General features: G+C 61.3%; 48 protein-coding genes (2 of these 48 only partly in view). 29 read left to right on the forward strand and 19 right to left on the reverse strand.

Annotation, left to right across the window (positions count from 1 at the left end):
* From bamB to HX866_RS19000, 4 genes are all read left to right on the forward strand, one after another.
* A protein-coding gene (gene bamB, locus HX866_RS18985) for an outer membrane protein assembly factor BamB (RefSeq protein ID WP_177096490.1) crosses the window boundary here: on the forward strand, positions 1-378 show its 3' end. 774 nt of this gene lie to the left of the window's left edge; 378 of the gene's 1,152 nt are visible here — the last part of the coding sequence; its start codon lies off the left edge, out of view; it ends in the stop codon at positions 376-378.
* Positions 379-517: 139 nt separating this feature from the next.
* Positions 518-1,993 carry a ribosome biogenesis GTPase Der gene (gene der / locus HX866_RS18990; protein ID WP_177140234.1) on the forward strand — a complete coding sequence of 492 codons (1,476 nt, stop codon included), beginning with the start codon at positions 518-520 and terminating at the stop codon, positions 1,991-1,993.
* A gap of 112 nt (positions 1,994-2,105) precedes the next feature.
* On the forward strand, positions 2,106-3,254 hold the full coding sequence (locus HX866_RS18995; protein ID WP_177140235.1) for a pyridoxal phosphate-dependent aminotransferase: 1,149 nt from the start codon (positions 2,106-2,108) through the stop codon (positions 3,252-3,254).
* Positions 3,242-4,036, forward strand: a complete 795-nt coding sequence (locus HX866_RS19000) for an amidohydrolase (RefSeq protein ID WP_177096496.1) — start codon at positions 3,242-3,244, stop codon at positions 4,034-4,036. The genes HX866_RS18995 and HX866_RS19000 overlap by 13 nt, the downstream gene beginning before the upstream one ends.
* A 186-nt stretch (positions 4,037-4,222) precedes the next feature.
* On the opposite strand, the gene leuA is transcribed toward HX866_RS19000, so the two are convergent.
* The 4 genes from leuA to HX866_RS19020 form a co-directional block, all read right to left on the reverse strand.
* Complete coding sequence (gene leuA / locus HX866_RS19005) at positions 4,223-5,905, reverse strand: 2-isopropylmalate synthase (RefSeq protein WP_177103682.1); 1,683 nt, start codon at positions 5,903-5,905, stop codon at positions 4,223-4,225.
* A gap of 562 nt (positions 5,906-6,467) precedes the next feature.
* A complete protein-coding gene (locus HX866_RS19010) occupies positions 6,468-7,289 on the reverse strand; it encodes a peptidoglycan DD-metalloendopeptidase family protein (protein WP_177140236.1) in 822 nt (273 codons plus the stop codon).
* Positions 7,290-7,307: 18 nt separating this feature from the next.
* The gene (xseA, locus tag HX866_RS19015) at positions 7,308-8,687 is read right to left on the reverse strand and encodes an exodeoxyribonuclease VII large subunit (protein WP_177140307.1); all 1,380 of its coding nucleotides are present in this window, start codon (positions 8,685-8,687) and stop codon (positions 7,308-7,310) included.
* Between the two features lie 113 nt (positions 8,688-8,800).
* Complete coding sequence (locus HX866_RS19020) at positions 8,801-9,754, reverse strand: LysR family transcriptional regulator (protein WP_371319265.1); 954 nt, start codon at positions 9,752-9,754, stop codon at positions 8,801-8,803.
* 100 nt (positions 9,755-9,854) lie between these two features.
* Between HX866_RS19020 and HX866_RS19025 the strand changes: the two genes are divergently transcribed.
* The 7 genes from HX866_RS19025 (at position 9,855) to HX866_RS19050 (ending at position 16,523) form a co-directional block, all read left to right on the forward strand.
* Positions 9,855-10,622, forward strand: a complete 768-nt coding sequence (locus HX866_RS19025; protein ID WP_177140237.1) for a sulfite exporter TauE/SafE family protein — start codon at positions 9,855-9,857, stop codon at positions 10,620-10,622.
* A gap of 173 nt (positions 10,623-10,795) precedes the next feature.
* Positions 10,796-11,344, forward strand: a complete 549-nt coding sequence (locus tag HX866_RS19030; protein WP_177140238.1) for a sugar ABC transporter ATPase — start codon at positions 10,796-10,798, stop codon at positions 11,342-11,344.
* An 82-nt stretch (positions 11,345-11,426) separates the two neighbouring features.
* Positions 11,427-12,896 (forward strand): IMP dehydrogenase, encoded by a 1,470-nt coding sequence (gene guaB / locus HX866_RS19035; protein WP_177096506.1) that lies wholly within the window; start codon positions 11,427-11,429, stop codon positions 12,894-12,896.
* 105 nt (positions 12,897-13,001) lie between these two features.
* Positions 13,002-14,579, forward strand: coding sequence for a glutamine-hydrolyzing GMP synthase (gene guaA / locus HX866_RS19040; protein ID WP_177140239.1), 1,578 nt, complete (start codon positions 13,002-13,004; stop codon positions 14,577-14,579).
* 303 nt (positions 14,580-14,882) lie between these two features.
* The gene (locus HX866_RS19045) at positions 14,883-15,308 is read left to right on the forward strand and encodes a hypothetical protein (RefSeq protein WP_177096510.1); all 426 of its coding nucleotides are present in this window, start codon (positions 14,883-14,885) and stop codon (positions 15,306-15,308) included.
* Positions 15,309-15,721: 413 nt separating this feature from the next.
* Positions 15,722-16,000, forward strand: coding sequence for a hypothetical protein (locus HX866_RS34395; protein ID WP_256261417.1), 279 nt, complete (start codon positions 15,722-15,724; stop codon positions 15,998-16,000).
* A gap of 4 nt (positions 16,001-16,004) precedes the next feature.
* Positions 16,005-16,523, forward strand: a complete 519-nt coding sequence (locus tag HX866_RS19050) for a helix-turn-helix transcriptional regulator (protein WP_177096512.1) — start codon at positions 16,005-16,007, stop codon at positions 16,521-16,523.
* Between the two features lie 19 nt (positions 16,524-16,542).
* Here HX866_RS19050 and treR read toward each other — a convergent pair whose 3' ends face one another.
* Positions 16,543-17,247 carry a trehalose operon repressor gene (gene treR, locus HX866_RS19055; protein WP_177096513.1) on the reverse strand — a complete coding sequence of 235 codons (705 nt, stop codon included), beginning with the start codon at positions 17,245-17,247 and terminating at the stop codon, positions 16,543-16,545.
* Between the two features lie 226 nt (positions 17,248-17,473).
* Here treR and treP point away from each other — a divergent pair, with 226 nt between their 5' ends.
* From treP to tadA, 7 genes are all read left to right on the forward strand, one after another.
* Positions 17,474-18,916, forward strand: coding sequence for a PTS system trehalose-specific EIIBC component (gene treP, locus HX866_RS19060; RefSeq protein WP_177096515.1), 1,443 nt, complete (start codon positions 17,474-17,476; stop codon positions 18,914-18,916).
* 78 nt (positions 18,917-18,994) lie between these two features.
* Positions 18,995-20,644, forward strand: coding sequence for an alpha,alpha-phosphotrehalase (treC, locus tag HX866_RS19065; protein WP_177140240.1), 1,650 nt, complete (start codon positions 18,995-18,997; stop codon positions 20,642-20,644).
* 100 nt (positions 20,645-20,744) lie between these two features.
* Positions 20,745-21,968: a maltoporin gene (locus tag HX866_RS19070; RefSeq protein WP_177096520.1), complete on the forward strand. Its 1,224-nt coding sequence runs from the start codon at positions 20,745-20,747 to the stop codon at positions 21,966-21,968.
* Positions 21,969-22,031: 63 nt separating this feature from the next.
* Positions 22,032-24,569 carry a phosphoenolpyruvate--protein phosphotransferase gene (gene ptsP, locus HX866_RS19075; RefSeq protein WP_177140241.1) on the forward strand — a complete coding sequence of 846 codons (2,538 nt, stop codon included), beginning with the start codon at positions 22,032-22,034 and terminating at the stop codon, positions 24,567-24,569.
* Between the two features lie 2 nt (positions 24,570-24,571).
* Positions 24,572-24,862, forward strand: coding sequence for a PTS transporter subunit EIIB (locus HX866_RS19080; RefSeq protein WP_177103705.1), 291 nt, complete (start codon positions 24,572-24,574; stop codon positions 24,860-24,862).
* 88 nt (positions 24,863-24,950) lie between these two features.
* Positions 24,951-26,327: a multicopper oxidase family protein gene (locus HX866_RS19085; RefSeq protein WP_177140242.1), complete on the forward strand. Its 1,377-nt coding sequence runs from the start codon at positions 24,951-24,953 to the stop codon at positions 26,325-26,327.
* Positions 26,327-26,815, forward strand: coding sequence for a tRNA adenosine(34) deaminase TadA (tadA, locus tag HX866_RS19090; RefSeq protein WP_177140243.1), 489 nt, complete (start codon positions 26,327-26,329; stop codon positions 26,813-26,815). The genes HX866_RS19085 and tadA overlap by 1 nt, the downstream gene beginning before the upstream one ends.
* A 161-nt stretch (positions 26,816-26,976) precedes the next feature.
* Here tadA and cmoB read toward each other — a convergent pair whose 3' ends face one another.
* From cmoB to lon, 5 genes are all read right to left on the reverse strand, one after another.
* Entirely contained in the window at positions 26,977-27,933 is a 957-nt protein-coding gene (gene cmoB, locus HX866_RS19095; RefSeq protein WP_177140244.1) for a tRNA 5-methoxyuridine(34)/uridine 5-oxyacetic acid(34) synthase CmoB, read from the reverse strand.
* A complete protein-coding gene (cmoA, locus tag HX866_RS19100; protein WP_177140308.1) occupies positions 27,930-28,706 on the reverse strand; it encodes a carboxy-S-adenosyl-L-methionine synthase CmoA in 777 nt (258 codons plus the stop codon). Before cmoA ends, cmoB begins: the two co-directional genes overlap by 4 nt.
* A gap of 192 nt (positions 28,707-28,898) precedes the next feature.
* Positions 28,899-29,534, reverse strand: a complete 636-nt coding sequence (locus HX866_RS19105; RefSeq protein WP_177140245.1) for a lysoplasmalogenase — start codon at positions 29,532-29,534, stop codon at positions 28,899-28,901.
* A 1-nt stretch (position 29,535) separates the two neighbouring features.
* Positions 29,536-29,928, reverse strand: coding sequence for a protease inhibitor I42 family protein (locus HX866_RS19110; protein ID WP_177103714.1), 393 nt, complete (start codon positions 29,926-29,928; stop codon positions 29,536-29,538).
* A gap of 260 nt (positions 29,929-30,188) precedes the next feature.
* Positions 30,189-32,621, reverse strand: a complete 2,433-nt coding sequence (gene lon, locus HX866_RS19115) for an endopeptidase La (RefSeq protein WP_256261418.1) — start codon at positions 32,619-32,621, stop codon at positions 30,189-30,191.
* A gap of 299 nt (positions 32,622-32,920) precedes the next feature.
* On the opposite strand from lon, the gene HX866_RS19120 reads away from it, so the two are divergent.
* The 7 genes from HX866_RS19120 (at position 32,921) to HX866_RS19150 (ending at position 40,051) form a co-directional block, all read left to right on the forward strand.
* On the forward strand, positions 32,921-33,610 hold the full coding sequence (locus HX866_RS19120; protein WP_371316741.1) for a methylamine utilization protein: 690 nt from the start codon (positions 32,921-32,923) through the stop codon (positions 33,608-33,610).
* Positions 33,594-35,951: a putative bifunctional diguanylate cyclase/phosphodiesterase gene (locus HX866_RS19125; RefSeq protein ID WP_177096544.1), complete on the forward strand. Its 2,358-nt coding sequence runs from the start codon at positions 33,594-33,596 to the stop codon at positions 35,949-35,951. The genes HX866_RS19120 and HX866_RS19125 overlap by 17 nt, the downstream gene beginning before the upstream one ends.
* Before the next feature lie 5 nt (positions 35,952-35,956).
* A complete protein-coding gene (locus HX866_RS19130; protein ID WP_177103716.1) occupies positions 35,957-36,817 on the forward strand; it encodes a DUF3034 family protein in 861 nt (286 codons plus the stop codon).
* Entirely contained in the window at positions 36,817-37,239 is a 423-nt protein-coding gene (locus HX866_RS19135) for a group I truncated hemoglobin (RefSeq protein WP_177103718.1), read from the forward strand. The genes HX866_RS19130 and HX866_RS19135 overlap by 1 nt, the downstream gene beginning before the upstream one ends.
* A 347-nt stretch (positions 37,240-37,586) precedes the next feature.
* Entirely contained in the window at positions 37,587-38,507 is a 921-nt protein-coding gene (locus HX866_RS19140; RefSeq protein ID WP_177140246.1) for a hypothetical protein, read from the forward strand.
* Between the two features lie 96 nt (positions 38,508-38,603).
* Positions 38,604-39,245: a Pr6Pr family membrane protein gene (locus HX866_RS19145; protein ID WP_177140247.1), complete on the forward strand. Its 642-nt coding sequence runs from the start codon at positions 38,604-38,606 to the stop codon at positions 39,243-39,245.
* Positions 39,246-39,397: 152 nt separating this feature from the next.
* A complete protein-coding gene (locus HX866_RS19150; RefSeq protein WP_177140248.1) occupies positions 39,398-40,051 on the forward strand; it encodes a Pr6Pr family membrane protein in 654 nt (217 codons plus the stop codon).
* A gap of 93 nt (positions 40,052-40,144) precedes the next feature.
* Here the strand turns inward: HX866_RS19150 and HX866_RS19155 are convergent, their stop codons facing one another.
* Positions 40,145-42,169: a TonB-dependent receptor gene (locus HX866_RS19155; protein ID WP_177103721.1), complete on the reverse strand. Its 2,025-nt coding sequence runs from the start codon at positions 42,167-42,169 to the stop codon at positions 40,145-40,147.
* Between the two features lie 373 nt (positions 42,170-42,542).
* Here HX866_RS19155 and HX866_RS19160 point away from each other — a divergent pair, with 373 nt between their 5' ends.
* Positions 42,543-42,773 carry a VF530 family DNA-binding protein gene (locus tag HX866_RS19160; RefSeq protein ID WP_177096558.1) on the forward strand — a complete coding sequence of 77 codons (231 nt, stop codon included), beginning with the start codon at positions 42,543-42,545 and terminating at the stop codon, positions 42,771-42,773.
* A 17-nt stretch (positions 42,774-42,790) separates the two neighbouring features.
* On the forward strand, positions 42,791-43,444 hold the full coding sequence (locus HX866_RS19165) for a Pr6Pr family membrane protein (RefSeq protein ID WP_177140249.1): 654 nt from the start codon (positions 42,791-42,793) through the stop codon (positions 43,442-43,444).
* Positions 43,445-43,553: 109 nt separating this feature from the next.
* Here the strand turns inward: HX866_RS19165 and HX866_RS19170 are convergent, their stop codons facing one another.
* Both HX866_RS19170 and HX866_RS19175 read right to left on the reverse strand, forming a co-directional pair.
* Positions 43,554-44,333 carry a siderophore-interacting protein gene (locus HX866_RS19170; protein WP_177140250.1) on the reverse strand — a complete coding sequence of 260 codons (780 nt, stop codon included), beginning with the start codon at positions 44,331-44,333 and terminating at the stop codon, positions 43,554-43,556.
* Positions 44,330-44,920 (reverse strand): PadR family transcriptional regulator, encoded by a 591-nt coding sequence (locus tag HX866_RS19175; protein WP_177096564.1) that lies wholly within the window; start codon positions 44,918-44,920, stop codon positions 44,330-44,332. The genes HX866_RS19170 and HX866_RS19175 overlap by 4 nt, the downstream gene beginning before the upstream one ends.
* Positions 44,921-45,153: 233 nt before the next feature.
* Here HX866_RS19175 and HX866_RS19180 point away from each other — a divergent pair, with 233 nt between their 5' ends.
* A complete protein-coding gene (locus HX866_RS19180) occupies positions 45,154-45,675 on the forward strand; it encodes a C40 family peptidase (RefSeq protein ID WP_177103727.1) in 522 nt (173 codons plus the stop codon).
* 16 nt (positions 45,676-45,691) lie between these two features.
* On the opposite strand, the gene HX866_RS19185 is transcribed toward HX866_RS19180, so the two are convergent.
* From HX866_RS19185 to HX866_RS19195, 3 genes are all read right to left on the reverse strand, one after another.
* The gene (locus HX866_RS19185) at positions 45,692-48,793 is read right to left on the reverse strand and encodes a transglycosylase domain-containing protein (RefSeq protein ID WP_177103728.1); all 3,102 of its coding nucleotides are present in this window, start codon (positions 48,791-48,793) and stop codon (positions 45,692-45,694) included.
* Between the two features lie 205 nt (positions 48,794-48,998).
* A complete protein-coding gene (locus HX866_RS19190; RefSeq protein ID WP_177140309.1) occupies positions 48,999-50,123 on the reverse strand; it encodes an OpgC family protein in 1,125 nt (374 codons plus the stop codon).
* A 119-nt stretch (positions 50,124-50,242) separates the two neighbouring features.
* Positions 50,243-51,862, reverse strand: a complete 1,620-nt coding sequence (locus HX866_RS19195; RefSeq protein WP_177140251.1) for a glycosyltransferase family 39 protein — start codon at positions 51,860-51,862, stop codon at positions 50,243-50,245.
* A 264-nt stretch (positions 51,863-52,126) separates the two neighbouring features.
* Here HX866_RS19195 and HX866_RS19200 point away from each other — a divergent pair, with 264 nt between their 5' ends.
* Positions 52,127-52,528, forward strand: coding sequence for a GtrA family protein (locus tag HX866_RS19200; protein WP_218179720.1), 402 nt, complete (start codon positions 52,127-52,129; stop codon positions 52,526-52,528).
* Between the two features lie 44 nt (positions 52,529-52,572).
* On the opposite strand, the gene HX866_RS19205 is transcribed toward HX866_RS19200, so the two are convergent.
* From HX866_RS19205 to HX866_RS19215, 3 genes are all read right to left on the reverse strand, one after another.
* Positions 52,573-54,192, reverse strand: coding sequence for an FMN-binding glutamate synthase family protein (locus HX866_RS19205; RefSeq protein ID WP_177103730.1), 1,620 nt, complete (start codon positions 54,190-54,192; stop codon positions 52,573-52,575).
* A 104-nt stretch (positions 54,193-54,296) separates the two neighbouring features.
* Positions 54,297-56,591 (reverse strand): beta-glucosidase BglX, encoded by a 2,295-nt coding sequence (gene bglX, locus HX866_RS19210; RefSeq protein WP_218179057.1) that lies wholly within the window; start codon positions 56,589-56,591, stop codon positions 54,297-54,299.
* 3 nt (positions 56,592-56,594) lie between these two features.
* Positions 56,595-57,671, reverse strand: partial view of a glucan biosynthesis protein gene (locus tag HX866_RS19215; protein ID WP_256344957.1) — the 3' portion only. 483 nt of this gene lie beyond the right edge of the window; the window shows 1,077 of its 1,560 coding nt (coding positions 484-1,560); its start codon lies beyond the right edge, outside the window; it ends in the stop codon at positions 56,595-56,597.

Below are 57,671 nucleotides of genomic sequence, written 5' to 3' on the forward strand. Positions count from 1 at the left end.
GCACTGGACCTGGAAAGTGGTCGAGTCCTCTGGCAGCGTGATGCTTCCAGCTACTCGGGCGTTGCCCAGGGTTTCGGCAGTGTCTATGTCGCCTTGGCGTCCGGCACCGTTGAAGGCGTTGACGAACGTTCCACCACGGCCATCTGGAGCAACGACGCCCTGGCTCGCCGCCAGCTGTCGGCACCGGAAGTGTTCTCCAGCTACGTTGCCGTGGGTGACTTCGAAGGCTACCTGCACCTGCTGAGCCAGGTGGACGGTCGCTTCGTCGGTCGCGAGCGCATCGACAGCGACGGCCTGCGTGCACGTCCGCTGGTGATGGGTGACATGATTTACGTGTATGGCAACAGCGGCAAACTGGAAGCCCTGACCATCAAGTAAAGGTTTGACTATGCTTGGGGGTATCCCCAAGCGGCCTTGCCCTGGCAAGGTTTGCGGCACCTCCCGGTGCTGCCCCGAGCACCAGCCGCTGCCTTGCAGCGGCTTTTGTATTTTCTGAAATAACGAAGTGGAGAGCCGCATGGTTCCCGTAATCGCCCTGGTGGGCCGACCGAACGTCGGTAAATCCACCCTGTTCAACCGCCTGACCAGGACTCGCGACGCCATCGTCGGCGACTTGTCCGGTCTGACCCGTGACCGCCAATACGGTGAGGCCAAGTGGCAGGGGCGCACCTATATCCTGATCGACACCGGCGGTATTTCCGGCGACGAGCATGGCATGGACGAGAAGATGGCCGAGCAGTCGCTGCTGGCCATTGAAGAAGCCGATGTCGTGCTGTTCCTGGTGGATGCCAAAGCCGGTTTCACCGCCGCTGACCAGATGATCGGCGAGCACCTGCGCAAACGTAACAAGCGTTCCTACGTGGTGGCCAACAAGGTCGACAACATCGACCCGGACATGGCCCGCGCCGAATTCAGCCCGATGGGCCTGGGCGACGCGATCCCGATCGCCGGTGCCCATGGTCGCGGCATCACCCAGATGCTGGAAATCGCCCTGCGCGACTTCCCGAAAGACGACGAAGACGAGCCGGAAGACGGCGAGATCGAAGATGTTGCCGAAGGTGAAGAAGCCAAGCGCATTCCGGGTCCGAGCGAAAAAGATGGCATCAAGATCGCCATCATCGGTCGCCCGAACGTCGGCAAGTCGACCCTGGTCAACCGTATGCTCGGTGAAGACCGGGTCATCGTCTATGACGAGCCTGGCACCACCCGCGACAGCATCTACATCCCGTTCGAACGTAACGAGGAAAAGTACACGCTGATCGACACCGCCGGTGTGCGCAAGCGCGGCAAGATCCACGAGGAAGTCGAAAAATTCTCCGTGGTGAAAACCTTGCAGGCGATCAAGGACGCCAACGTCGTGATCTTCGTCATGGACGCCCGCGAAGGGGTGGTCGACCACGACCTCAACCTGCTCGGGTTTGCCCTGGAGTCCGGTCGCGCGCTGGTGATCGCCCTGAACAAATGGGACGGCATGACCCCAGGCGAGCGGGATTTTGTGAAGATCGAGCTGGAGCGCCGGTTGTTCTTCGTCGACTTCGCCGACATCCACTTCATCTCGGCCCTGCACGGCACGGGCGTGGGTAACCTGTACCAGTCGGTGCAGAACTCCTTCAAGTCGGCGGTCACCCGCTGGCCGACCAGCCGCCTGACCCAGATCCTCGAAGATGCGGTGAGCGAGCACGCACCGCCGATGGTCAACAGCCGTCGGATCAAGCTGCGTTATGCGCACTTGGGTGGGGCCAACCCGCCGCTGATCGTGATCCACGGCAACCAGATCGAGAAGGTGCCGAAGTCCTATGTTCGCTACCTGGAAAACACCTATCGTCGGGTGTTGAAGCTGGTGGGGACGCCAATCCGCATCGAGTTCAAGGGCGGCGAGAACCCGTTCGAAGGCAAGAAAACCGCGCTGACCGACCGCCAGGTCAACAAGAAGCGTCGGATGATGTCGCACCACAAGCAGGCCGACAAAAAGCGTCGCGACAAGAAACGCTGATTCGGATCATGAAAACGGGCGCCTCGGCGCCCTTTTTCATGCCTGGTGTTTACGTTATCCTCGAATGCCCCGTGCCCCGTAGAGCCGGGTGTTCAGCAGGGAAAACGACCCCATGATCACCAGCAAGTTGCCGAATGTCGGCACCACCATCTTTACCCGTATGTCCGCGCTCGCGACGGAAACCGGCGCGCTGAATTTGTCCCAGGGTTTCCCGGATTTCGAGGGGCCGCAGGCCCTGCGCGATGCCGTTGGCCGGCATATCAACAACGGTCATAACCAGTACGCCCCAATGACCGGGCTGCTGCCCCTGCGTCAGCAAGTGGCGGCGAAAATTGCCCGCAGCTATGGCGTGCACGTGAACGTCGATGCCGAGATCACCATCACCCCCGGCGCGACCCAGGCGATCTTCTGTGCTATCCAGGCGGTGATCCACCCCGGCGACGAGGTGATCGTCTTCGACCCTTGCTACGACAGCTACGAGCCCTCGGTGGAATTGGCCGGCGGGCGTTGCGTGCATGTGCAACTCGGGCTGGATGACTTCTCCATCGACTGGCAGAAACTCACCGATGCGCTGAGCCCGCGCACCCGCATGATCATCCTCAACAGCCCGCACAACCCCAGCGGTGCGCTGATCAGTCATGCCGAACTGGATCAGTTGGCGGCGTTGATCGCCGATCGCGATATCTACCTGGTCAGTGACGAAGTCTATGAACACCTGGTGTTCGACGGCGTGCCCCATGCCAGCGTATTGGCCCATGAGGCGTTGTATCAGCGGGCCTTTGTGGTCAGCTCGTTCGGCAAGACCTACCACGTCACCGGCTGGAAAACCGGCTATGTGGTGGCGCCGCCAGCCCTTACCGCCGAACTGCGCAAGGTGCACCAGTACGTCAGTTTCTGCGGCGTGACGCCGTTGCAGTACGCGTTGGCTGATTTCATGGCGTTACGCCCGGAGCATGTCGAGGAACTGCCGGCGTTCTACCAGGAAAAACGCGACCTGTTCTGCGACCTGCTGGGCGAGTCGCGTTTCAGCTTCAAGCGGGCGGCGGGGACCTACTTCCAGTTGGTCGACTACTCGCAGATCCGCCCGGACCTGAATGACGTCGACATGGCGGTGTGGATGACCCGCAAACACGGCGTGGCGAGCATTCCGGTGTCGGTGTTCTACCAGAATCCACCGCAAGGGCAGCGCCTGGTGCGCCTGTGTTTTGCCAAACGCGAGGAGACGTTGCGTGAAGCGGCGGAGAAACTATGCGTGATCTGAGTGCCTTGCCGGACCTGAAACTCGCGCTGGTGCAGACCTCTTTGGCCTGGCATGACCGTCAGGCCAACCTGGAGCATTTCGACGTCCTGCTGGAGCAGGCTGCGGGGGCTGACCTGGTGATCCTGCCGGAGATGTTCACCACCGGTTTCTCCATGGAGTCGCAGACCCTGGCCGAAGCTGAAAACGGTCCGACCAGCCACTGGCTGCGTGAGCAGGCGAAAAAGCTCGATGCGGTGATTACCGGCAGCGTGATTGTCCGGGCTGCCGATGGCAGCCACCGTAACCGCCTGTTGTGGGCACGACCGGACGGTGAAGTGCTGCACTATGACAAGCGCCATCTGTTCCGCATGGCCGGCGAGCATAACCATTACACCCCTGGGGAGCGCCAGATACAGTTCGAACTCAAGGGCTGGCGAGTGCGCCCGCTGATTTGCTACGACCTGCGTTTCCCGGTGTGGAGCCGCGATGCCCAGGACACCGATCTGCTGCTGTACACCGCCAACTGGCCGGGGGCGCGGCGTTTGCACTGGAACCGCTTGTTGCCGGCACGGGCGATTGAAAACCTGTGTTATGTGGCGGCGGTGAATCGGGTCGGCATCGATGGCAAGGGCTTCGCTTATACCGGTGACAGCCAGGTGCTGGATTTCCAGGGTGAGTCGCTGCTGGGAGCGGGGGAGGCCGATGGCGTGTTCCAGGTCACCTTGAGTGCTACGGAGTTGGCGGCCTATCGGACGCGGTTTCCGGCTTACCTGGATGCGGACAGCTTCGAACTACATCATTAGACCGCGTTATCGTTCATCACGAGCAATCGAGCGTCGACCGGCTACTCCTACAGGTTCGGCGTCGAGCCATGTTCTTGTGTACGCCGCGAACTTTGTAGGAGCAAGCTTGCTCGCGATAGCGGACTCAAGCACACAAAAAAGGCCCCGGGGTCCACACCACCGGGGCCTTTTCATTTCAGCCGGCGATTACGCCGCCTGGGTGGTGTCCACCTGGCTCAACGAACGATTCAGCGCACTGAACAGCGCCTTGAAGCTGGCGGTGGTGATGTTTTCATCGATGCCCACGCCGTGCACCGCACGTTCGCCGTTCACCCGCAGCTCGATATAGGCCGCGGCCTTGGCGTTGGTCCCGGCACCGATGGCGTGCTCGTTGTAGTCCATGATCTCCACCGGCAGTGGCAGGCCGGCCACCAGGGCTTCCAGGGCGCCGTTGCCCTTGCCGCGCCAGTGCAGGTTGGTCTCGCCCTGGCCTTTGCCGGAGACTTCCACTTCCACGGCACTGTTGCCGTTTTCTTCCTGCAGGCGATGGCTGACCAGCGCATACGGGGTGTTGGCTTGCAGGTACTCGCTGTGCAGCAGGGCATGGATCTGTTGTGCGGTCATTTCCAGGCCGAGACGGTCGGTTTCACGCTGTACCACCTGGCTGAACTCGATCTGCATGCGACGCGGCAGGCTGATGCCGTATTCCTGCTCCAGCAGGTAGGCGATACCACCCTTGCCCGACTGGCTGTTGACGCGGATCACCGCCTCGTAGCTGCGGCCGATGTCGGCCGGGTCGATCGGCAGGTACGGCACTTCCCACAGGGTGTCCGCTTGTTGCTGGGCGAAGCCCTTGCGAATCGCATCCTGGTGGGAGCCGGAGAACGCGGTGTGGACCAGGTCGCCGACATACGGGTGACGTGGGTGCACCGGAATCTGGTTGCACTCCTCGACCACCTTGCGCACGCCGTCGATGTCGGAGAAGTCCAGCTCAGGGTCGAGGCCCTGGGTGTACATGTTCAGGGCCACGGTCACCAGGTCGACGTTACCGGTACGCTCGCCGTTGCCGAACAGGCAACCTTCGACGCGGTCGGCGCCGGCCATCAGGCCCAGTTCGGTGGCGGCTACGCCGGTGCCACGGTCGTTGTGGGTGTGCAGACTGATGATCACGCTGTCACGACGGTTGATATGACGACCGAACCACTCGATCTGGTCGGCGTAGATATTCGGAGTGGCGCACTCGACCGTTGCCGGCAGGTTGAGGATCACCTTGTGCTCGGGCGTCGGGTTCCAGACTTCGATCACCGCGTCGCAGACTTCCTTGGCGAACTCCAGTTCGGTGGCGCTGAAGGTTTCCGGGGAGTATTCGAACTGCCACTGGGTGTCCGGCTGCTGGGCGGCGTATTTGACGAACAGCTTGGCGGCGTTGACCGCGATGGCCTTGATCCCGTCCTTGTCCTGGTTGAAGACAATGCGGCGGAAGGACGGCGAGGTGGCGTTGTACAAGTGAACGATGGCTTTCTTCGCCCCACGCAGGGATTCGAAGGTGCGCTCGATCAAATCTTCACGACCCTGGGTCAGCACCTGGATGGTGGTGTCCGCGGGGATATGGTTGTCTTCGATCAGGGTACGGACGAAGTCGAAGTCGGTTTGCGAAGCGGCCGGGAACGACGCTTCGATTTCCTTCACGCCGACGCTGACCAGGGTTTTCCAGAAGCGCAGTTTTTTCGCCGCGTCCATCGGCTCGATCAGCGACTGGTTGCCGTCGCGCAGGTCGGAGCTGCACCAGATCGGCGCGCTGGTGATGGTTTTCGAAGGCCAGGTGCGATCTGGGAGATCGATGGTCGGGAACGCACGGTACTTCGAGGACGGGTCTTTGAGCATGCTCATGGGAAATTCCTTGGGGTCAGGGCCGAAAAAAGGCGGCCAGCCAGTAATGTGTTATCGGGGAGAAAACCGGGGGCGAGGTCGTTCGATTCAGCCTGGCAGTCGTGCGCTGACGAGGCAGAGGCTGCGGTGTTGACGTCGCTGAATGAGGGTGTGAGATGTTTTCATGTCTTCAACCCTAACCACTGAGGTGAAAGATGGCAAGCCTGTGGGAAAAATTGAGAGGAATCCTCGTAAAGTCGATTTTTACGAGATTTTATTCTTATTTTGTGCCGTGAAGTCTAGAACAATTGCGCACTATTTTGGCGCTGCGCAATTTTTCCCGAAAGCGAGCTGACTGAAACCACCCCTTGTAGGAGCCAGCTTGCTGGCGATGACGTCCGGATGATCGCGGCAAGGCTCAAGGGCCCCATCGCGAGCAAGCTTGCTCCTACAGGTCTGGTGTTTCAGCACAGAAGGCTCGTCGTTCCGCAATCCCTTGTAGGAGCGAGCTTGCTCGCGATGACGGCCGAACAGGCGATACAAGGTTCACGGGCTCGATCGCGAGCAAGCGGCGTATTGGCCTTCAGGGTTGGAATGCGCCGATAAAGATCGCCGGATCGACCCGGGCGTCATTCAGGCTGACGTTCCAGTGCATATGCGGCCCGGTCGCTCGCCCCGTGGCGCCAACCTTGCCCACCACCGCACCGCGTGCCAGGGATTGACCCACCTGCACATCGATCTTCGACATATGACAGAACATGCTGATAAAGCCCTGGCCGTGGTCGACGAACACAGTGTTGCCGTTGAAGAAGTAATTGCCGATCAGGATCACCTTGCCCGCTGCCGGAGTCTTGATCGGTGTGCCCGCCGGCACCGCAAAGTCCAGCCCGGAGTGCGGGTTGCGCTCCTCGCCGTTGAAGAACCGGCGCACGCCGAAGCGGCTCGACAGCGGGCCATTGACCGGCTTGTCCAGCAGCAGGTTGCTTGGCGTGCCCGGGCTGAAGCTGCGATAGGCGCGAATCTGTACCGCCAGTTCTTCATCGATGCGCTTGAGGTCGGCGGGATTCGGGTTGACCTGCCGGGTGTTCTTCAAGGTGATGTGCTGTTCCGGGTACTTCTTGCTGCCGACATTGAAACCCAGGCTGCGCCCTGCGGAGCTGATCTGCTGGCTACCGGGTTTCACGGTCAGGGGAATACCGACAATCGCCAGCCAGCTGTTCTGTTCCTTGACCACCAACACGGGTTTGCCCTGGTAGCTGGCCTTGGGCGCCTGGGCGTTCGGCCCGAGATCGACAACGGCCACGCCGCCAGGCACCGGCTTGTTCAGCAGGCGGGTAAGATAGCTGTCGGCGTGGGCATTGAAGGCCAGGCCCAGCAACAGCAGGACACCAAGAAAACGGGGCATGCTCAGATCCCTTGAAAATCAGTCCAGTAAGGAAAGGGTGACCGGTGTCAGATGGTTGTCCTCGACCCGCACCTGCAATTCACCCTCGCCAAGCTTCGCCTTCAGGCGTTGGCCGGTGTGGGTCTGCTCGGCATTGCGGATGGCCTGGCCGCGCTCGTCCAGCAGAATACTGTAGCCACGGCCAAGTGTGGCCAGGGGACTGACGACATGAAGTGTCTGCATTTGGCTTTGCAGTTGCAGGCGCCGGGCTTTCAGGCCTTCGCGCATGGCCCGGGGCAGGCGTTCGGAGAGACTGTCGAGGCGCTGGCGCAGGAGTGCCAACTGCCGGCCCGGATGTTGCCCGGCGAGGCGGGTTTCCAGGCGAATCAGTTTTTCCCGGCGGGTATTGAGTTGGCGTTCGAAGGCCCGGCGCATGCGCATATCCAGGTCATCCAGGCGCTGGGCCTGTTGACGCAGGCGTTCACCGGGGTGGCGCAGGCGCCGAGCCAGACCGTCGAGGCGCAGGCGGTCGCGCATCAGGCGGTCGCGGATCCGCATCACCAGGCGCCGGTGCAGGCTCTCGACCCGACGTTGCAGGTCGCTGGAGTCCGGGGCCAGCAGTTCAGCGGCGGCGGAGGGCGTCGGGGCGCGGACGTCGGCGACAAAGTCGCTGATGGACACATCGGTTTCATGGCCGATGGCACTGACGATTGGCGTGACACAAGCGTCCACCGCACGGGCCACGGCTTCTTCGTTGAAGCACCAGAGGTCCTCCAGCGAACCGCCGCCACGGGCCAGGATCAGCGCGTCGAAGCCCTTGGCGTCGGCCAGCTTCAGGGCACGGACGATTTGCGTGATGGCTTCGCGACCTTGCACGGCGGTAGGGATCAGCGTCAGTTCGACCTGGGGAGCACGGCGGCGGAAGACGCTGATGATGTCGCGGATCACCGCACCGGTGGGCGAACTGATAATGCCGATACGTTGCGGGTGGGCGGGCAGCGGAACCTTGCGCTCGGCGCTGAACAGGCCCTCGGCGCTGAGTTTTTCCTTCAGGGCATCGAAGGCCAGGCGCAGGGCGCCATCGCCGGCGGGCTCCACGGTATCGAGAATCAGCTGATAGTCGCCGCGCCCCTCGAACAGCGAGACCTTGCCGCGGACCTTGACCGCCAGGCCGTCCTTCAGTGCCTGGCGCACCCGGGCGGCGTTCTGCCGGAACAGTGCGCAACGGACCTGGGCGCCGCTGTCCTTGAGGGTGAAATAGATATGTCCGGACGCCGGACGGGCGAGGTTGGAAATTTCGCCTTCGACCCAGATATTGCTGAACACGTCTTCGAGCAACACCCGCGCGCGGCCGTTGAGCTGGCTGACAGTGAGGACTTCGCGGTCGAGGCCCAGGCGTGAAAAGGGATCTTTAATCATGGGCTGCATGATAAAGGCATTCGGTCGTCGATCACCATGGGTGTGTAGCGCGCTCATGGAATACGCACGTCAAGGCGGCGCGATCCTTGTGGGAGCATTGGGGCTTGCGGTGATCATTCGGACGCCATCGCCGGCAAGCCGGCTCCTACAGGGGGTATGGTGATGTTCGATGGATCGCGCAAGGCTTGGCTGAAACGCTCGACAAACTGCGCCACCAGCGGCGTCGGCTCCTGGCGGCAGGCCAGGGCCAGGGTGCTCTGGCAATCCGGGTCCTTGAGGGGCAGGAAATGGATATTCGTCGGGGCGATGTCCTGCATCGACTCGGGCAGCAACGCGATGCCGAAGCCGGCCTGGATCAACTGCAACTGGGTAGTCTTGCGCGACACCACTCGCGCTGCCTTGGGAAAGAAGCCCTGGCGCATGCACAGCTCGGCCGAGAGATAACTCAAGCCTCCGCGCTGCGGATGCGGAATGGAGATAAAGGCTTCGTCCTTTAATAAGGCGAGGTCGATACCCTCGGTCGAGCCTGCCAGCGGATGATTGGGCGGCACCGCCAGCAACAGGCGCTCGCTGAACAGCGTCAGGATCTGCATCCCCTCGCGCTGGCGCAGTACCGGCAGGCGCAACAGGCCGATATCCAGCCGGCCCTCGGCGAGCTCTTCGAGCTGGGCTTCGGAGGACAGCTTGACGATATCCATCGACGCCCCCGGGCTCTCGTCCAGATAGTGACTGATTGCCCGCAGCAATCGCCCGCTCATCGGCACCGTACTGGAATGACTCAGGCGCAAGGTGCCCAGTTGCCCTTTGCCCACCTGGGTCGCCAGCTCGCTGGCCTTGTTCAGTTCGCTCAACAGATTCCTTGCCCGCTGATAAAAAGCTTCGCCGGCCGCGGTCAGTCTCGGCTGACGCGCCGTGCGTTCGAACAAGGGCGTCTGCAAATGGTTTTCCAGTTCCTTGATTTGTCGGCTCAAGGCCGACTGGGCAATAAACAGGCGTTCGGCGGCGGCGCTGAAGCTGCCGGACTCGGCGATCTCGACGAAGTAGCGCAATTGGCGAGTGGAAATCACGAGTCATGCCTTTTCGAGATGGGTGGTGGGCTTTGAATATATTAGTCGCAAGGCTCGCCGCTGGCTAAAGTCAATCGAACCCATTGCGGAAGTGTTCTTCATGAGTCTTGTTGCGCTGTTGAACCAGTGGCCATTCAGCGCCACCGATTGGTTGGTGGTGGAGTTGGGGGTGGCCCTGGCTTATATCGTCTTCGGCGTGGCCGGTTTCGGCACGGCGCTGGTGGCCGGGCCGATCCTGATCCTGTTCATGCCGTTGTCGAAGATCATCCCGCTGTTGGTGTTGCTGGATTTCATCGCTGCCTTTGGCAACCTGTTGCCGTCCCGCAAGGACGTGGTCAGGCCGGAGTTGTTGCGGTTGTTGCCATGCATGGCGGTGGGCTGCACCCTGGGGGTGATCTTCCTGTTGAACCTCAAGTCCGACATCCTGTTGCTGCTGATGGGGTTGTTTATCAGCGCCTATGCGGTCTACAGCCTGTTGGTGACGGCGCGACCGACGCAACTGGCGGCGGGGTGGGCGGTGCCGATGGGGGTAGTGGGCGGGATGTTCGGTGCGTTGTTTGGCAGCGGCGGCTTTCTGTATGCGATCTATCTCAACAGCCGTTTGCCCAAGGACGCGGCACGGGCGACGCAGAGTGCGCTGATCAGTTGCAGCACGGTGGTGCGTCTGTCGCTGTTTGCGATTGCGGGTGTCTATGCCGAGCTACCCTTATTGATGTTGGCGGTGTGTTTGCTCCCGGCAATGCTGTTGGGCATGTGGATCGGTCGGCGGGTGACGTCGAAGCTGTCTCGTGAAGCCTTCGTGCGGTTGGTCACCTGGTTGGTGCTGGCCAGCGGGATTGCCTTGATTACGCGGTACTTGAGTACTTGACCTGATGGCGCCAGGGATTAAGCTGCCGGCCGTTGAAATTTTTCGCGAGCAAGCTCGCTCCTACAGGGTCAGGTGTACACCTTGCCACCGATCACTCCTGTAGGAGCGAGCTTGCTCGCGATAGCAATTGCCCAGCCAACGCAATCCTTCTTCAGACGCTCCAGGCCGTCCCCATGAATTCCCAAAGCATCATCGTCCCGAAGATTTCCACCTTGCCGGTCCACGAACCCCGGGCCCGGGCCATCGTGCGCTGGCTGGTGCGCAAGAACATCATCGAGGAGCAACTGAGCACCTGCGGTCGCACCGGCAACCGCATGGCCCATGCCATTGCCCCGGGCGCCGCCAGTGTGGTGCTGCGCCCCGATGCGTTGCCGTTCAATGAGCCGATCAACGGCATGGAGATCGTCACCAAGCGCTGCATCTATACCCCGGCCAAGGGCTTTCTCGAAGAGGCTGGCTGCGCCGAGTGCCGCAAGGAAGTGGGTGAGGCGCTGTTCGACAGTCTCGAAGAGTGGATGCCAGGGCGTACCGAGAACTTCATCTGCCCGCTGTGTGGCCATGAGGACGATATCAACGGCTTTCTGTTCCTGCAGGCCTGCGCGTTTTCCAACCTCGGTTTTATCTTCAACAACTGGGCCGAAGCCGGCTTCAAGCAGAGCTTTCTCGACGAGTTCGCCGACTGGCTGGATCAGCCGGTGGCCTGGGTAAAAGTGGAGCTTTAAATAAGCCAAGGTTTACATTGAGCCTAGCGGGGCTTCTGAGTATAATGGCGCGCTTCCATTTTCCCGCTCGGGAGCCCCCGCGATGCTGCGTATCAGCCAAGAAGCTCTGACCTTCGACGACATTCTCCTAGTGCCCGGTTATTCCGAGGTTCTCCCTAACGAAGTCAGTCTCAAGACCCGCCTAACCCGTGGCATCGAGCTGAATATTCCGCTGGTTTCCGCTGCCATGGATACCGTGACCGAAGCCCGTCTGGCCATTGCCATGGCCCAGGAAGGCGGTATCGGTATCATCCACAAGAACATGACCATCGAGCAGCAAGCTGCCGAAGTGCGCAAGGTCAAGAAGTTCGAAGCCGGTGTGGTCAAGGACCCGATCACCATCGAGGCCGACGCCACGGTGCGTGACCTGTTCGAACTGACCCGCATGCACAACATCTCCGGCGTGCCAGTACTGCACGACGGCGACCTGGTCGGCATCGTCACTTCCCGTGACGTGCGTTTCGAAACCCGCATGGATGTCCCGGTTCGTGAAGTGATGACGCCTAAAGAGCGCCTGGTCACTGTTCGCGAAGGCGCCAACAAGAACGAAGTCCGCGAGTTGCTGCACAAGCACCGTTTGGAAAAAGTTCTGATCGTCGACGACAAATTCGCCCTCAAGGGCATGATGACCGTCAAGGACATCGAAAAATCCAAGGCTTACCCGCTGGCCAGCAAGGACGACCAAGGTCGTCTGCGCGTGGGCGCTGCGGTCGGCACCGGTAAAGACACCGCTGATCGCGTTGCCGCGCTGGTCAATGCCGGTGTTGACGTGGTGGTGGTCGACACCGCCCACGGTCACTCCAAAGGCGTGATCGACCGCGTTCGCTGGGTCAAGCAGAACTTCCCTGAAGTCCAGGTGATCGGCGGCAACATCGCCACCGGCGCGGCAGCCAAGGCCTTGGCCGAAGCGGGCGCGGATGCGGTCAAGGTCGGTATCGGCCCTGGCTCGATCTGCACCACCCGTATCGTCGCCGGTGTCGGCGTGCCACAGATCAGTGCCATCGCCAACGTCGCCGCCGCCCTTGAAGGCACCGGCGTACCCTTGATCGCCGACGGCGGCATCCGCTTCTCCGGTGACCTGTCGAAGGCCATCGTCGCGGGTGCTTCCTGTGTGATGATGGGCTCGATGTTCGCCGGTACTGAAGAAGCACCGGGCGAAATCGAACTGTTCCAGGGCCGTTCCTACAAGGCTTACCGCGGCATGGGTTCGCTGGGCGCGATGTCGCAGTCCCAGGGTTCCTCCGACCGCTACTTCCAGGACTCCTCCGCGGGTGCCGAGAAGCTGGTACCGGAAGGCATCGAAGGGCGCGTACCTTACAAAGGTTCCCTGACCGCCATCGTCCATCAACTGATGGGCGGCCTGCGCTCCTCGATGGGCTACACCGGCAGCGCCGACATCGAAGAAATGCGCACCAAGCCTGAATTCGTGCGTATCACCGGTGCTGGCATGGCTGAATCTCACGTTCACGACGTGCAGATCACCAAAGAAGCTCCAAACTATCGCGTAGGTTGATAGTGATCGCCTCCTGGCGCTGGCCTGGAGGCGATTGACGAATTTGAAGCGGGGCTGTTGATGACAGCCCCGTGTTGTTTCTGATTTCACAGACGAGAATGACTCATGGCCCTCGACATTCACGCCCACCGCATCCTGATCCTCGACTTCGGTTCCCAGTACACCCAGCTGATTGCCCGCCGCGTGCGTGAAATCGGCGTGTACTGCGAACTGCATCCGTTCGACATGGACGACGAAGCGATTCGCGAATTCGCACCCAAAGGCGTCATCCTCGCCGGCGGCCCCGAGTCCGTGCACGAAGCCGACAGCCCGCGCTGCCCGCAAGCCGTGTTTGACCTCGGTGTCCCGGTCTTCGGTATCTGCTACGGCATGCAGACCATGGCCGAGCAGTTGGGCGGCAAGGTTGAAGGTTCGGAGCTGCGTGAGTTCGGTTATGCCCGTGTGGATGTGGTCGGCAAGAGCCGCCTGCTGGACGGCATCGAAGATCACGTCGACGCCGACGGCCTGTTCGGCCTCGACGTGTGGATGAGTCACGGTGACAAGGTCACCCGGATGCCGAAGGACTTCCATATCCTGGCCAGCACCCCGAGCTGCCCGATTGCCGGCATGTTCAACGACGACCTGGCTTACTACGGCGTGCAGTTCCACCCGGAAGTGACCCACACCAAGCAGGGCGGTCGGATCCTGTCGCGCTTCATCCTCGACATCTGCGGCTGTGAAGCCCTGTGGACCCCGTCGAAAATCGCTGAAGACGCCATCGCCAACATCCGTGCCCAGGTCGGCACCGACAACGTCCTCCTGGGCTTGTCTGGCGGCGTGGATTCCTCGGTGGTTGCAGCGCTTTTGCACAAAGCCATTGGCGACCAGCTGACCTGCGTCTTCGTCGACAACGGCCTGCTGCGCCTGCACGAAGGCGAGCAAGTGATGGCCATGTTCGCCGAGAACATGGGCGTCAAGGTGATCCGCGCCAACGCTGAAGATCAGTTCCTGAACAACCTGGCCGGCGAGTCCGATCCAGAGAAGAAGCGCAAGATCATCGGCCGTACCTTTATCGACGTGTTTGATGCCCAGTCCAACAAACTGGACAACATCAAGTACCTGGCCCAGGGCACCATCTACCCGGACGTGATCGAGTCGGCTGGCGCGAAAAGCGGCAAGGCTCACGTGATCAAGTCCCACCACAACGTCGGTGGCCTGCCGGAAGAGATGAACCTCAAGCTGGTCGAGCCGCTGCGCGAGCTGTTCAAGGACGAGGTCCGTCGCCTTGGCCTGGAACTCGGCCTGCCGTACGACATGGTCTACCGTCACCCGTTCCCGGGCCCGGGCCTGGGTGTGCGGATCCTGGGTGAAGTGAAGAAGGAATACGCCGACCTGCTGCGTCGTGCCGACCATATCTTCATCGAAGAACTGCGCAAGGCCGACTGGTATCACAAGGTCAGCCAGGCGTTCGTGGTGTTCCAGCCGGTGAAGTCGGTCGGTGTGGTCGGTGATGGCCGTCGTTACGCCTGGGTCGTGGCCCTGCGTGCGGTGGAAACCATCGACTTCATGACTGCCCGTTGGGCGCACCTGCCGTACGAGCTGCTGGAAACCGTCAGCGGCCGGATCATCAACGAGATCGAAGGCATCTCCCGCGTCACTTACGATGTGTCGAGCAAGCCGCCGGCTACGATTGAGTGGGAATGATCGGGCGTCCGGCATAAGCTGATAGCAACAAGTCTAGAAAAAACCTAAGCCCGCTTAATTGCGGGCTTTTTTATTTTTCCATAGCGGCGATGGTAATGCTCGACGTCGCCAAGCCGCCTCTTTTCGTGGCATGGTAGCCAAGAAGCTATCACCCAAAATACGATTCGCGAGGCGGCCGCCCCCTGTCAGGCAGCGCCGCGCGGGAGGGTGTTGTGGTAGAAGGCGCAACGTCCAGTAGCGTTACTGGCAATGTGCTTGAATCGTTTGACGACCGGAAAGCCTTTATCAGATGAGGTGCATAGGATGGAAGTCGTGGTTCATGAGGATGAGATTAAATCCTGCTTGAGGGCGAGAACGTTAGTGCATGCTGGCGTGACCAGTTGCCTCACCGTTACGGCGATCTTGCAGAACGAGATCGTTGGACTGCATGTTGTTCAATTCAGTGCAGACGAGGTGGCTTACCCTCAACGCCTGGTTTTGCTCATGCAGCGATTTAATCAGCGCATCCACGGAAGGGTCATCGATGCTTTGTATATTGTTGCCCCGCTTGCTTTTTTTCCGCCGGATTACGAAGACGAAGTGCAGCAGATGGTGATCAACGCCCCGGTCGCCACGCTCATCGATATCACTGACAGCTCAGAGAAAGGCAACGATATTTATTTCATTGGCAGCGCGCGGGTGGTTCAGGTGCAGGTCGGGGGAAGGATTGTTGTGCGTCAGCAATGGTGACTGTTCATTCGTCATTGTTTTTAGAGATTTAAACGGCACCGGCGCCTCTTCCATCAGCCAGTGACCCGCATCGGGAATCACCACTTCGGTGACATCGGTGGCGGCATAGAGGCTGAGCAGGAGTTCATCTATATCGCACATCCTGACGGTCAGCACCCCTCGGCGAAACTCAGGGCACTGGCGGACTGGCTCCGTGGGGCATTTGGGAGCCCGCCCTATTGGGATGCGGTGTGAAGCGTTCATCCAGCTCTCGCAACACCTCGTAAATACCTCGCAGAGCATCAGTCCCATCCCTCCCTACACTTAAGAAACCGGCACTGAATTGGAGTGCCGGGAGAGTCATTTTTTGTCGATAAATGGATTTGGTTGTCAGTTGACAACCTTTGCGCGTGGCGCGAGACTGGAGGCTATGGATGGCTAGAGCAAGACACCCGATCAAGGAGATCGAGAACGTACTACGTCATGCAGAGGACCTTGGCTGGCGAATCAAGGTGGGCGGTTCGCATGCCTGGGGCAAGATGTATTGCCCGCTCAATAGTGAGCTATGTCGATGTGGCGAGTTTTGCATTACGAGTGTGTATAGCACACCGCGTAACGTTTACAGGCATGTCCGTGATTTGCGGTTGGTGGTTGATAACTGCGATCTGAACCGCGTCATGAGTGATCCCCTGGGTATGTCACTTGAGGAGTAGAAGCATGGAGTATCAATTCACTCTGAGATATCAACTCTCGGAACAGAACAACCATCAGGACGCGTTGATTGAGCGCTTGTGTGAGTATGGTTGTGATGATTCGTTAATCGGCAGCGGCGTACCAGGCAGGTTGGCGCTAGCGTTTTCCCGGGATGCCGCCAGTGCCAGCCAGGCACTGCTCAGCGCCTTGCAAGACGTCAAGCGCGCCATCCCCGATGTGCGTCTCATCGAGGTGGTGCCGGATCTGGTCGGCCTTTCGGATATCGCCGATATCGTCGGCTTTTCACGGCAGAACATGCGCAAACTCATGCTCAGTCATGGGGCGTCATTTCCGTTGGCGGTCCACGAAGGCAGCGCTTCCGTCTGGCACCTGGCGGAAGTCCTCGGCTGGCTCGAAGGCCGGGGCTATGACCTTGAGCCCCTGATGATTGAAACCGCGCAGGCGGCCCAGGATATCAATCTCACGAAAGCAACCAGCAAACTCGGCGTGGTCAACCCCGAGTGGCTGGCGCTGGTGTTATGACGCACACGGCCTCAGCGGCCTAGCGCCTTGCCACATCCGAAAAGTAGAACTTGTCCAGGGTGTGCCGCGACTCGGTGTATTCGAACTGCCGGCCATCCTGCAAGAACGTCTGGTTCTTCACCACGATCACATGGCTGGCCCCATCCAGGTCCAGGTGCATCAGGTCGTCCCGGCTGCAACGGGCCGCCTCGATGGTGCGCTGGGCAAAGCTGATACTCAGCTCCAGGGTCTTCTCGATATACGCATAGATCGAGTGCTCGGCGATGTCCTGGGTCAGGCCGGGGATCAAGTTGGCGACGAAGTAGTTGATGTCGAGAATGATCCGCTTGCCGTCAATGCGCCGCACCCGCTTGATGCGGATCACCGGGCTGCCCGGCTCGGCATTCAGGCGCTCCTGGAGCGAACCTTCAAGGGCGATCTCGCTGAACTCCACCACTTCGGTGCCTATATTGCTGCCAAGGCTGGAATGGGCTTCCTGGAAGCTGACGATACCACCCAGTTGAAACTCGATCGGGCTGCGGGACAGCACGAAGGTGCCCTTGCCATGGATCTTCTGGGCGAAACCGCGTTCCTGCAGTTGCTCGATGGCCTTGCGCACGGTGCCGCGGCTGGCCTGGTAGCTGTCCATCAGTTCGGTTTCCGACGGCAGCCGGGCGCCTTTTTCCAATTGCTCTGTGGTAATGCTGGCAAGCAGATCACTGTAGATCTGGTTGTATTTGCTCATGCTGTTCGCTCTGGATCGAAAGTACTCGCCAACAGGGTAGCCGACGCGATGTCCTAGGATCTGGAACCTTAAGGGCAGGGGGTGGCTTTGTCCATTTGTCGGGTCTTTTACCGACAAATTCGAAACTCGTCTGTACGAGTCATTGCTTTAACTCGTACAGACGAGTATTTTTCATTCCTGTGTGCTGCCAACACCCTCCAATAACAAGAAACAGTGGAAGAAAAGCATGAGCCACGACTATCCGAATATTGCCCGCGAGCTGCTGCAAGGCCTCGGGGGCGCTGAAAACCTCGAGCAAGCCGCTCACTGCGTCACCCGCCTGCGCCTGGCCCTCAAGGACCCGAGCCTGGCCGACAAGGCCGCGTTGTCCAATATCGATCTGGTGAAAGGCACCTTCTTCACCGGCGGCCTGTTCCAGATCGTAATCGGTCCGGGGGAAGTGGAGCGCGTCTACGCGGCCTTGCGCGAGATCACCGGCATGGCGGCTTCGACCATTGCCGACGTCAAGCAGAAGGGCGCCGACAAGACCAACGCCATGCAGCGTCTGGTGCGGGTGTTCTCGGATGTGTTCATGCCGATCCTGCCGGCGCTGATCATTGCCGGCCTGCTGATGGGGGTGAACAACCTCATGGGCGCCAAGGGTATGTTCATCGACGGCAAGACCTTGCTCGAGGCTTACCCGTCGCTGGACGGCGTGTGGAGCCTGATCAACCTGATGGCCAATACCTCCTTTGTGTTCTTGCCGGCCCTGGTGGGCTGGTCGGCGGCCAAGCGCTTTGGCGGCAGTGAAATCCTCGGCATCGTCCTTGGCCTGATGCTGGTGCACCCTGACCTGCTCAATGCCTGGAACTACGGCAAGGCGGTCGCCGGCCTCGACGGCCAGAGCCTGCCGTACTTCAACATCTTCGGCTGGTTCAGGATCGAGAAGGTCGGTTACCAGGGGCAGATCCTGCCGATCCTGATGGCCGCCTACGTCATGAGCGTCATCGAGAAATGGCTGCGGGCGCGGGTGCCGAATGCCATCCAACTGCTGGTGGTGCCGATCACCACCATCGTCATCACCGGGGTCCTGGCCCTGGCGGTCATCGGCCCGGTGACCCGTCACCTGGGCATCCTGATCACCGAAGGCGTGGTCTGGCTGTTCGACGTCGCTCCGGTGCTCGGTGGTGCGATTTTCGGGATGCTCTATGCGCCACTGGTCATCACCGGCATGCACCACATGTTCCTGGCGGTGGACCTGCAACTGATCGCTGCCCACGGCGGCACCTTCATCTGGCCGATGATCGTCATGTCCAACCTGGCCCAGGGCAGCGCGGCATTGGGTGTGTTCTACATGAGCCGCAATGCGCGGGACCGCAGCATGGCCTCGACCTCGGCGATTTCCGCCTACTTCGGTATCACCGAGCCGGCGATGTTCGGCGTCAACCTGCGCTACAAGTTTCCGTTCTATGCCGCGCTGATCGGCTCGGCCCTGGGCAGCATCTTCCTCTCGCTGAACAAGATCCAGGCCTCGGCCATCGGCGTCGGCGGCCTGCCGGGCTTTATCTCGATCATTCCGCAGTACATCCCGATGTTCATCGTCGGCATGGTCATCGCCATGGTCGTGCCGTTCGTGCTGACCTGCGGCTTGAGCATGAAGATCGTTCGGCCCGGCTACCGCGTCGCCTGATTTCGCCAGCCAGCCGGCTCCTGCAAGAGCCGGCCTGGGCACCCCCTATTCATCACCAAAGATTTTTGAGGTTCCCTGATGCAAGACTGGCAGCGTTCGGTGATCTACCAGATCTACCCGAAAAGTTTCTACAGCCACTCAGGCCAGGCCACCGGCGATCTGCTGGGGGTGGTCGACAAGCTCGACTACCTCAAGTGGCTGGGCGTCGACTGCCTGTGGATCACGCCGTTCCTGCGTTCGCCACAGCGTGACAACGGCTACGACATCAGCGATTACTACGCCATCGACCCGAGCTACGGGACCATGGCCGACTGTGACCTGCTGATCGCCGAAGCCGGCAAGCGCGGCATCAAGCTGATGCTCGATATCGTGGTCAACCACACCTCGATCGAGCACGAGTGGTTCCGTCAGGCCCGCAGCAGCCTCGACAACCCGTACCGCGATTTCTACATCTGGCGCGACCAGCCGAACAACTGGCAGTCCAAGTTCGGCGGCAACGCCTGGGAGTACGAGGCCCAGACCGGCCAGTATTACCTGCACCTGTTCGACCACACCCAGGCCGACCTGAACTGGGACAATCCCCTGGTGCGCCAGGAAGTGTTCAAGCTGATGCGCTTCTGGCGCGACAAGGGTGTCGGCGGTTTCCGCCTGGACGTGATCAACCTGATCTCCAAGCCGGCCGACTTTCCCGAGGACGCCAGCGACGGTCGGCGTTTCTACACCGACGGCCCGAACGTGCACGACTACCTGCAGGAAATGCACCGCGAAGTCTTCGACGGCCATGACCTGATCAACGTCGGCGAAATGTCCTCCACCAGCCTCGCGCACTGCATCCGCTATTCGCATCCGGAGTCCCACGAGCTGTCGATGACCTTCAACTTCCATCATCTGAAGGTCGATTACCCGAACATGGAGAAATGGGTTCGCGCCGATTTCGATTTCCTCGAACTCAAGCGCATCCTCTCCGATTGGCAGACCGGCATGCAGGCCGGCGGTGGTTGGAATGCGCTGTTCTGGTGTAACCACGACCAGCCGCGGGTGGTCTCGCGTTTCGGTCATGACGGTGAATACCGGGACGTGTCGGCCAAGATGCTCGCCACCGCGTTGCATTTCCTCCAGGGCACGCCGTACATCTATCAGGGTGAAGAACTGGGCATGACCAATCCGGGCTTCGAGTCCATCGATCAGTACCGCGATGTCGAAACCCTGAACATCTACCGGCTCAAGCGCGAGGCCGGCGAATCCGAAGCCTTGAGCATGGCCGCGATCATGCAGAAGTCCCGGGACAACAGCCGCACGCCGATGCAGTGGAACGCCGGGCCGAACGCCGGTTTCAGCACTGCACAGCCCTGGATCGATGTGCCGCCGAATGCGGCCTGGATCAACGTCGACAGACAGTTTGGCGACACAGGCTCCGTACTGCATCACTACCGCACGCTGGTCGGCCTGCGCCGCAAAGAAGCGCTGATGGTGGACGGTGTCTACCGCCAGCTATTGCCCGAGCATCCACGGGTCTGGGCTTATGTGCGTGAAGGGCAGGGCGAGCGACTGCTGGTGGTGAACAACTTCTATGCCGAGCCTTGCGAAGTTGAATTGCCCGAAGGCGTTTTCATCGATGGTCAGAGCCAACGCCTGGTGATCGGCAACTACGCCGGTGACTTGCCGCGTAGCCGACGTCTGTCACTGCAACCTTACGAGTCTTTTGTACTGCATCTGTCAGAAAAATAAGGCGTTTCATTCATTCAAAGCAGTTCGCATCAAATCGTGCGCGGGAGAGCCGCGCCCGATAATCAACAAGCACTACACAATAAAAATAATGGGGGAGCCAATGAAAACAACAATAAATCGCGGTCTTTTGGTGTCTTGCGTATGCCTGGGGTTGCCATTCTCGGCCCAGGCCCTGGAGTTCGCCGGTTACTTGCGTAGCGGCCTTGGCGGTTCTACCAGCGGCGGTTCGCAAAGCTGTTTCCATTTGCCCGGTGCGCAAGCCAAGTATCGCCTGGGCAACGAGTGCGAACAGTATGCCGAACTTGAGTTGCGCCAGAACCTGCTGACCCTCGACGACGGCTCGGTGCTCAGCGTCGATGGGATGGCGTCGCTGTACAACAAGTACGATCACAATCCTAGTTTCGACGGTGACAACGGCACGGTGCGGATGCCGGAGATGTTCGCCAAGTGGGCGAACTTGCCTTCGCTCAACGGTGGTTCGGTGTGGGCCGGGCGGCGTTACTACAAACGTAACGACATCCATATCTCCGACTTCTACTACTGGAACCAGAGCGCCACCGGTGGCGGTATCGAGGACGTGAAGATCGGCGACTTGAAATACAGCTATGCCTTCTCGCGCAAGGACAACCTCTACCAGAAGGACTATCTCAATCGTCACGACTTCAACGTCGCTGGCTTCAAGACCAATACCGATGGCGAGATGGAGTTCGGTGTCAGTTACATCGACGCGCCGAATCGCCGCGACACCCACCAGGGTTGGGCCATCACCGCGCAGCACGTGCAGAAGAACTTCCTCGGCGGCAAGAACAAGTTCGCCCTGCAATACGGCGAGGGACCGGGGACCGGACTGGGCTACACCGGCGATCCGACCCTGGACACCAGTAGCAAGAGCTACCGTGCGGTGGAGTTTTTCGACTGGCAGGTCACGCGACAGTTCGGCGGGCAGATCGAGGCCGTGTACCAGAAGGACATCCGCCCCGACGGCCAGAGCCAGAACTGGATCTCCCTGGGGGTACGTCCGACCTACGCCATTACCGAGCAGTTCAAGCTGGTGACCGAACTGGGCCACGACCAGGTCGAGGCCCCGGGCGGTACCCGCAAACTCAGCAAGTTTACCTTCGCCCCCACCTGGTCACCCAGAGGTCCGGATTTCTGGACGCGGCCCGAGGTACGCCTCTACTACACCTATGCCGTCTGGAACGCGGCGGCCCAGCGTGCGGCCAATCAGTTCGATGCGGGTTCGGCGTTGTCCGATACCGGTAGCTTCGGCAGCGCGCTGCATGGCTCCAATTTTGGTGTGCAGGTCGAGTATTGGTGGGAATAAGTCCTATGCTGGCGTGGCCTTCGCTGCGCCGGCGCTTCAAAGAACAATGATAAAGGTGATGTCATGACCGCAACCCCTTCCCTGGAACTGCTCGCGCCCCTGTCCGGGGTGCTGATCGAGTTGGATCAGGTGCCTGATCCGGTGTTCTCCAGTCGCATGATCGGCGATGGCTTGTGCATCGACCCGACGTCTTCGCTGCTCTGCGCACCGTTGGCCGGGGTGGTGAGCAATCTCCAGGCCAGCGGCCATGCCATCAGTATTACCGACGATCACGGCGTGCAGGTGCTGATGCATATCGGCCTGGACACCGTGCAGCTTCAGGGCAAGGGCTTCACCGCCCTGGTCCGCGAGGGGGAGCGGGTGGCGGCCGGGCAGGCGTTGATCGAGTTCGATGTCGACTACATCGCCTTGCACGCCCGTAGCCTGTTGACCCTGGTGTTGGTGGTCAGTGGCGAGACCTTCACCCGGCTGGCTCCGGCCAGTGGCTTGATTGACAGTGGCGCGCCATTACTGCGGATCGAACCCAACGCTTCAGCGGTGGCGGCCGTGGTGGAAGAGGAAGGCGAGGCCTTGTTCTCCGCGCCCGTGACCTTGCCCAACGCCAACGGTCTGCACGCCCGTCCGGCGGCGGTGCTGGCCCAGGCGGCCAAGGGTTTTGCCGCGAGCATTGTGCTGCATCGACGCCAGGACAGTGCGAACGCCAAGTCCCTGGTGGCGATCATGGCTTTGCAGACAGTGCGTGGCGATGTGTTGCAGGTCAGCGCGGTGGGCGAGGATGCCCAGGCTGCCATCGACGCGTTGATGGTACTGCTGGCCGACGGTTGTGGTGAGGCGGTCGAGCCTGCGGCGCTGATCGATGTACCTGAAGTGGTCGAGGCGTCTTCGCCGAGCTTGTTGCGCGGTGTCTGTGCCTCGCCGGGATCGGCGTTCGGTCGGGTGGTGCAGGTGGCCGAACAGCGCTTGGATGTTCCGGAGTCCGGTTCCGATGAGCCCCATGAGCGCGCATCGCTCGAACGGGCTCTGGAGCAAGCGACCTTGGACTTGCAGCGGCTGCGGGACAACGCCGAGGGCAGCGCCCAGGCGCAGATTTTCCGTGCGCATCAGGAATTGCTGGAGGACCCGAGTCTGCTGGAGCAGGCCCAGGTGTTGCTGGCCCAGGGTAAAAGCGCGGGGTTCGCCTGGCGCCAGGTCACCGAGGACACCTGCGCCTTGTTCGAGCGCCTGGGCAGCAGCTTGCTGGCCGAGCGTGCGCTGGACTTGAAGGATGTCGGCCAGCGGGTATTGCGGCTGATTCTCGGGGTCCAGGAACGGGTCACCGAACTGCCGGACGATGCGATCCTGATTGCCGAACAACTGACCCCGTCGCAAACCGCCGGGCTCGATACCCGCAAGGTCCTCGGATTTGCCACCGTCGGGGGGGGGGCGACCAGCCATGTCGCCATCCTGGCCCGGGCGTTTGGTCTGCCGGCCCTCTGCGGCTTGCCCGCTGAGGTGCTGAAGGTTCCTGCCGGCACCCAGGTGCTGCTCGATGCCGACCTCGGGCGCCTGCACCTGATGCCGGAGGAGGCTGATGTGCAGCGCTTGCTGGTCAAGCGCCAGGAACAACGCCAGCGTCGCCAGCGCGAGACGGAACAGGCATCCGAGGCGGCACGCACCCGTGACGGTCATCAGGTCGAGGTGACCGCCAACGTCGCGTCCTTGCAAGAAGTGGAGCAGTCGTTGACCCTGGGCGGTGAAGGGGTCGGCTTGCTGCGTTCCGAGTTTCTCTATCTGGAGCGCCAGAGCGCGCCGAGTGTCGAAGAGCAGGCGGCGACCTATTCGGCCATCGCACGCGCCCTGGGACCGCAGCGCAACCTGGTGGTCCGCACCCTCGATGTCGGTGGCGACAAACCCCTGGCCTATGTGCCGATGGACACCGAAGCCAACCCGTTTCTCGGCATGCGCGGGATTCGCCTGTGCCTGCAACGTCCGGAACTGCTACGCCAGCAACTGCGGGCGATTCTCGCCTGCGCCGGGCTGACGCAACTGCACATCATGCTGCCGATGATCACTCAACTGTCCGAGTTGCGGCAGGCGCGGCAGTTTCTTGAAGATGAAGCCTTGGCGCTGGGGCTCAAGGCCCTGCCGAAGCTGGGGATCATGATCGAAGTGCCGGCGGCGGCCCTGATGGCCGACTTGTTCGCCCCCGAGGTGGATTTTTTCTCCATCGGCACCAATGACCTGACCCAGTACACCCTGGCCATGGACCGTGATCACCCGAAACTGGCGAGCCAGGCCGACAGCCTGCACCCGGCGGTATTGCGCTTGATCGCCACCACGGTGAAAGCCGCCCATGCCCATGGCAAGCCGGTCAGCGTGTGTGGTGCATTGGCCTCCGAAGCGCTGGCGGTGCCGGTGTTGCTGGGACTGGGCGTGGATGAACTGTCGGTCAGCGTGCCGCTGATTCCGGCGATCAAGGCGGTGGTCCGCGAGGTCGAGTTACTGGAGTGCCAGGCGTTGGCGCAACGGATTCTCGCTCTGGAAAACGCCGGCCAGGTACGTGAAACCTTGCTCGATTATCAACACACCACGGCGCTGCAGCCGCGGGTCCTGGAGAACTGAACATGTTCGAGAAAATTCAGCGGGCGTTCTGGAAAGCACTGACCCCGGACCTGGTACCGGATCAAGCAACTACGCCGCTGCCTTCGGCGGAAGTGGCGTTGCAGCCGGAGATTGTCGCGGCCCTGGGCGGCGAGGCTAATCTCAAGTCCCAGCAGCGGGTGGCACTGACGCGCCTGCGCGTGGCCTTGAATGACAGCACCCGGATCGATCAGCCGGCACTGCGGGCGGCGGGTGTCGCCGGGGTGATGATATTGGCCGGTGGCGTGACCCATCTGTTGCTGGGGCTGGACTGATTTTCTTACGGTTTCGCAACTGCGGGTGTATCGTATTCGCCTTTTGCGCGCCCTGGCGCGCGGCTGAATAGGTGAGGTGGTTGCGTTCATGTCCTTTACCCGTCGACAGATACTCGGTGGACTGGCCGGTCTTGCAGTGGTGGGCGTTGGAGCCGGCGGTGCATCGCGTTACTGGTTGGGGAAAATGGCTGACGCCGAGGCCGGCCACGACTACGAGCTGATTGCCGCGCCCCTGGATGTCGAGTTGGTGGCCGGGCATCAAACCCCGGCCTGGGCGTTCGGCCCGTCGGCACCGGGCACCGAATTGCGGGTCCGTCAGGGCGAGTGGTTGCGGGTACGTTTTATCAACCACCTGCCGGTGGCCACCACCATTCACTGGCACGGTATCCGCCTGCCGTTGGAAATGGACGGCGTGCCCTACGTGTCGCAATTGCCGGTGTTGCCCGGCGAGTACTTCGACTACAAGTTCCGCGTTCCGGACGCCGGCAGCTACTGGTATCACCCCCACGTCAACAGCAGTGAAGAATTGGGGCGCGGCCTGGTCGGCCCATTGATCGTCGAGGAACGTGAACCCACCGGTTTTCAACACGAACGCACCTTGAGCCTGAAAAGCTGGCACGTCGATGAAGAGGGCGCCTTTGTGCCTTTCAGCATTCCCCGTGAAGCCGCCCGTGGCGGGACGGCGGGGCGCCTGTCGACCGTCAATGGTGTGTCGCAGGCGGTGGTCGACTTGCCGGCCGGGCAGATCACCCGGGTTCGTTTGCTCAACCTCGACAACACCCTGACCTATCGCCTGAATATCCCTGGGGTCGAGGCGCGGATCTATGCGCTGGATGGCAACCCGGTCGAACCGCGTCCACTGGGCAAGGAATACTGGCTGGGGCCGGGCATGCGCATCTGCCTGGCGATCAAGGCGCCGCCGGCCGGTGAAGAGCTGTCCCTGCGCAACGGTCCGGTGCGTCTGGCGACCTTTCGCTCCGTGGCCGCCAGCGACACGCCGGGCGACTGGCCGAAGGCCTTGCCGGCCAATCCGGTGGCCGAGCCGGACCTGGCGAATGCGCAAAAGCTCAACTTCAATTTCGAATGGGTTGGCTCGGTCTCGGTGAACACCGATAATGACCAGCCTCCCAGCCTCTGGCAGATCAACGGCAAGGCCTGGGACATCAGCGACAAGACCTGCGCCGACCGGCCCATCGCCAAACTGGTGAAGGGCAAGAGCTATATTTTCGAATTGAAGAACATGACCCAGTACCAGCACCCGATCCACTTGCACGGCATGAGCTTCAAGGTCATCGCCTCGAACCGCAAGACGATTACTCCGTATTTCACCGACACCTACCTGCTGGGCAAGAACGAGCGGGCGCGGGTGGCGTTGGTTGCGGATAACCCGGGGGTGTGGATGTTCCATTGCCATGTGATCGACCATATGGAAACCGGCCTGATGGCCGCTATCGAGGTGGCCTGATGCGTCAGATACGGCCCGCGCCGATCATCGACCGCAGTCGCGACCAGGACTTCATGCGTGAAGCCCTGCTGCTGGCCTCCGAGGGGGCGCTGCTGGGGGAGGTGCCGGTGGGCGCGGTGCTGGTGCAGGATGGCGAGATCATCGGGCGCGGCTTCAATTGCCCGATCAGTGGCAGCGATCCGAGTGCCCATGCCGAAATGGTCGCCATCCGCGCGGCGGCCCAGGCGCTCGACAACTACCGGCTGCCGGGCAGCACGCTGTACGTGACCCTGGAGCCGTGCAGCATGTGCGCCGGGTTGATCGTGCATTCGCGGATTGCGCGGGTGGTCTATGGCGCGCTGGAACCCAAGGCCGGGATCGTGCAGAGCCAGGGGCAGTTCTTTACCCAGGGCTTTCTGAATCACCGGGTGTTGTTCGAGGGCGGCGTCCTGGCCGAGGAGTGCGGGGCGATCCTCAGCGAGTTTTTCAAGGCCCGGCGCGGGCGCTGATCACTGTAGATACCGTCTTGCCTGTGTGGGAGCTGGCTTGCCAGCGATGAGGCCCTTGAGTCTTGCGCTGCCCTTGCGGGCGCCATCGCCGGCAAGCCGGCTCCTACAGGTTCGTGCTTCACCACAGAATATCGTTGGGATCCGGGTTCCGGCAGGGGCATCTATTTGCGGGCGACCATCACCGCCCGCATCGGTGCCGGCAGCCCTTCGATGGTCTTGCTGTGATCCTCGGGATCGAGGAAATCACTCAACGACTGGTACTTCATCCACTCGGTCCCGCGTTGTTCCTGCACCGTGGTCACACTCACATCGACACAACGCACATCGCTGAACCCGGCGCGCCGCAACCAGCGCTCCAGCGCCGGCACCGACGGCAGGAACCAGACATTGCGCATCTGCGCATAACGGTCTTCCGGCATCAGCACCTGATGCTCGTCACCTTCGACCACCAGGGTTTCCAGCACCAGTTCGCCGCCCTTGACCAGGCAGTCCTTGAGCGCCAGCAGATGCTCGATAGGCGAGCGCCGATGGTAGAACACGCCCATGGAAAACACCGTGTCGAAGCCTTCCAGCTCGGCCGGCAGGTCTTCGAAGGGGAACGGCAGATGCCAGGCCGACGGCTCTGACAAGTAACGCTGTACCGCCTGGAACTGACAGAAGAACAGCCAGTTCGGATCGACGCCGATCACCGTGTCCGCGCCGGCGCCGAGCATGCGCCACATGTAGTAGCCGTTACCGCAGCCGACATCAAGAATGCGCTTGCCCTTGAGGTCCAGGTGCGGGGCGACCCGCGACCATTTCCAGTCCGAGCGCCATTCGGTGTCGACATGCACACCGAACAGATCGAACGGGCCTTTGCGCCACGGGCATAACCCCATCAGCGCCGTGCGCATCTGCGCCCGGGTGGCGTCATCGCAATCGCGGTCCAGGGTCAGGCCGTTCAGCAAGTCGACCTGGGTCGGCTGGATTTTCGGCAGCGCATCGAGCGCGCTCTGCCAGCGTTCCAGGTCGCCATGACCCTTTTCCATGCGGGTATCGAGTTGCGCTTGCAGGCCTTCGGCCCATTCGGCCAGCGGGGTGTGTGCCAGACGGCGGGCGAGGGGGGACAGATCAATCATGGCAGGGCAATCAACGAGGCAAAGTTAAGGCATTGGAACCAGGGCACGACTTTCGAGAAACCCGCCGCCAGCAGGCGTTCGCGGTGTTCTTCGAGGCTATCGGGTTTCATGACGTTTTCGATGGCGCTGCGCTTCTGGGCAATTTCCAGTTCGCTGTAGCCATTGGCGCGCTTGAAGGCGACGTGCAGATCGGTGAGCAGCGCGTGTTCTTCGGAATCATTGAAACGCAGTTTCTCCGAGAGGATCAGCGCGCCGCCGGGCAGCAAGGCCTGGCGGATACGTGCGAGCAATGCCTGGCGCTGTTCGGGGGCGATGAACTGCAGGGTGAAGTTCAGCGCCACCACCGAGGCCGGCTGGAATTCCAGGGCGAGGATATCGCCCTCGATCACTTCCACCGGCAGCAGTTCCTGGAACATCGAGTCCTGGCCGTTGAGGTATTGGCGGCAGCGTTCGACCATGGCTGCGGAGTTATCCACCGCGATGACCCGGCAACCGTCGCTGCGCACGTGACGGCGCAAGGCCTGGGTCACCGCGCCGAGGGAACTGCCGAGGTCGTAGAGCACACTGTCGGGCTGGGCGAACTGCGCGGCCAGCACGCCGAGGTTCTCGACAATGGTCGGATAGCCGGGCACCGAGCGCTTGATCATGTCCGGAAAGACCCGCACCACGTCTTCGTTGAAGGCGAAGTCCGGCACTTGGGCCAGGGGCTGGGCGAAAAGGCGATCGGGTTCTTTGCTCACGACGGTTCCGGCGGATGCTGAAAAGGCCGGCATTTTAGCCAAGTTGGCGCCGCGATGCGCGCTTTGTCGGATAAAACGCCGGGCCTTCGGGCCCAGCTCTTGATCTTCCTGTAGGAGCGAGCTTGCTCGCGATGGGCGTCAACGATAACGCGGGAAGCCTGACCCCCCGTGGTGCCTGGTCCACCATCGCGAGCAAGCTCGCTCCTACAGAAGAGCAGGCGGTGTTCAGCGCGGCTTCTGGCTGAACGCCGAAGCCGCAATCCCCCACTGTCCCAACCAGTAGGCAATGATGATCAGGTACGGCGCCGCAGCGAACTTGACCACGAAGCGGTCGATGCCGATCAGGCTGTCGGAGAAAGCAAAGGTCAGGGCACCCGCCGCCGCCAACAGGGCCGAGCGCCTGGGCACGTCGGTGCCCAGGCGGGCCAGCGCGCGCCAGAGCATGGCGCTGATGGCCAGGGCATATACGGTGACGGGAATCAGCAACTCGCCGAGCCCCTTGGACATCAGGATACCCAGCAACCCGGCACCGATCAGCAGGGCCAGCAACAAGGGCAGTGGCGCCAGCCGACGGCAGTCGCTCAGGTACGCCTTGAGGTAAGCCAGGTGGGCAACCAGGAACGCGCCCAAACCGAACACGAACAGATCACCCGGCCAGGCCAGCAGCACATCCCCGAGCAAGGAAAAAATCAGGCCCAGGCTGATCCAGCGCCGATACTCGGACGGCGGTGCATCGTGCAACCAACCGAGCAGGACCAACACCGGCACCGGCTTGGTCAGCAGGCACAGCATCGGCATCTCGATACTCACGCCGTAGAGGAACGCGGCAGCCCCCATCAGGGCGAGGATCAGCCAAGGCATCTCAGTTCACCGTGATCGGGCAGTCGAAGCTTTCTGCCGGCGCGGCTTCCGGTTCCCAGGGTTGCTGGTAGGTCAGGCGCAAACGCCCGGTGCCGGCGGCGAAGGCCTGGAAGCGCCAGGTCGATTGACCGCCGCTGCCGACCAGGCCGTTGTCATCCGGGTTGTGGTAGACCTCCGGACCGAGGCTTTTCAGCACGCCGCCCGCCGAGTCCTGGATGGCCCAGCGGTAGCCGGTGGTGGGGTTGCTGGGCAGGCTGAGGATCATGTTCTGCCCGGTCTTGAGTTGCATCGGGCAGTCACTTTGTTTTTCCAGCGTCACATTCTGGCGCGGTTGCTGGGCACAGGCGGCGAGCATGGCGAGGCTTAACGGCAGCAGCAGGCGAGTCGGGGTCATAGTGTCTCCAGTTATTACAACGATGACCGAGCATAACCTGTGGAGCTGGACTTGCACCAATGCGGGGATTGGAGGGGAGGGGGTGTCTTGATTCGTCATTGCGATCAACGCGGTCCTTGTGGGAGCTGGCTTGCCAGCGATTGCGGTTCATCAGGCGACAAAAAATGTCGACGGTTAGATCGCAATCGCCGGCAAGCCAGCTCCCACAGGTCCGGGCATGGGCGTTAACTGGCGCTGTGCCTGGATGCAGATGGTGGCGTCTAGAACAAGATCTTCGCCGCATCCGAGAAGCGCTTGGCGAAGTGCACTGTAATGCCGTCCTTCAAGTAATCCGGCAACTCCTCGAAGTGCCCGCGGTTAGCCTCCGGCAAGATCAGCTCGAAGAGCTTCTGCCGCCGCGCCGCAATCACCTTTTCCCGTACCCCGCCAATCGGCAGGACATGCCCGGTCAGGGTCAGTTCGCCGGTCATCGCCACGCCCTTTTTCGGTGGCTGGTTGCGGGCCAGGGACAGCAGCGCACTGGCCATGGTCACCCCGGCACTCGGGCCATCTTTCGGCGTCGCGCCTTCCGGCACATGCAGGTGCACAAAGGCCTTGTCGAAAAACTCCGGATCGCCGCCAAACTGGCTGAGGTGCGAGCTGACGTAGCTGTAGGCGATCTCCGCCGACTCCTTCATCACCTCCCCCAACTGCCCGGTGAGCTTGAAACCCCGGTTGAGGGTATGGATGCGGGTGGCTTCAATCGGCAAGGTGGCGCCGCCCATGCTGGTCCAGGCCAGGCCCGTGATCACACCGACCCCGGACAGCACCTGCTCGTTGCGGAACACCGGCATGCCCAGCGCGGTTTCGAGATCCTTGTTGCCGATCTTGATCGTCGTGTCCGGCGCGTCCAGCAGCTTGACCACCGCCTTGCGCACCAGCTTGCCCAGTTGTTTCTCCAACTGACGGACCCCGGCTTCCCGGGCGTAACCGTCGATCACCGCGCGCAAGGCGCCATCGCTGATGCTCAAGGTGCTTTTGCTGACGCCGGCCTTTTCCAACTGCTTGGGCCACAGGTGGCGCTTGGCGATGGCGACTTTTTCCTCGGTGATATAACCCGACAGGCGAATCACTTCCATGCGGTCCAGCAACGGGCCCGGGATCGAGTCCAGGGTGTTGGCGGTGCAAATGAACAGCACTTTCGACAGGTCCAGGCGCAGGTCCAGGTAATGGTCGAGGAAATCCACGTTCTGTTCCGGGTCGAGGGTTTCCAGCAGCGCCGATGCCGGGTCGCCCTGGAAGCTCTGGCCCATCTTGTCGATCTCGTCGAGCATGATCACCGGGTTCATCACCTCGACCTCTTTCAAGGCCTGCACCAGCTTGCCCGGCTGGGCGCCGATGTAGGTGCGGCGGTGGCCCTTGATCTCCGCCTCGTCACGCATGCCGCCGACGCTGAAGCGATAGAACGGCCGGCCAAGGGATTCGGCGATGGATTTGCCGACGCTGGTCTTGCCCACGCCCGGCGGCCCAACCAGCAGGACGATGGAACCGCTGATCTCGCCCTTGTAGGCGCCGACCGCGAGGAATTCGAGAATGCGGGCCTTGATGTCATCCAGGCCGGCGTGATGCTGGTCGAGGACCTTGCGCGCATGCTTGAGGTCGAGCTTGTCTTCGCCATACACACCCCAGGGCAGGGCGGTGGCCCAGTCCAGGTAATTGCGGGTGACGGCGTATTCCGGCGAGCCGGTCTCGAGGATCGACAGTTTGCCCATCTCCTCGGTGATGCGTTTTTGCGCTTGGGCCGGCAGGACCTTGCCCTGCAAGCGCTGCTCGAACTGTTCGACGTCGGCACTGCGGTCGTCTTTGGTCAGCCCCAGCTCCTGCTGGATGACCTTGAGCTGTTCCTTGAGGAAGAACTCGCGCTGGTGCTCGCCGATCTTGCGGTTCACCTCGGCGGAGATTTCCTTTTGCAGCCGCGCGACTTCGACTTCCTTGCGCAGCATCGGCAGGACTTTCTCCATGCGCTTGAGCATCGGCACGCAGTCGAGCACTTCCTGCAACTCGTTGCCGGTGGCCGAGGTCAGGGCGGCGGCGAAGTCGGTCAGCGGCGACGGGTCGTTGGGGCTGAAGCGGTTGAGATAATTCTTCAGTTCTTCGCTGTACAGCGGATTGAGTGGCAACAGCTCCTTGATCGCATTGATCAGGGCCATGCCGTAGGCCTTGACCTCGTCGGTCGGCTCGCTCGGCTGGTGCGGGTATTCGACTTCCACCAGGTACGGCGGGCGATGGTGCTTGAGCCAGGTGCGAATGCGCACCCGGGTCAGGCCCTGGGCGACAAACTGCAACTTGCCGCCTTCGCGACTGGCATGGTGCACCTTCACCAGGGTGCCATACTCGGGCAGGGCCTTGGTGTCGAAATGGCGGGTGTCTTCGCTGGGTGTGTCCATGAAGAACAGCGCCAGGGAGTGGTGATCGGACTTGCTCACCAGTTCCAGGGTTTCGGCCCAGGGTTCTTCATTGACGATCACCGGCAGCACCTGGGCCGGGAAGAAGGGGCGGTTGTGGATCGGGATGATATAGACCTTGTCCGGCAGATTCTGCCCGGGCAATGCCAGGCCGGTGCCGGAGGCGCTCTCGGCGTGGAGGTCGTCAGCGGTGTGTTCGGTGTCGGCCTGTAGGGTCGGATGTTCAGGGAATTCCTGCTGCTCGCTCATGGGGCACCTGCACAGTGATATATGCCAGTTAGATGGGGCGAGCCGCTGGTGGTTTCAATGGTCTAGGGTTATAGCTTTATGAAACTCGGCCGATAGTTGATGAATATGCGTTGTACAGAAGTGTTTATCATGTAGAGGTTTTGCCGGCAGAGCGGTTGTTCGTCGACTTTGCCAGAATAGTGGCTAATGGCCCCATTTGCCGCGTGCTCTTCTCTGCAACCCCCGGTAATCTGCACTTGTGAAACGCTTTCATGCCAAGGTCGGCCCCCCACGATCACACACCTATGAGTAGTTGCTGCATGGCCCGCCCAACGTCGTTGACCGGATTGTTGCTATTTGTTGCATGCTTGCTCTCGAGCGGCCTGAGTATTGCCGCCGGTTTCCAGGCCGAGATCGTCGATCAGGACGGCAAGCCCTTGGCGAATGTGGTCATGACCTTGCAGGGCGATGTGCCGCCGCCGGCCTATACCCTCAAGGCCGACATGGACCAGCGTGACAAACAGTACGATCCCCATGTGCTGGCGGTGCATACCGGCACCCAGGTCCGCTTTCCCAACAGCGACAACATTCGCCATCAGGTCTACTCCTTCTCGACGCCCAAGCGCTTCGAATTGCGTCTGTACGAAGGGACGCCGTCGGATCCGGTTCTATTCGACAAGCCGGGTGTCGTGGTGCTGGGTTGCAACATCCATGACTGGATGCTTGGCTATATCTACGTGACCGACGATCCCTGGTTCGCGGTCAGTGATAAAAAGGGCATCATCCGTTTCGACAAACTGCCTGCCGGCCGCTACCACGTCACGCTCTGGCATCCCCAGGTGGTTGATATGCTGCCACAGCCGGGTGGCGAAATCGGTGTGTCCGCCACGGACCTGAAGCAACGTTTCAGCCTGTCGATCCAACCACTGTCGCCGGACGCACCTGCGGCGCCGGCTCCGAGTACTTTCGGCGATGCCTTCAATAAAGCTGTCAGTGAAACTGCGAAGTAGCTTTCAGGCGCGGGTCGCCTGCGTCCTGATCCTGCTGTTGCTGGTGGTGGTTGGCGCACTGTATTTCAGCGTCAAGGCGGCCACCAACAGCGCGATCCGCAGCCAGGCCAGTGAGCAATTGCAGCTCGGTACCCGAGTGTTCGAACGTTTATTGGACGTCCAGGGCCGGCGCCTGAGCGATGGCGTGCAACTGTTGGCCGCCGATTTCGGCTTTCGCGATGCGGTGGCCAGCGGTGATTCGGCGACCATCCGCTCGGTGCTGATCAACCACGGCAAGCGCATCAATGCCAGTGACATGATTCTCCTGAGCATGGACGGCAAGGTGCTCGCCAGCACCCTGGACGACGCGCCCGAGGGTTCACAGTTCCGCTATGACCAGGCCTTGCGCGAAGCGCGGCGGGCCAAGCAATCGACCCTGATCGTGCCGTTACAGGGCCAGCCGCACCTGCTGGTGGAAGCCCCGGTGCTGGCGCCCCTGCCGATTGCCCGGGTGGTGATGGGCTTTTCCATGGACACCGCGTTTGCCCGCGAGCTGCGTTCGTTGAGCAACCTGGAAGTGTCGTTCCTGACCGTGGACATGCAACAACCCGGGCAACTGGTGAGCACCCAGCCGCCGGCCATGGCGCAAAGCATCGAGCACCTGATGCTCGCCAATGCCACGAAACACATACAGGAACTGACCGAATACGAGCAGCACAGCTTCCTGAGCAAGACCTTGATGCTGGCCAGCACGGCCGACGAAAATGACAACCAGGTCATCGCCTTGCTGCAAAGTCCCCTGGATGCGGCGATGCAGGCGTTCGCGCCGCTCGACCAGAACATCCTGTTTATCGCCCTGATTTCGCTCCTGGCGTCCCTGGTCGGCGCCTTGTTGCTGGCGCGCAGTGTTTCGCAGCCGGTGCGGGCGTTGGCCCAGGCGGCGGAGCGGATCGGCCAGGGCGATTACCAGACCCCGGTGCCGCTCAAACGCAGTGACGAACTGGGCCTTCTGGCCACGGCCTTCAACTCCATGCAAAGCGGCATCGCCGAGCGTGAACAGCAACTGGCGCACAACGCCTTGCACGACCGCCTCACCGGCCTGCCCAACCGGGCGTTGGTCATGGAGCGCCTGGGCAGTGCGATCAGCGCCGGGCGTCCGGTGGCCCTGATCTATCTGGAGATCGACAACCTGCGGGCGATCAGCGAAGCCGGCGGCCCCGAGGCGGTCGACCTGATGCTGCAACATGTCGGTCAGCGCCTGCTCGGCTCCCTGCGGGCCGGCGATACCGTGGCGCACCTGATCGGCAGCGAATTCCTGCTGTTGCTGCAGGGCACCGCCAGTGATGGCGCGGTCGCCACGGCGGACAAACTTCAGCAACTGTTGCTCAAGCCGCAGCGGATTGCCGAGCATGACGTGGCCCTGGATTGCCGGATGGGCATTGCCGCCTTCCCGGAGGACGGCCAGGCCGCGGAAGAGCTGCTCAGTCGCGCCGCCATCGCCATGAAAGACGCCGAACAGATCCCGGGCCGGATCCAGATCTACGAGCAGGGGCGCGACCTGGCACACCGGCGCCAGGTCACCCTGATTCGTGACTTGCGCCATGCCGCGTCCAATGGCGAGTTGCTGCTGCATTACCAGCCCAAGCTGGATATCCGCCAGGGTCGCGTGCGTCAGGCCGAAGCCCTGCTACGCTGGCAACACCCGCAGTTCGGCATGGTTTCGCCGGCGGAGTTCATCGTCCTGGCCGAACGCACCGGCAGTATCCAGATCCTCACCCATTGGGTGATCGAGGAGGGGATACGGCAGTTGTCGGAGTGGAATAAGCGTGGCCTGCGGCTACAGTTGTCGTTGAATATTTCGGCAGACGACCTGCTGGGCTCTGACCTGACCGACCGGGTCTCGGCGCTGCTCAAGCAATATCGGCTGCCGGCCGAACAACTGATTTTCGAGATCACCGAAAGCGCCGTGATGCGTGAGCCCGAGAAGGCCCTGAAGGTCCTGCACCGGCTGCGCGAGTGCGGCATCAGCCTGTCGGTGGATGACTTCGGTACCGGTTACTCGTCGCTGGCGCACCTCAAGCGCCTGCCGGTGCAGGAACTGAAGATCGACCAGTCCTTCGTTCGCGACCTGGATGAAACCAGCGAGGACGCGGTGATCGTCCGCTCGACCATCGAAATGAGCCACAACCTGGGGCTGAAGGTGGTCGCCGAGGGCGTCGAATATGCACACAGCCTGCGCTTGCTGGAGCGTTGGCATTGCGATACTGCCCAGGGTTACCTGATCAGTCGTCCGCTGACCGCGGCGGCGTTCGAGGCCTGGGTTGCCTTACCTTTGGGTTCACCGTCTGTTTTGGTTCATTGACTGCCATGAAGCGTTTATCTCTTTTGCTCTGCGGCCTGGCTTGCCTGGGTGCGCAACCGGTACTGGCCGACAACGGCCGTTTGATCGCCACGGGTGGGGCCAGCAGCCTCGAAGGCCCGGCGGGCGGCGGTATCACGCCCTGGGCGATGCTGACCGGCTATGGCGAACAGAACGAGTGGAGTGCCACGGCGTTCGCCACCACGGTCAATCTCCCGGACTACCGGCTGGATGTGGCCGGGGTCGCGGCGTCCTATGACAACCGCGTGGAGGTGTCCTTTGCCCGCCAGCGCTTCGACCTGGGTTCGCTGGTCAGCAAGCTGAGCCTGCCGGAGGATCATCTGGGGCAGGACATCCTGGGCGTCAAGGTGCGCTTGTTCGGCGATGTGATCTACGACCGCTTGCCCCAGGTGTCCCTGGGCCTGGAGTACAAGCACCAGACCAACTTCGAGATTCCGCAACTGGTGGGCGCCAAGCGCGATCAGGACGTCGAAGGCTACCTGACCGCCAGCCGCCTGTTCATGGGCGCGGCCTTTGGTTACAACCTGCTGGTCAACGGCGGCGTGCGCTACAGCCGGGCCAACGAACTGGGGCTGATGGGCTTTGGTGGTGACCGTCGCGATACCCGCACCTTGCTCAAGGAAGGTTCCGTGGCGGTGCTGTTCAACCCGCGCTGGGCCATGGGTGTGGAGTATCGGCAGAAGCCGGATAACCTGTCGTTTTCCGGTGAGAGCGATTGGGCTGACCTGTTTATCGGTTACTTTCCGAACAAGCACGTGTCCTTTGTCCTGGCCTACGCCAAGCTCGGAGAAATCGCGACCCTGGATAACCAGAACGGCACCTATCTGTCCGTGCAGGGGAGTTTCTGATGCGGGTTTTGAAGTTGCTGGTGATCATTGCCCTGTTGGCCGGTTGTGCCCAACAACCGCCCAAGGATGACAGTCTCTATCGTGATCTGGGCGAGCGGGCTGGGATTACCCGGATCGTCGAGGGCATGTTGCTGAACATTGCCCATGACCCTCGGATCGTCGAGCGTTTCCGCAAGATCGATATCCAGCGCCTGCGGGATAAATTGGTCGAACAGTTCTGCGTCGAGGCGGGCGGGCCTTGCGTGTACACCGGCGACACCATGGCCGAGAGCCACAAGGGCCAGAACGTCAGCCGCAGCGACTTCAATGCGCTGGTGGAGGACCTGATCGCGGCGATGGATACCCTGGGTATTCCGGTGCCGGTGCAGAACCGCCTGATTGCGCGGTTGGCGCCGATGCGGGGTGAGGTTATTCAGCACTAGGCTGAATAACTCCGAACTTAGTGGCGTCCGTGCAGGTATCGGTTCAGGCGCCGCCGAATCTACGGCTGTTCCCGCCCGCGCTTATTCATCGCCGAATTGAGGGTGGCGGCTGTACGCAGGTTAGTCGACCGTCGCGTCCGAGAGCGCCCTGCGCACAACCACCATAAAGTGCAGGCAGTTAAAAGGCACCTGAACAGGGCGTTGCCGTTGGTCAGGACTGTCATTTCTGACAGTAGAGTCTTGTCCCGCGTTCTTCTAGGGTCATGCTCACAGGCATCTTGTTTCAAGTGCTCAACGAGTTTGGGACTTGGCGGTCGCGAGTGTCAGGGTGGCAATGAGGAACTGTCATGAGTAACGACCGGGTTTCAACAAGTGACAAAGCGATAAATGAGCAGCCCACGGGCGGGATTCTGGCCTGGTGGCACAACGGTGACGAGATGCGGATGCTGGAGAAAGTGAGCTCCGGGGTCTCGACAATGACCACTAATTCGCTCGGTATGATGCTGGCGATCAAAGGAGGGGAAGTGCTGGCCTGGGATGGTAATGGCAGCACCACAACCACTCCGGTTGCGCAGGAGGCGAAGTCCGGTGTCAGCGCCATCGCCCTTGGTTATAACGAACGCCCCGCCCGCGTCAGCTCGTTGGCGCTGAAGGCGGGAAAAGTCCTCTGCTGGCAGGACTATCCGGTGTTCTCCGAATTGATAGTGCCGGAGGCCGCGCAGTCGGGGGTGACGGCCATCGCCATTAACGGCCGTTGGGGCATGGCGCTCAAGCAAGGCGTGGTGCTGCTCTGGGAGATCAATACGTCGGAACTCTTGCATGTCCCGGAGGAAGCCCAGTCAGGGATCAAAGCCATCTCCATTGAACCACATACCGGCGGCCAGGCCATGGCCCTCACCGAGCATGGCCGGGTGCTCTGCTGGTCGCCCGGCACCATCCGCCTGATAGACGTGCCGGATCAGGCACTATCCCGAGTCAGCGCCATCGCCAATGACGATGCCCACTGGGTGGCGATCAGAGGCGGTGGGGTCTTGGCTTGGCACCACCGAGGAGGGTTGAATGTGATGCCGGTGCCGGATGCAGTGAAGTCCGGCGTGAGCGCCATCGCTATTCGCAACGAGCGGGTGGTGGCGCTGAAAAACGGCGGAGTCATCGACTGGACCTTCGGCGAGACCGAGACCAGGCCTGTCCCTCCTCAAGCGCTCAGCGGTGTCCTGGAAGTTGACACCTCCAGTTTTTCCCTGATGGTGTTGAGGCAGGATCCATGAAGCGTCTTCCTTGCTCGGGACAGCCTGCTTGATCGAGTGCTAAACCTGTTGAGAGCTTTGGAATCGCGGAGCTGGTGAGAGTCAGGAACCAAGGTCATGAGCGATGACAGGGGTTGGACGTCAGGCAGGACTGGCATTGCCCTGAAGGGCGCTGCGCTTCTGGGCTGGGTGACATTGTGCATCCAGCTCTACCAGAATTGCCAGGATGCGGGGAGTCTGTTGGGCGGACTGGATGTCTTCTTCAGTTACCTGACGGTGTTGTGCAATATCCTGGTGGCACTGGTACTCAGCTGCGCGGCGACATCGGGGGATTCGGCGGCGCGGCGTTTCTTTCTCAGACCTTCGGTTCAGGGCGGCGCGGCGGTCAGCGTGGTGCTGGTCGCGCTGGTGTACAACCTGTTGTTGCGCGATTCATGGAGTTCCGAGGAATTCCAGTGGGTCCCCGATGAATTGATGCACGACGTGATGCCGGTGCTGTTTTTGCTCTATTGGTGGTTCTGTGTGACCAGGGGGCGCTTGCTGTGGCGGGATGTGCTGCCATGGCTGATCTGTCTGCTGGCCTACTGCGCTTACCTTCTGCTGCGCGGATACCTGATCGGCGCCTACCCCTATGACTTCATCGATGTGAACACGTTGGGTTATCCCCAGATGTTTATCAATGCCGCAATGGTGGTGTTGGGATTCACGCTGCTATCACTGCTGGTGGTTGCCGTGGATCGCTGGCGCGGCAAGCGCTGATGGATTGCCGTTGGTCAGGACTGTCATTTCTGACAGTAGAGACTTGTCCCGCGTTCTTCTAGGGTCTTGCTCAACAGACACCCTGTTTTATGAGCACTCAATCGATTGGGGCTTTGCAGTCGCAGGTGTCGCGCTAGCGAGGAGCCAAGTTCATGAGCGACGGTATGGTTTTAACGCAAAGCGGGGGCGGCATTGCCGTTAAGATCGCGGCGGCGCTGGGATGGCTTGCCTTGATCCTCCAACTCTATCTGATCCTCATGTCGCGCTGGCAGGGCGACAAGAGCCTGTTGGGTGGGGTCGATATCTTCTTCAGCTATTTCACGGTGCTGACCAATATCCTCGTGGCGGTGGTGCTGACCTGCGCGGCAACATCAGGGGATTCGCCCGTGCGGCGTTTCTTTCTCAATCCCAAGGTCCAGGGCGGGGTGGCCGCCGCCATTGTGCTGGTCGGGCTGGCGTACAACCTGCTGCTACGCCATACGTGGAACCCCGAGGGCCTGCAGTGGGTGGCCGATGAGTTGCTGCACGACGTGATGCCGGTGCTGTTTGTGATCTATTGGTGGTTTTGCGTGCCCAAGGGCACCTTGCAATGGCGGGATTTCTGGCCGTGGCTGATCTATCCGGCGGTCTACTTCGTCTACGCCCTGGTGCGTGGCTACTTTGTCGGCGCTTACCCCTATCCTTTTATCGATGTGGGCCAGTTGGGTTATCCACAGGTGTTTATCAATGCGCTGATGGTCCTGGTGGCTTTTGTGGTGATCTCACTGGTGGTGATTGCCGTGGATCGCTGGAAAGGCAAGGCTTGATCGAAGAGGCTCGCAAACAAGGCGGCCACCGAGAGGTGGCCGACTTCTTCATACACATTGAAGGATCCGCTGGGCTGAGCTGCGCAACGAACCTCAGAACGTGGTGCGCAAACCGAATTCCACGCTACGCCCTGGCGCTGGTGCGATATCCCGCAGGATCGAACTGGCGTAGCGCACGGTCTGGTTGGTCAGGTTGTCGCCCTTGACGAAGGCCAGCCACTGGCTGCTGCCGATGTCGAAGTGATAACCGGCGCTGGCACCGAAGGTAGTGTAGCCCGAGGTCCCGGTCTCGTTGGCCGGCACTCGCCCTTGGCCCGCCGCATGCTCGACGTCGATCCGAGCCTGCCAGCGATCCAGCTCCCAGAGCAGGCCACTGTTCAGGCGCAACGGGGCGATCCGTGGCAGCGCTTCGCCGGTGTCGAGGTTGGTGGCCCTGGTGTAGTCCCCGGACAGTTCCAGTGCAAATTTGCCGTAGGCGCTTTCGCCGAGTTTCCAGTGATCTTGTGCCTCGAAACCGGCGAAGCGTGCGCGGACCCCGGAGTAGCGGTATTCGGGAATCCCAGCCGCATCTTCCTGGCCTTCATCGTTGAGGGTACGACCGCTGCCGAGCAGGCCGATGTAGTTGGAGAAATGGCTGTAGAACACCCCGAAGCTGCCCTTGTGAGTGCCATTGTCGAAGCGCAGGGCCAGGTCGCTGGACACGGCTTTTTCCTTCGACAGGTTGGCGTCGCCCAGTTCATAGGTGCCGGTCGCCACGTGGGCGCCGTTGGCGTACAGCTCGTAGAAGGTTGGCGCGCGTTCGGTGTAGTTCAGGGTCGCGGCCACGGACCAGATCGGCGTCAAGGTGTAGATCGCGCCCGATGACAGGCTGCCGGCGGTGAAGCTGCTGGAGCGGTCGGCGGCGGCGAAGCGTTCGTTGCCCTGGGCGTCGGGGTCGATGCGGGTATGTTCCAGGCGTCCGCCGAGGCTGAAGGTCAGGCGCTCGCTGGCCTTGAGCTCCTCCAGCAGGAACAGTGCACCGCTGTTGGTGTCGGTCTGCGGGACGAAGGCTTCTTCGCCCAGCGCCGAGAACTCGTTGCGGCTGGCCTGCGCCCCGATCACCCCGTTGAACGGCCCGAGGGGCAAGTGCCGGGCTTCGACCCGGGCTTCATAACCCTTGTTCTTGAAGGTGGTGCCGACTTGCCCGTCTTCGATCTCGCTGTGTTTGTACTCGGTGTAGCCGGCATCGAGTTTCACCGAACTGAAGGGGCCTTGCAGGTTGCGGATTTCCGAGGCGAAGGCGTAGTGATCCTGCTGCATGCGGATGCGCACGTCCTGCTCGGCGGGGGAGCCGTAGTTGGAGTCGTAGTTGCTGTAGGACAAGCCAGCGTAGCCGTCGTCCCAGGTGTAGGAACCGCCGACTGCGCCGCCGTCCTGGCGCCCATCGCTGTTACCCAGGCGGCCCTTGCGTTGATCCGTGTCTTCGCCGGCCGGCGCATTGCGGTCGCGGGCGAAGCCTGGAATGCGCAGGTCGTTGAACTCGCGGGCGTTGGCATCCAGGTGCAAGGCGAAGGTGCCGTCACCGGCTTCCAGTTTGCCGGCGCTGCTGCGGGTGGTGTCGGCGCCGCCGTAGCGCAATTCCCCGGCGCCGTGGATACCGTCGATGGCGGTGGTGGGGATGCGGTTGTCGAAGGTATTGACCACACCGCCGATGGCGCTGCCGCCGTAGAGCAGGGCGGCCGGGCCGCGGACGATTTCAATCCGTTCGACATTGACCGGGTCCAGCGGCACGGCATGGTCGTAGGAGAGTGCCGAGGCATCCAGGGCGCCGACGCCATTGCGCAGCAGGCGGATACGGTCGCCATCCTGACCGCGAATGATCGGGCGACTGGCCCCCGGACCGAAATACGAGGACGACACGCCGGGCTGCTTGTTCAAGGTTTCGCCGAGGCTGCCTTGCTGTTGCAGGGTCAGGTCGTCGCCCTCCAGCACGGTGCTGGGGGAGGCCAGTTGCTGGCTGCCCAGTGGGTTGCCGGTGATGACCTGGGGTTGCAAGTCCAGGGCGTAGGCCGGGGAGGTCATCAGCAAGGCGGCGGCCAGCGGGGTCAGGTGAGAACGCAGGGGAGAGGAGAGGGACATCGGTGTTTCCTTGGCATGCGGGGCGCGAAAGAGTGCGCCTTGAGTCAAATGAAAGGCTGGAGCGGTCGTGGGGTGTGATTGTTAATGTTTCTCATATGTTATGACATAACATAACTTTTTTGTCAGAAAAACAAAACCCTGAGCGTTTCCGATTGCAGCGCTAGACTTGAAGCAGGAGCTGTTCTTGCGTTGGATCGCCAGCAAGTTGGCTCCTACAAGACTGTCGCTCGTGCGCAAGCTGCGTGCTGTATCAGAGCGGTCTTACAGTCATTTCAGATACGGGGCGCCTTGTCTTCGCCCGTGGCTCTTCCCCCCGCCCCAAGGCTCGGCTAAGGTGCGCGGCTTCTTCCATTTCCTGACCTGAAGGCCTGGCATGACGGCATCGAACAACAACCCTCTGCATGGCGTGACCCTGGAGCAGATCCTCAATGCCCTGGTGGCCCATTACGAATGGGAAGGGTTGGCGCAACGCATCGATATCCGTTGCTTCAAGAGTGATCCGAGCATCAAGTCGAGCCTGACCTTCCTGCGCAAGACGCCGTGGGCGCGGGAGAAAGTCGAGGGTCTCTATATCAAGCTGGCGCGGACCAAGCGCGAGCTGTGAGCGCGGGAGCCGGAGCGATGCGCAGCGCTGTGGAAACCTCGGGCGGCTGGCGGCGGATCCTGCTGATGGGCGCGGCGTTGCTGGGCTGGAGTGGGTTGACGATCCAGCTCTATCTGCTGCTGATTTTCCGCTGGCAGGTGGAGGCCAGTCTGATCGGTGCGCTGGTGACCTTCTTCAGTTTTTTCACGGTGCTGACCAATACCCTGGCGGCGACGGTGCTGACCTGTGCGCTGACCTCGCGGGATTCAGCGGGCAAACGCTGGTTTCTCAAACCGTCGGTGCAGACGGGTGTGACGGTGAGCATCGTGGTGGTCGGGCTGGCCTACAACCTGTTGCTGCGCCATTTGTGGCATCCCCAGGGGTTCCAACGGCTGGCCGATGAACTGCTGCACGACGTGATGCCGGTGTTGTTCGTAGGTTATTGGTGGTGCTGCGTAAAGAAGGGGACGTTGCGGCTGTGGGATGGGTTGCCCTGGGCAATCTACCCCGTGGTCTATTTCGCCTATGTGCTGTTGCGCGGACATTTGATCGGGGTGTACCCGTACCCGTTTTTCGATGTGGACAAGTTGGGTTATCCACAGGTGTTTATCAATGCCGGGCAGATTCTGCTGGGGTTTTTGCTGGTGTCGGGGTTGTTGATTGCGCTGGATCGGTGGCGGGGCAGAGTGTAGGGCAGGCAGTGCTTGCACCAGCGAAGAGGTCATTTAGGTTTGTATTGCGCCTGATGGCCTCATCGCTGGCAAGCCAGCTCCTACAGTTTGCTGGGGTGGTTTTGTCGGATCAATCCTCGGCGCTGTCGTCCAGTTTCCAGTAGCCGACCGCCTTGAGGAATTCTTCGTTCAAAGCATGGCTGCCCAGCAACACCTTGCGGATCTTGCGTGACAACGCCGCTTCGGTCGCCACCCAGGCGTACAGGCTGCCTTCGGGGATGCTCAGTTGTTCGACGGTGCGCAGCAGGTCCTGCTCTGGCGCATCACGGCGCACCCAGGTCACGTCCACCTGTGCCGGACTCTGCAGCACCTGCTGCTCTGCGGCGTTTTCCACTTCGATCACCACCCGCGCCCGTCGATTGGCCGCCAGGCCTTCCAGGCGTCGGGCGATGGCCGGCAGCGCGGTTTCGTCGCCGATCAGCAGGTAGCTGTCGAAGATATCCGGTACCACCATCGAGCCCCGCGGGCCGCCGATATTGAGGAACTGGCCGGGCGCGGCCTGGGCTGCCCAGGTTGCGGCGGGGCCGTCGCCGTGGAGGACGAAGTCGAGGTCCAGCTCGCCGCTGTCCAGGTCATAACGCCGTGGGGTGTAGTCACGCATGGCGGGCATCGGGCCATTGTCCTTGGCCCCCAGCACCATCGTTTCCAGCGCCGCCTGTTCGGCGGCGCTCTGTGGGAAAAACACCTTTACATGGTCGTCCGTGCCCAGGCTGATAAAGCCCGCCAGCTCCGGCCCGCCCACGGTGATGCGACGCATGCGCGGCGTGAGGTCGACAACGCGCAACACCTCCAGACGGCGACGCTTGATTTCGTGCATGACGCGATGAATCACCGGGTTAACTGCATTCATAGCGATTTCTCCTGACCGGAAGGGGTGGTGCCCGGGCCATCGACGATGGCTTTGGCGGTGTTGTTCAGCAGGTCGCGAACCCGAAGGATTTCTTCCGGGCTCCAGCGACCGTTGTGCAGTTGCAAGGCGTGGCGCAGGTTGTGCACCGCTTCGTGGATTTCCAATGGCCGTTCATGGCCGCGCAGCGAGCGCTTGCTGACATCGATGCGCATGCGTACGCCATCGAGGGCCACGGCCTGTTCGAGCAGTGACTGGCGCCCGGCGTCGGTCACGCTGTAGCGTTTTTTTCCGGCGGCGGCGTCGCCGATGATCATTTCGCTTTCTTCAAGGAAAGTCAGGGTCGGGTAGATCACGCCGGGGCTCGGGCTGTAAGCGCCGTCGAACATGCCTTCGATCTGGCGGATCAGGTCGTAGCCGTGGCAGGGCTGTTCGGCAATCAAGGCCAGCAGCAACAGCTTCAGGTCGCCGGGGGCAAAGACCCTTGGCCCGCGCCCGCCGCGTTCGCGACCGGGGCGGCGTTCGAAACCGTCATGGCCGTCGCCGAATTCCCGGGGATGGTGACGATGGTGGGGATGTTCCTCTCTCATTTCTCTTTCTCCTGTCTAGTTAAGATATACCTTAAGATATATCTTAACTGTGCGACAAGAAAAAACGACGAACGGACGTTCAGCCCGTTTGTGCTGATATGCCTCTCAGGGTTGTGTTGTGTTTTCTGTGATGACTTAGCGTTTTCCCCTACGGCAATCGAAGAAAAGCACTCTAAGCAAGTCCGGGACAGCTCTTTACCATGCCGTCTTGTGTCAAAAAGGCGGGACTTATCATGTCCAGTTTCTTGTTCGGAGCGCTGCTGTGGGTATCACCGGCGCTGTTCCTCTCGGCTCACGCCGCCCTCGATGGGGCAACAACCGTTTCATCAGCCAAGGTCCTGAAGGGGTTGCAGCCCAAGGCCGCGCCAGCGCCCATCGATAATGTCGTTGGTCGGGCCCATCAACTGATCGGCACGCCGTACCGCTGGGGCGGGATGTCGGTCAACGGTTTCGATTGCAGTGGCTTGCTGGTCTACCTGTTTCAGCAGGAAGCGGATATCAAGCTGCCGCGCACCACCGTCGCCATGCGCCGGTCCAACGCCAGGACCATTGAGCGGAAAAACCTCAAGCCGGGGGATGCGGTGTTCTTTCGGCGCAATGGGCAGAACACCATCAATCATGTCGGGCTCTATATCGGCGGGGATAAGTTCATTCACTCGCCGCGCAGCGGCAAGACGGTCCGCATCGACTCCCTCAGCAACAGCTATTGGAAAAAAAGCTACACCCTCGCCAAGCGCTTTCACGCTTCCCGCTGAGGCCTTTCTCCCGCCGTCAGGGCGTTTTCGCGACTTTCTGTGGGGTACACAACGTGTTGCTGCCCGGTTGCAGGTAAGGCGTCAGGATCGGCGCCATGCCCTTGAGTACCTGCACCGGCAAGGCCGAGGTGAATTTGAACGACTCGGCCGAGCGCCCTGGCACGAAAGCGGTCAGGGTGCCGAAGTGATGGTCGCCGATGTAGAACACAAAGGTCGCCGTACGGTTGATCGACTTCGAACTCAAGACTCGCCCGCCGGCACCGATGGCCTCGATGCGGTTGTCGCCGGTGCCGGTTTTCCCACCCATGGCCAACGGTGTGCCGTCCGGCTGCTTGAAGCTACCGGAGACCCGCCGCGCGGTACCCGCATCCACCACCTGTGACAAGGCTTCGCGCAGGGCGGTGGCGACTTCCGACGGCATCACCCGTTTGCCTTTGTCCGGGTCGTTGACCAGGCGGGTGTCGTAAGGTGTGTTGGCGGCGAAGTGCAGGCTGTCGATACGCAGTGTCGGCATGCGGATGCCGTCATTGAGGATGATCCCCACCAGTTCGGCCAGGGCCGCCGGCCGGTCGCCGGAACTGCCGATGGCAGTGGCCAGCGACGGTACCAGGTGATCGAAGGGGTAGCCGACCTGTTGCCAGCGCTGATGGATATCAAGGAAAGCTTCAATCTCCAGCATCACCCGGATCCGGCTGTCGCGGGCGCTCTTGTGCTTGCTCTTGAACAACCAGCCGTAGACTTCCTGGCGTTCGAATTCGCTGGCGGCCACCACCTGGCTGAAGTGCGCCTGGGGGTTGTTCAGCAGGTAGCCGAGTAGCCACAGGTCCAGTGGGTGAACCTTGGCGATAAAGCCCTGGTCGGGCAGGTCGAAGGTGCCGGGGCCGTAGGTCTTGTAGAGTTTGGCCAGGCGTTCGTCGGTGACTTTCTCGGTTTTCAGGTGAGCCCGGACGAAGGCATTGAACGCTGTTTGCGGGGCGTTCGGCAGCAGGTAGCGATGCACGGCGGCAAGGCGAATCGGCGTTGGGTGCATGCCGTCGAGGAAGGTATCCAGGCGCTCCTGGGACGTCTTGTTCTGGTACTTCTTCCAGAAGCGCAGCATGAAGGCGGTGCCCTCGCGGTCGGCGAAACGGGCCAGGTATTCCTGGCGACGCGGCTCGTTGTCGTCCTTGAGCAATTCGGCGCTGTTGTTCGGGCCCTGGTAGGTGCTGTAGCGCACCAGGTCGCGCATCAGGCGGATAAAGGGCAGGTTGATCGACTCGCGCAGGGCTTCGCGCAAGGTCGGGCTGCGACCGTTGTCTTCCTTGCGGAAGTTGTGGAAGTGGTGCAAGCCGCCACCGGTGAAAAAGCTTTCGCCAGGGTTGGCCGAGTATTGCCGGTTAAGAGCGGCATCGAGCATTTTCGGCAGGGAGCGGTCGCTGTTCTGCGCCAGGTAATCCACCGACCAGCGGGTGATCGGGTCCTGGGATTCGTCGGTGGCCTTCTTCAGTTCGGCAGGTGACTGGTTGCCATAACGGTCGCGCAGTTCGGAAATGATCTGCAGGTAACTGGTCAGCACCCGCAGTTTGGCGGTGGAGCCCAGTTCGAGCTTGCTGCCTTCGTTGATGTCGAAGGGTTGGTCGGTGCTGTCGGTCTGTACTCGCACCCGCGCGCTGTCGGGGGTGAGTTCGAAGAGTGTGAAGCTGTAGCGCACCTGTTGCGTGCTGGTGGGGGTCAGCAGGTGATCGCCCAACAGTCCCAGGGACTTGGCGAACTCAGGGTCGGCCAGGTGCTTGAGGTAGTCGCTGGCCTGGCTTTGCAAGTCCGATTGCAAGGTGCTGGTGGCCGAGAGGTCAAGGCGGTCGAGGTCGTAGAGCGGCCGGTCGAGCATGGCCGCCAGGCGGCTGCGGGCCACGCTGATACCCTTGTTCGATTCCACCGGTTGGATCGTCGGCTCTTGCTGCCAGTCGCGGTAGGTCACCTTGCTGGCCAGGGCGGCGGCGGCCAGGGGAGCGTCGATCACCGAGTTCTGGGCCAGCAGGCGGATATGGCTGTCGGTCAGTTCGGCCAGTTCGTCGCGGCCGCGGGCCAGGTAATGGGAAGGGCGACGCTGGGCAATCATCAGCGACAGCACTTGCCGCAGGGCCAGGCCACGTTGCGACAGGCTCAGGGGATCGCTGGCAACGCTGTTCAGCCGGGCGTTGACCTGGGCGAAGTCGGCGCCGTACCAGACGCGCAAACCTTCGGCCATGCCATGCACTTCGCCGTGGCCGGGGACGGCGGACAACGGCACGCTGTTGAGGTAGTCGCGCACCACGTCCTTGCGGGCCTCCAGGGTTTGCGGCCCGCCTTGATACGCGCGCACGCTGGCGGAAATCATCTGCCGGATTTTTTCGCCACCGGAGAGGGTCAGGCCGTCCGGCGAGTGCCGGTATTTTTCCAATTGGGTGGCCAGGGTGCTGCCGCCGGCGGTCTGACCGCCCATATGCAGCAGCTTGGTAATCTGCGACAGCACTGCCTTGCCGAAGCGTGGCCAGTCCACGGCGGGGTTGGCCTCGGGCTGTTTCGGGTCGAGCAGCTCGCGGTTTTCGATAAACAGCAGGCTGTTGACCACCAGCGCCGGGATGGCGTCGAAGCTTGCATAGAGTTGTTGCGGATAGTCGTAGTGGTAGACATCGCCCCCGCGGCAATCGGTGATCGACAGACCGGCCTGGATTTTCTCCTTATACGGCACGAAAAAACCTTCCTGGCTGTAGTCCAGAAGCGCGGGGGAGAAGCGGGCTTGGGCTTCGATCATGTATTTGCGTTTCAGTAGGCGCGGTAGGAATTCGCCGAGTGCACTGTAGCCCAGGCGCTTGTCGAAAGGTCCGTCACCGGGATAGAGCATCGAGTCGCTGGGGCCGGGCTCCAGCGAATAACCGAGGTCGGCGGCAAGACGGCTGAACTCTCGTGCCTGGATTTTCGAGCTGCGCATTTCCCGCGAGGCGGCAAACCCCAGCAGCACCAAGGCAATCAGCAGTACCAGCCAGAACAGCCGCCACCACAGCCTGCGTTTGCGGGGTTTTTTCGGTAAAGGCGCTTCATTCGCACTGTTGGTCGGTACCACAGTGTCGTTCGAGTCGGATTGCAACAAAGCGCCCATAGTCGATTCATCCATTCACGCAGATTGATCGCACTTGCCTGAAGCTTAGACGCTGCTTGAGGAAGGAGAAAAATATGTGTGATGCGTCAGATATTTCCGGCTGGTAATCGGGGCGGTGTGCTTATCGGTGACATGAATCCGTGACAGCCGTCATGTCGGGCAGTCTCTGGGCGGACATTGACGAATCTTCTGTCGCATTCGCTCATCAGGCGCTGACCACTTGCGCAGATTGGCCCAGGCGTTTGTTGAGGTCCAGCCAGCCGGCCAGCGCCGCCATCAACGCCACCCCCAGCAGCGCACTGAACACTCGCACCGGCAAGCCGTCCCCGGCCTGGGCGTTGAGCATGTCTGCCAATGGCGCCAGCAGCACGCCGAAGCAGAACACTTCCAGCGAGTACCGGCCCATCCGGCAACTTTGCCGCGCCAGCCAGTGATCCAGCCAGGGGCCATTGGGCAACAGCTTCGCCAGCACATAGGCCAGCGCCAGGAAGTGCAGCAAGCGCGCCGGTGACAGGTTGGTCTTGCTGATCGGATAGAGCCATTCACCCAACAACTTGGGCATGAAGGTGTCATGCACCTGGGGCCATTTCCAGGACAGGGCGATCACCCCGCAGGCCAACAGGTAGGCCGCAGAGCTCACGAACAGCGGTTGTCGCGACAACGGACGGGGTTCCGGGCGCTTTTCCCGCTGTCCATGGATCGCCGCCGCGCCGCCGAGCACAAACAGCAACTGCCAGGCCATGGGGTTGAAGAACCACACACCACCCTCCTGGGCCGCCAGGTTCCACTGGAACCAGGGCGCCAGCAGGTACAGCAGCACCGACAGTCCAACCACGTATTCGGCCTTGCGCAGTAGCATCGGCAGTATCAGCGGCAAGCCGAGCAGTAGCAGGATATACAGCGGCAAGGGGTCCATCAGGTTGGGTTTGAAGCGCAGCAGCAGTTCGTCCACCAGCGCCTGCTGCGGGTGGGTGAGGAAATACTGCAAGCCCATTTCCTGCACCAGGTCGCGGGTTTCCACCTGGCTGTTGGCAAAGAACACAATGCCCATCAGCAGCGCCAGCAGGAAGATATGCACCACATAAAGCACCCAGGCTCGGCGCAGGATGCGCACGCTGGCCACCAGAAAGCCGTCGCGGCGGGCGATCTTGCCGTAGGCCAGTATCGCGGCGTAGCCGGCTAGAAAGACAAATATCTCCGCTGCGTCGCTGAAACCGAAATTGCGCACGGTGAGATGGGCGAGAGGGTTCTGCGGCACGTGATCCCAGAAAATGAAGATCAGCGCCAGGCCCCGGAAAAAGTCGATGCGATAGTCGCGTCCGTTGGAGATCACGGGAAAACTCTTGGGCGAGTGTTGAATAGGACTGTTCTGGCTGTAAGAAATTGCACGCGATACATCGGCGGCGTGCAGGTTGGCGGGAGTCGGGGGGAATTGCAAAGGCGGGGGTATTACTGAATGTCACAGTGTTGTGTCTGGGGTTGCCCGCGAGCATTTGTCGAGGCGTGTATGACATAGAGCCTGAGCTCCATATCGCCTGCGCGCTTGGCAAACTGGCACTGCCAATCATTGGGGAACGGACGCTGTTCATCCTCCCAGTGAATGGCGGTCACCCACCACACGCGCTTTTTGATACTCGCTGGCAAGTGGTCAAGGTCCTCAAAAAACACGCTATCCCGGTCTGCGTAAATGAGTGTGGAGGCGCCGTAGCCATTGGGTCGATTGTGATGCGTGGCATCCCAGGGCGGTTCAAAGAGTAAAGGCCTGACACCCTTGCGGTTGTAATAGGCAACACTCAAGTATTGGTATCCACCCTGAACGACGATGCTATCGCCCTGCAGAAAGCGCTCGTCTATATAGGCGACGATCTCATCAATGGGGTTGGCCTGCTCATTGCGGGGGTCATCCAGCTCATCTTGTTGAGCATAAAGTGTCTGCAGACCGATCAGTTGGACACTGAGGATGAGCAGGATTGCGCTCAAGGCAAGTAAGGGCGTCCGATTCGCCAGCCTGCTGATGGCCACGGCCAGTAACATGGGGAGGCCCAAGGCGGCAAAAGCCACATAACGTTCCATGAAAACAGGAAATATAAAAGAGAGCAGGAAAACAGAAAAAATCGGCAGGAACGTATGCAGCGAAAGCAAAAGACCAAATTTGAAGCGGCCCTTTATCTGAAAGGCGCCCGCCAGGGCCAGCGCACAGATGAACAGGGGGAACAGGAGGTTGCCTGGGGTAAAAAGATCCAGCCTGTCTCTGAGGGAAAAGAATTTCCAGATGGAAGAAGGCAATGTATAAGCCGTCGGTTTCGGTATCCAGAAAATATCGCCACCGATTCTAAACTGTTCAGTATTGAAAAATATTTCGTCAATTGGACTGATCAGCCATGGCACATACAAAAGAGCAATACTGATATTGGCCAACCACCACGCCGAACGGAACACAGGGCGGGTTGGAGGGTTTTTCTGGAGTGCCAGAATGGACAGGTATACCCAGTGCGAGAGCACACAGAAGAGAGCAAAGTAATGGGTATAGAGCGCTGCCGTCATGAGCAGTGCGTAAGCCACCAGGTATCGGTCACGGGTATTTTTCAGCCAGTAGACCAGGGCGATGGTCGCCCCCAGCAGCCAGACGAATTCCAGCGTATACATTCGTGCTTCCTGGCTGTACCGGACGGCGATCGGAAACAAGGCGAGAAACAGCCCCGCCAACACCGCCGTGCGCGGTGTATCCAGCAGTCGCATCAACCACATGCCCAGCAGAGTGCTCAGCACTCCAGCCAGGGCACTCATGGCCCTTTGCGAAAATACACCGTCCCCGCAAACGGCGATCCAGGCATGAAGCAGCAGGAAATAGAGTGGCGGATGTACGTCGTGCCCCGTGTGGAACCATATTCGCTCGGGGGATTGGACGCTCATCAGGGCCGAAAAGGCCTCGTCGGTCCAAAAGTAGGGGTTCTGAATGGCATAAAAACGAACACCTATGGCCAGCGACAGGACCAGTACCCAGAGGTGTTTTTCAGATAGCCAAGGCAGGTTTGAAAGGATCCCGCCATAGCGTTTTTTAGCGTCCATGTTTTCCTGGCAACCCACACTCACGGGCAGGAGCCTGACACTAGAACGGCTCAACAGGCCTGTCTACTGTCAGAAATAACAGGTGTGTACGTGTGGGCGGTAGAGTGATCTGGACAGAGAGGCTCGTCTATACCTGTGGTTTCCAACAGTAGACAGAGTTGTTGGTGCGGCCTAGTGTTGAGGTTTCACCACGCTGGTGTTTCGTTGTACGTGGAGGGGCCCCCCATCGGGCGGGTATTTCTTTCCGGCTGCGGAACCGAAAATATGGCCGTGTGTGTGTTGCTCAGGTATTTTTCGACTTGGATTTATATCGGTATTCTGAATACGTTGATCCACTGGGGCGTCTTTCTGACGCTGCACAACGTTCTGTCGGTTCGTCAGGTTTTCAGTAATGTCTGCGCCTTTGCGGTGGCGGCCACGTTCTCCTTTTATGCCAACTCGCGATATAACTTCAGGCGCACTGCATCGTGGTCGCGCTATCTGTCCTTTATCGGCTTCATGGCGTGTTTGAGTGCGGCAATAGGCTGGCTGGGGGATCGGGTAGCCATGCCCAGCGTCGTGACACTAGTGGTCTTTTCAGGCGTCAGTCTGGTGGTGGGTTACTTGTCTGCCAGTTACTTGGTCTTTCCAGGCAAGGCGCCTATATTTTCCGCCGTCAAAAGCTGACCGTTCAAGTGAAGGCGCCTGGCTGACAGGCGCCTTGACCCTCTTTATGCGACCGCCATCTCTTGGGGTTCGAAGCTATCGGCCCGCGCCATCTGCCACATACGTGAATAGAACTGGCCATTGACCTCGCCGGTCAGCAACTCACCCGGCTTGAGGAACACATGCAACTGCGAGAACAGCTTGATCTCGGTCGTCGACATCCGCCGGACCAGGTGCTTGGCTTCCAGCTGCGCCGGATGCTCCAGCCCCGCTGCCGCGAGCATTTCGGCCAGCGCCTTCAGGGTATTGCGGTGGAAGTTGAACACCCGTTGGGCCTTGTCCGGCACTACCAGGGCGCGCTGGCGCAAGGTGTCCTGGGTTGCCACGCCGGTCGGGCACTTGTTGGTGTGGCAGCTCTGGGACTGGATGCAGCCGATGGCGAACATGAAGCCCCGAGCGGAGTTGGCCCAGTCGGCGCCGATGGCCAGCACGCTGGCGATGTCGAAGGCGCTGACAATCTTGCCGCTGGCGCCGAGCTTGATCTTGTCCCGCAGGTTCAGGCCCACCAGGGTGTTGTGCACGAACAGCAGACCGTCGCGCATCGGCACGCCGATATGGTCGGTGAACTCCACCGGCGCCGCGCCGGTGCCGCCTTCCTTGCCGTCGACCACGATAAAGTCCGGGAGAATGCCGGTTTCCAGCATGGCCTTGGCAATGCCCATGAATTCCCACGGATGCCCCAGGCAGAATTTGAAGCCCACCGGTTTGCCGCCGGACAGCTCACGCAACTGGGCGATGAAGTGCATCATCTCGACCGGCGTGGAAAACGCACTGTGTCGTGATGGCGATACGCAGTCTTCGCCCATCATGATGCCGCGGGTTTCAGCGATCTCCTTGGTCACCTTGTGCTTGGGCAGAATACCGCCATGGCCAGGCTTGGCGCCCTGGCTCATCTTGATTTCGATCATCCGTACCTGCGGGGTCTGCGCCTGGGCAGCGAAGCGTTCCGGGTCGAAGCGACCGTCCGCGGTGCGGCAGCCGAAGTAGCCGCTGCCCAGTTCCCAGGTCAGATCGCCACCGTTCTCGCGGTGATAGGGGCTGATGCTGCCTTCACCGGTGTCGTGGGCGAAGTTACCGAGCTTGGCACCCTGGTTCAGGGCGCGAATCGCGTTGGCGCTCAGGGAGCCGAAGCTCATCGCCGAGATGTTGAACACCGAGGCCGAGTACGGTTGTTTGCACTGCGGGCCGCCGACGATCACGCGAAAGCTGCTCGGGTCGCTCAGCGGCGCCGGGCGCATGGAGTGGCCGATAAACTCGAAGCCGCCCTGGTACACATCGATCAGGGTGCCGAAGGGCTTGTCGGCGCTTTCGTTCTTGGCCCGCGAATACACCAGCGAACGCTGGGCGCGGGAGAAGGGCAGGGCGTCGCTGTCGGATTCCAGCAGATATTGGCGGATCTCCGGGCGAATGCCTTCCACCAGATAACGGATATTGCCCAGGATCGGGTAGTTGCGGCGCACCGCGTGGGGACTTTGCAGCAGATCGAACAGGCCCAGCAGGCTTAACAGGCCGGTCACCAGGGTGAAGGGCCAGAGCCAGTCATGCTCCAGGAACGGCAGGCTGGCCAGGGTGAAAATCACACAACCGGCAAAAAAGGCGTAGCGGCTCAGAAGGGACAGACTCATACGGTTTCCTTTGGTTCGGACTCGTCGGGAGGTGAGGCATTCTGCGCCTGTAGGGAAAATCAGAACAGCGAGTCGTTCGATTCCCTGTGATCAGTCGCGCGGGCCTACTGTTGCGCTGGGGTCCGAAGCATGCGCGGAATGGCCGATCCGAGGTTGGGGATTCGCGCACCGCTGGTGATCTCGAAACTCGCTTGATTCTCGGTGTCTGAACTCCCGCCGACGAAGACGCTGAAAGTGCCGGGTTCTATGACCCTTAGAAAATAGCGGTCCAGCAGCGCAAAGTCGTCCTGGTCGAGTTGAAAGGTCACCGTACGGGTTTGTCCCGGCGCCAGCTTGACTCGGGTGAAGCCCCTGAGCAGGCGCACCGGGCGGGTCACGCTGGCGACATTCTGGCGCAAATAGAGCTGCACGATTTCCTCGCCCTCCCGTGGGCCGCTATTGCTGACCTCGACCTGTACGTTCAGCACGCCTTCCGCCGGCAGGCGCGTAGCGCTGAGTATCGGAGGGCCATAGGTGAAGGTCGTGTAGCTCAGGCCATAGCCAAAGGGATAACGCGGGGTCCAGGGCCGATCCAGGTATTTCGAGGTGTCGTGCTCGTCATTTCCCGGGGGGCGCCCGGTATTTTTATGCGCGTAGTAAATCGGGACCTGACCCACCGAGCGCGGAAAGGTTATTGGCAGTTTGCCGCTGGGGTTGATGTCGCCGAAGAGAATATCGGCGACCCCATTGCCCATTTCCGATCCCAGGAACCAGGATTCGAGTATGGCGGGCACCTGCTCGCTCATCGACGGGAGCGCCAAGGGGCGACCATTCATAAGCACCAATACCAGGGGTTTGCCGGTTTTGATCAGCCGTGCCAAGAGTGCGTTTTGAGCGCCGGGCAGCCCGAGGGAGGTCCGGCTGGTGGCCTCGCCACTCATTTTGGCGGTTTCCCCCAGCACGGCAATGATGGCATCGGCCTTGGCCGCGGCCTGCACGGCCTTTTCGATCCCGGCGGGTGGGTGATCAAGGGGCGATGCGGCGCTGATATAGGTAACCGCTGTGTTCGCTGAAACGGCCTGCTTGATACCGGCCAGCACGCTCACCGATTCCTCGGGGCGTCCCTCAGCGTGCCACGGGCCCAAGGTCGAGAGGGCATCATCGGCCAGCGCCCCGACCACCAACAGTGCGTGCAGGTCCTTGGGCAAGGGCAGCAGCGCCTTGTCGTTTTTCAGCAACACGATGGATTTTTGCGCCGCCTCCCGTGCCAGTGCGCGGGTCTGTGGCATGAGCAGTCGGGCTTGCTCATGGGCCGGATCGCTGTCGCGATAGGGGGCATCGAACAGGCCCAGTTTTTCCTTGGCCTCCAGTACCCGCCGCACCGCGTCATCCAGCTGTTGCTGCTGGATGACTCCGGCACGTACCAGCGCCGGCAGCTCCTGTCGGTAGAGGTCGCTGACCATGTCGATATCCACCGTCGCCTCCATGGCCAGTCGGGCCGCCGCTGACGGGGTGGCTGCGACACCGTGCACCATCAGTTCCCTCACCGCATCGTAATCGCTGATGACGAGGCCTTTGAAACCCCATTGCCTGCGCAAGCGCTCATCGATCAACCCACGGTTGGCGTGCATCGGTATCCCGGCGATTTCGTTGAATCCCGGCATGATGACGTCGACACCCGCCTCCACGGCCGCGCGAAAGGGCGGCAGGTAGACTTCGTGCAGCGTACGTTCCGAGAGATCGGCGATGTTGTAGTCGCGCCCGCCCTCGGCAGCACCATAGGCGACGAAGTGCTTGGCGGTGGTGAGCAGCGACGAGGGATCGCCAGGCCCGCCTCCATGGAAACCGCGCACACGGGCCACCGCCAATGCGGAACCGAGGAAGGGGTCTTCTCCCGCGCCTTCCACGACTCGCCCCCAGCGCGGATCACGGGCGATATCCACCATCGGTGCGTAGGTCAAGTGCACCCCGCCTGCCGTGGCTTCCATGGCCGCGGCCCGCGCGGTGCGTTGCGCCAGCTCAGGGTCCCAGGCCGACGCCTCGGCGAGGGGGACGGGAAACAGGGTTCGATAGCCATGAATGACATCGAAGGTAAACAGCAGCGGGATATGCAGCCGTGACTCCTCGACAGCCAGGTGTTGCAGCCGAAGAGCCGTTGCCGCCCCCACGTTGCCCAGCAGCGAACCGGCCTGCCCCTGGCGAATGGTGTCATCGTCGGTGTTTTGCGCATGGGCTTTGCTGGGCGTCTCTTGCAGTTCTATCTGGTTGAGCTGTCCGGCTTTCTCTTCGAGTGTCATCTGTCCGAGCAGGGTTTCGATTCGATCGGATTGCCCTTCGATAGACCTGACGTCGCCTGGCATGAGCATACCGATGGCGAGGAGCGCGACCAGCGTGGCGCTGATTGGCGGGAACCGTCCCATCGCTCAGGCCCCCGCGTCATCCTTTGATTTCCCGGAGGACGCTGCTTGCGCAACCGCTCCGGACCGCGAATCAAAGGGGTGGTACTGATACAACCAGGTTTCCGAGAGGGTTTTGTCCTCCAGGCGCAGGAACAGGCGTAACTCCACTGGATCACGGGTTTCGACGCTCAGGTCGAACACGGCTCGCCAATGACCGGGTATGTCATCGGATACGGCTTCGGTAAAGACGTTCGAGAGGGCCCCTCTCGAGGTGGAGAGCACGGCTTGCGGTTTGGTCCCGGAAGCCAGCTTTTCCAGGACCGTGCCCTTGAATTCCACGACAAATTTACGCACGCCTTTCGGGCGCGGCTGGCCGGGCTGGCCACCGTTGCCCAGGCGTGTCGCGACGCAACGGGCCAACGCCGACGGGTAGGGCTCATCCGCGAGCCAGTGCAGGCGATACTGCAGCCGGTAGTTGTTGCCCGCTTCGGCCGCAGCCTTGGGCACCCACATGGCGACGATATTGTCCTGGATTTCGTCGTCGGTGGGGATCTCGACCAGTTGTACGCTGCCTTCGCCCCAGTCGCCAAGAGGTTCGACCCAGAGGCTGGGGCGGTTTTCGTAATGCACGCCGTCCTCATAGTGGTCGAACACTCGATCACGCTGCATCAGGCCGAAACCTTTCGGCTGCTTGTCGCTGAACGCGCTGGCCATGATCCGCGGTGGGTTGTTGAGTGGGCGCCAGATGCGCTCGCCATTTCCGGCCCACATCGCCAGGCCGTCGGAGTCGTGGACTTCAGGGCGCCAATCGGCGGCAGTGGGTTTGGCCGTTTCGGAAAACCAGTACATGGATGTCAGTGGCGCGATGCCGAAACGGCCGACGTCCTGGCGCAGGAACAGCGCGCACTCGATCTCCATGACCACGCCTTTGCCCCGGTGCGCGGTGAAGCGATAGGCACCGCAGATACTGGGACCGTCGAGCAGCGCGTAGAAGGTCACGTCATCATCGTGATGGTTACCGGGTGTCTCGAACCAGATATCGGTGAAGGCGGGGAATTCCTCGCGGGCGTCGGCCTGGGCGACATTCAAGGCGATCCCGCG

This window comes from Pseudomonas gingeri, assembly GCF_013386165.1.
GTDB lineage: Bacteria > Pseudomonadota > Gammaproteobacteria > Pseudomonadales > Pseudomonadaceae > Aquipseudomonas > Aquipseudomonas gingeri_C.

Bases quoted from the DNA above. Each gene is read 5' to 3' on its own strand.
- der (WP_177140234.1), top strand. From the start codon at position 518: ATGGTTCCCGTAATCGCCCTGGTGGGCCGACCGAACGTCGGTAAATCC.
- HX866_RS18995 (WP_177140235.1), top strand. From the start codon at position 2,106: ATGATCACCAGCAAGTTGCCGAATGTCGGCACCACCATCTTTACCCGT.
- HX866_RS19000 (WP_177096496.1), top strand. From the start codon at position 3,242: ATGCGTGATCTGAGTGCCTTGCCGGACCTGAAACTCGCGCTGGTGCAG.
- leuA (WP_177103682.1), bottom strand. From the start codon at position 5,905: ATGAGCATGCTCAAAGACCCGTCCTCGAAGTACCGTGCGTTCCCGACC.
- HX866_RS19010 (WP_177140236.1), bottom strand. From the start codon at position 7,289: ATGCCCCGTTTTCTTGGTGTCCTGCTGTTGCTGGGCCTGGCCTTCAAT.
- xseA (WP_177140307.1), bottom strand. From the start codon at position 8,687: ATGATTAAAGATCCCTTTTCACGCCTGGGCCTCGACCGCGAAGTCCTC.
- HX866_RS19025 (WP_177140237.1), top strand. From the start codon at position 9,855: ATGAGTCTTGTTGCGCTGTTGAACCAGTGGCCATTCAGCGCCACCGAT.
- HX866_RS19030 (WP_177140238.1), top strand. From the start codon at position 10,796: ATGAATTCCCAAAGCATCATCGTCCCGAAGATTTCCACCTTGCCGGTC.
- guaB (WP_177096506.1), top strand. From the start codon at position 11,427: ATGCTGCGTATCAGCCAAGAAGCTCTGACCTTCGACGACATTCTCCTA.
- guaA (WP_177140239.1), top strand. From the start codon at position 13,002: ATGGCCCTCGACATTCACGCCCACCGCATCCTGATCCTCGACTTCGGT.
- HX866_RS19045 (WP_177096510.1), top strand. From the start codon at position 14,883: ATGGAAGTCGTGGTTCATGAGGATGAGATTAAATCCTGCTTGAGGGCG.
- HX866_RS34395 (WP_256261417.1), top strand. From the start codon at position 15,722: ATGGCTAGAGCAAGACACCCGATCAAGGAGATCGAGAACGTACTACGT.
- HX866_RS19050 (WP_177096512.1), top strand. From the start codon at position 16,005: ATGGAGTATCAATTCACTCTGAGATATCAACTCTCGGAACAGAACAAC.
- treR (WP_177096513.1), bottom strand. From the start codon at position 17,247: ATGAGCAAATACAACCAGATCTACAGTGATCTGCTTGCCAGCATTACC.
- treP (WP_177096515.1), top strand. From the start codon at position 17,474: ATGAGCCACGACTATCCGAATATTGCCCGCGAGCTGCTGCAAGGCCTC.
- treC (WP_177140240.1), top strand. From the start codon at position 18,995: ATGCAAGACTGGCAGCGTTCGGTGATCTACCAGATCTACCCGAAAAGT.
- HX866_RS19070 (WP_177096520.1), top strand. From the start codon at position 20,745: ATGAAAACAACAATAAATCGCGGTCTTTTGGTGTCTTGCGTATGCCTG.
- ptsP (WP_177140241.1), top strand. From the start codon at position 22,032: ATGACCGCAACCCCTTCCCTGGAACTGCTCGCGCCCCTGTCCGGGGTG.
- HX866_RS19080 (WP_177103705.1), top strand. From the start codon at position 24,572: ATGTTCGAGAAAATTCAGCGGGCGTTCTGGAAAGCACTGACCCCGGAC.
- HX866_RS19085 (WP_177140242.1), top strand. From the start codon at position 24,951: ATGTCCTTTACCCGTCGACAGATACTCGGTGGACTGGCCGGTCTTGCA.
- tadA (WP_177140243.1), top strand. From the start codon at position 26,327: ATGCGTCAGATACGGCCCGCGCCGATCATCGACCGCAGTCGCGACCAG.
- cmoB (WP_177140244.1), bottom strand. From the start codon at position 27,933: ATGATTGATCTGTCCCCCCTCGCCCGCCGTCTGGCACACACCCCGCTG.
- cmoA (WP_177140308.1), bottom strand. From the start codon at position 28,706: ATGCCGGCCTTTTCAGCATCCGCCGGAACCGTCGTGAGCAAAGAACCC.
- HX866_RS19105 (WP_177140245.1), bottom strand. From the start codon at position 29,534: ATGCCTTGGCTGATCCTCGCCCTGATGGGGGCTGCCGCGTTCCTCTAC.
- HX866_RS19110 (WP_177103714.1), bottom strand. From the start codon at position 29,928: ATGACCCCGACTCGCCTGCTGCTGCCGTTAAGCCTCGCCATGCTCGCC.
- lon (WP_256261418.1), bottom strand. From the start codon at position 32,621: ATGAGCGAGCAGCAGGAATTCCCTGAACATCCGACCCTACAGGCCGAC.
- HX866_RS19120 (WP_371316741.1), top strand. From the start codon at position 32,921: ATGGCCCGCCCAACGTCGTTGACCGGATTGTTGCTATTTGTTGCATGC.
- HX866_RS19130 (WP_177103716.1), top strand. From the start codon at position 35,957: ATGAAGCGTTTATCTCTTTTGCTCTGCGGCCTGGCTTGCCTGGGTGCG.
- HX866_RS19135 (WP_177103718.1), top strand. From the start codon at position 36,817: ATGCGGGTTTTGAAGTTGCTGGTGATCATTGCCCTGTTGGCCGGTTGT.
- HX866_RS19140 (WP_177140246.1), top strand. From the start codon at position 37,587: ATGAGTAACGACCGGGTTTCAACAAGTGACAAAGCGATAAATGAGCAG.
- HX866_RS19145 (WP_177140247.1), top strand. From the start codon at position 38,604: ATGAGCGATGACAGGGGTTGGACGTCAGGCAGGACTGGCATTGCCCTG.
- HX866_RS19150 (WP_177140248.1), top strand. From the start codon at position 39,398: ATGAGCGACGGTATGGTTTTAACGCAAAGCGGGGGCGGCATTGCCGTT.
- HX866_RS19155 (WP_177103721.1), bottom strand. From the start codon at position 42,169: ATGTCCCTCTCCTCTCCCCTGCGTTCTCACCTGACCCCGCTGGCCGCC.
- HX866_RS19160 (WP_177096558.1), top strand. From the start codon at position 42,543: ATGACGGCATCGAACAACAACCCTCTGCATGGCGTGACCCTGGAGCAG.
- HX866_RS19165 (WP_177140249.1), top strand. From the start codon at position 42,791: ATGCGCAGCGCTGTGGAAACCTCGGGCGGCTGGCGGCGGATCCTGCTG.
- HX866_RS19170 (WP_177140250.1), bottom strand. From the start codon at position 44,333: ATGAATGCAGTTAACCCGGTGATTCATCGCGTCATGCACGAAATCAAG.
- HX866_RS19175 (WP_177096564.1), bottom strand. From the start codon at position 44,920: ATGAGAGAGGAACATCCCCACCATCGTCACCATCCCCGGGAATTCGGC.
- HX866_RS19180 (WP_177103727.1), top strand. From the start codon at position 45,154: ATGTCCAGTTTCTTGTTCGGAGCGCTGCTGTGGGTATCACCGGCGCTG.
- HX866_RS19185 (WP_177103728.1), bottom strand. From the start codon at position 48,793: ATGGGCGCTTTGTTGCAATCCGACTCGAACGACACTGTGGTACCGACC.
- HX866_RS19195 (WP_177140251.1), bottom strand. From the start codon at position 51,862: ATGGACGCTAAAAAACGCTATGGCGGGATCCTTTCAAACCTGCCTTGG.
- HX866_RS19200 (WP_218179720.1), top strand. From the start codon at position 52,127: ATGGCCGTGTGTGTGTTGCTCAGGTATTTTTCGACTTGGATTTATATC.
- HX866_RS19205 (WP_177103730.1), bottom strand. From the start codon at position 54,192: ATGAGTCTGTCCCTTCTGAGCCGCTACGCCTTTTTTGCCGGTTGTGTG.
- bglX (WP_218179057.1), bottom strand. From the start codon at position 56,591: ATGGGACGGTTCCCGCCAATCAGCGCCACGCTGGTCGCGCTCCTCGCC.